At 65.3% G+C, this 45,613-nt stretch carries 31 protein-coding genes and 1 pseudogene; 18 read left to right on the top strand and 14 right to left on the bottom strand.

Annotated elements, in window-relative coordinates:
* Positions 1–202: pseudogene (locus FDT80_RS18460) on the bottom strand (oligosaccharide flippase family protein); the annotation flags it as partial.
* 166 nt (positions 203–368) lie between these two features.
* Between FDT80_RS18460 and FDT80_RS18455 the strand changes: the two are divergent.
* Complete coding sequence (locus tag FDT80_RS18455; protein WP_138663808.1) at positions 369–1,595, top strand: glycosyltransferase; 1,227 nt, start codon at positions 369–371, stop codon at positions 1,593–1,595.
* Here FDT80_RS18455 and FDT80_RS18450 read toward each other — a convergent pair.
* The 8 genes from FDT80_RS18450 to FDT80_RS18415 form a co-directional block, all read right to left on the bottom strand.
* Positions 1,566–2,408, bottom strand: coding sequence for a glycosyltransferase family 2 protein (locus FDT80_RS18450; protein WP_138663807.1), 843 nt, complete (start codon positions 2,406–2,408; stop codon positions 1,566–1,568). The two genes, FDT80_RS18455 and FDT80_RS18450, sit on opposite strands and share 30 nt — an antisense overlap.
* Positions 2,405–4,903 carry a hypothetical protein gene (locus FDT80_RS18445; RefSeq protein ID WP_138663806.1) on the bottom strand — a complete coding sequence of 833 codons (2,499 nt, stop codon included), beginning with the start codon at positions 4,901–4,903 and terminating at the stop codon, positions 2,405–2,407. The genes FDT80_RS18450 and FDT80_RS18445 overlap by 4 nt, the downstream gene beginning before the upstream one ends.
* Positions 4,900–5,847: a hypothetical protein gene (locus FDT80_RS18440; protein WP_138663805.1), complete on the bottom strand. Its 948-nt coding sequence runs from the start codon at positions 5,845–5,847 to the stop codon at positions 4,900–4,902. Before FDT80_RS18440 ends, FDT80_RS18445 begins: the two co-directional genes overlap by 4 nt.
* Positions 5,835–6,563: a 4'-phosphopantetheinyl transferase family protein gene (locus tag FDT80_RS18435; protein ID WP_246040004.1), complete on the bottom strand. Its 729-nt coding sequence runs from the start codon at positions 6,561–6,563 to the stop codon at positions 5,835–5,837. The genes FDT80_RS18440 and FDT80_RS18435 overlap by 13 nt, the downstream gene beginning before the upstream one ends.
* A gap of 2 nt (positions 6,564–6,565) precedes the next feature.
* Positions 6,566–11,197, bottom strand: a complete 4,632-nt coding sequence (locus tag FDT80_RS18430; protein ID WP_138663803.1) for a MupA/Atu3671 family FMN-dependent luciferase-like monooxygenase — start codon at positions 11,195–11,197, stop codon at positions 6,566–6,568.
* Complete coding sequence (locus FDT80_RS18425; protein ID WP_138663802.1) at positions 11,194–12,204, bottom strand: glycosyltransferase family 2 protein; 1,011 nt, start codon at positions 12,202–12,204, stop codon at positions 11,194–11,196. The genes FDT80_RS18430 and FDT80_RS18425 overlap by 4 nt, the downstream gene beginning before the upstream one ends.
* 4 nt (positions 12,205–12,208) lie before the next feature.
* On the bottom strand, positions 12,209–18,703 hold the full coding sequence (locus FDT80_RS18420; protein ID WP_138663801.1) for a type I polyketide synthase: 6,495 nt from the start codon (positions 18,701–18,703) through the stop codon (positions 12,209–12,211).
* Between the two features lie 208 nt (positions 18,704–18,911).
* Positions 18,912–20,366: an O-antigen ligase family protein gene (locus FDT80_RS18415; protein ID WP_138663800.1), complete on the bottom strand. Its 1,455-nt coding sequence runs from the start codon at positions 20,364–20,366 to the stop codon at positions 18,912–18,914.
* A gap of 224 nt (positions 20,367–20,590) precedes the next feature.
* Here FDT80_RS18415 and FDT80_RS18410 point away from each other — a divergent pair, with 224 nt between their 5' ends.
* Complete coding sequence (locus tag FDT80_RS18410; RefSeq protein ID WP_138663799.1) at positions 20,591–21,349, top strand: WecB/TagA/CpsF family glycosyltransferase; 759 nt, start codon at positions 20,591–20,593, stop codon at positions 21,347–21,349.
* Positions 21,350–21,356: 7 nt separating this feature from the next.
* On the opposite strand, the gene FDT80_RS18405 is transcribed toward FDT80_RS18410, so the two are convergent.
* From FDT80_RS18405 to FDT80_RS18395, 3 genes are all read right to left on the bottom strand, one after another.
* Positions 21,357–22,325 carry a glycosyltransferase family 2 protein gene (locus FDT80_RS18405; RefSeq protein WP_138663812.1) on the bottom strand — a complete coding sequence of 323 codons (969 nt, stop codon included), beginning with the start codon at positions 22,323–22,325 and terminating at the stop codon, positions 21,357–21,359.
* A gap of 240 nt (positions 22,326–22,565) precedes the next feature.
* The gene (locus FDT80_RS18400; RefSeq protein WP_138663798.1) at positions 22,566–23,642 is read right to left on the bottom strand and encodes a ParB/RepB/Spo0J family partition protein; all 1,077 of its coding nucleotides are present in this window, start codon (positions 23,640–23,642) and stop codon (positions 22,566–22,568) included.
* Positions 23,639–24,955, bottom strand: coding sequence for an AAA family ATPase (locus tag FDT80_RS18395; protein WP_138663797.1), 1,317 nt, complete (start codon positions 24,953–24,955; stop codon positions 23,639–23,641). Before FDT80_RS18395 ends, FDT80_RS18400 begins: the two co-directional genes overlap by 4 nt.
* 383 nt (positions 24,956–25,338) lie before the next feature.
* Here FDT80_RS18395 and FDT80_RS18390 point away from each other — a divergent pair, with 383 nt between their 5' ends.
* The 13 genes from FDT80_RS18390 (at position 25,339) to FDT80_RS18330 (ending at position 38,938) form a co-directional block, all read left to right on the top strand.
* The gene (locus FDT80_RS18390) at positions 25,339–26,034 is read left to right on the top strand and encodes a hypothetical protein (protein ID WP_138663796.1); all 696 of its coding nucleotides are present in this window, start codon (positions 25,339–25,341) and stop codon (positions 26,032–26,034) included.
* Positions 26,035–26,284: 250 nt separating this feature from the next.
* Entirely contained in the window at positions 26,285–26,773 is a 489-nt protein-coding gene (locus FDT80_RS18385) for a MarR family winged helix-turn-helix transcriptional regulator (RefSeq protein ID WP_246040003.1), read from the top strand.
* 96 nt (positions 26,774–26,869) lie between these two features.
* Positions 26,870–29,023 carry a thiamine pyrophosphate-dependent enzyme gene (locus tag FDT80_RS18380; protein WP_138663794.1) on the top strand — a complete coding sequence of 718 codons (2,154 nt, stop codon included), beginning with the start codon at positions 26,870–26,872 and terminating at the stop codon, positions 29,021–29,023.
* 4 nt (positions 29,024–29,027) lie between these two features.
* Positions 29,028–30,575, top strand: a complete 1,548-nt coding sequence (locus FDT80_RS18375) for an indolepyruvate oxidoreductase subunit beta family protein (RefSeq protein WP_138663793.1) — start codon at positions 29,028–29,030, stop codon at positions 30,573–30,575.
* A complete protein-coding gene (locus FDT80_RS18370; protein ID WP_138663792.1) occupies positions 30,575–30,994 on the top strand; it encodes an acyl-CoA thioesterase in 420 nt (139 codons plus the stop codon). The genes FDT80_RS18375 and FDT80_RS18370 overlap by 1 nt, the downstream gene beginning before the upstream one ends.
* Before the next feature lie 88 nt (positions 30,995–31,082).
* The gene (locus FDT80_RS18365; protein WP_138663791.1) at positions 31,083–33,383 is read left to right on the top strand and encodes a bifunctional salicylyl-CoA 5-hydroxylase/oxidoreductase; all 2,301 of its coding nucleotides are present in this window, start codon (positions 31,083–31,085) and stop codon (positions 33,381–33,383) included.
* Positions 33,383–34,132, top strand: a complete 750-nt coding sequence (locus FDT80_RS18360) for an SDR family NAD(P)-dependent oxidoreductase (RefSeq protein WP_138663790.1) — start codon at positions 33,383–33,385, stop codon at positions 34,130–34,132. The genes FDT80_RS18365 and FDT80_RS18360 overlap by 1 nt, the downstream gene beginning before the upstream one ends.
* Positions 34,129–34,596 carry a MarR family winged helix-turn-helix transcriptional regulator gene (locus FDT80_RS18355; RefSeq protein WP_425472050.1) on the top strand — a complete coding sequence of 156 codons (468 nt, stop codon included), beginning with the start codon at positions 34,129–34,131 and terminating at the stop codon, positions 34,594–34,596. Before FDT80_RS18360 ends, FDT80_RS18355 begins: the two co-directional genes overlap by 4 nt.
* Positions 34,596–35,387: an enoyl-CoA hydratase family protein gene (locus FDT80_RS18350; RefSeq protein WP_138663789.1), complete on the top strand. Its 792-nt coding sequence runs from the start codon at positions 34,596–34,598 to the stop codon at positions 35,385–35,387. The genes FDT80_RS18355 and FDT80_RS18350 overlap by 1 nt, the downstream gene beginning before the upstream one ends.
* 4 nt (positions 35,388–35,391) lie before the next feature.
* A complete protein-coding gene (locus FDT80_RS18345; RefSeq protein WP_138663788.1) occupies positions 35,392–36,552 on the top strand; it encodes an acyl-CoA dehydrogenase family protein in 1,161 nt (386 codons plus the stop codon).
* 27 nt (positions 36,553–36,579) lie between these two features.
* Complete coding sequence (locus FDT80_RS18340) at positions 36,580–36,978, top strand: RidA family protein (RefSeq protein WP_138663787.1); 399 nt, start codon at positions 36,580–36,582, stop codon at positions 36,976–36,978.
* Between the two features lie 197 nt (positions 36,979–37,175).
* Positions 37,176–37,652, top strand: coding sequence for a MarR family winged helix-turn-helix transcriptional regulator (locus FDT80_RS18335; RefSeq protein WP_138663786.1), 477 nt, complete (start codon positions 37,176–37,178; stop codon positions 37,650–37,652).
* On the top strand, positions 37,649–38,938 hold the full coding sequence (locus FDT80_RS18330) for a multidrug effflux MFS transporter (RefSeq protein ID WP_246040002.1): 1,290 nt from the start codon (positions 37,649–37,651) through the stop codon (positions 38,936–38,938). Before FDT80_RS18335 ends, FDT80_RS18330 begins: the two co-directional genes overlap by 4 nt.
* Positions 38,939–38,977: 39 nt before the next feature.
* On the opposite strand, the gene FDT80_RS18325 is transcribed toward FDT80_RS18330, so the two are convergent.
* A complete protein-coding gene (locus FDT80_RS18325) occupies positions 38,978–40,360 on the bottom strand; it encodes a M20 family metallopeptidase (protein WP_138663785.1) in 1,383 nt (460 codons plus the stop codon).
* 583 nt (positions 40,361–40,943) lie between these two features.
* On the opposite strand from FDT80_RS18325, the gene FDT80_RS18320 reads away from it, so the two are divergent.
* From FDT80_RS18320 to FDT80_RS18310, 3 genes are all read left to right on the top strand, one after another.
* On the top strand, positions 40,944–41,675 hold the full coding sequence (locus tag FDT80_RS18320; protein ID WP_138663784.1) for a sugar transferase: 732 nt from the start codon (positions 40,944–40,946) through the stop codon (positions 41,673–41,675).
* 176 nt (positions 41,676–41,851) lie between these two features.
* Positions 41,852–42,658: a CpsD/CapB family tyrosine-protein kinase gene (locus FDT80_RS18315; RefSeq protein ID WP_170311941.1), complete on the top strand. Its 807-nt coding sequence runs from the start codon at positions 41,852–41,854 to the stop codon at positions 42,656–42,658.
* A 167-nt stretch (positions 42,659–42,825) separates the two neighbouring features.
* Positions 42,826–44,139: a GumC family protein gene (locus tag FDT80_RS18310; RefSeq protein ID WP_212733884.1), complete on the top strand. Its 1,314-nt coding sequence runs from the start codon at positions 42,826–42,828 to the stop codon at positions 44,137–44,139.
* Between the two features lie 9 nt (positions 44,140–44,148).
* On the opposite strand, the gene FDT80_RS18305 is transcribed toward FDT80_RS18310, so the two are convergent.
* Positions 44,149–45,516 carry an oligosaccharide flippase family protein gene (locus FDT80_RS18305; protein ID WP_246040001.1) on the bottom strand — a complete coding sequence of 456 codons (1,368 nt, stop codon included), beginning with the start codon at positions 45,514–45,516 and terminating at the stop codon, positions 44,149–44,151.
* Positions 45,517–45,613 lie beyond the last annotated feature (97 nt).

Raw genomic sequence — 45,613 nt, 5'->3', positions numbered from 1 at the left:
AAAACATGGCCAGCCCGACCGTCACCACTGTGATCAGCGCCATCAATCCGAATGCCTCGGGAAACAGCAGGCGCGTCAGGATCAGGTTGGCGGCCAGCCGCATCGCCTGCGACCCCCCGTAGCCGAGGATGATGAAGGACGAAGAGCGGGCAACACGCGCCATCAGCCGGTTGCCGGTCCATACGGATGCGCCGGTGGTCATCGCGGTGTCGTTCTCCTGTTCATCGCTTCCGGGCAATCTAGTCGGTAGGGCACCGGCCTTCTAGCGCTTATATCCACCTGTGGCACGGTCGGGGGTTTGCGCCCTTCCCATGATCCGGCGCGCTGGATACAAAGGGCGGAAGCTTTGTCCCCGTTAGGTATTGTCCTTGAAAATCGCGTATGTCCTGAACACCTATCCGCAGCCCTCGCACAGTTTTATCCGCCGCGAGATCCGCGCGCTCGAACGTCGGGGCGTGGATGTCAGCCGCATCGCGATGCGACGCCCCGGCGATCCGCTGGTCGATGATCAGGACCGCGCCGAAGAAGCCCGCACCGACTATGTGCTGGAACAGGGGGCCCTGGCGCTTTTCATGGCGGTTCAGGTCTGCCTGATCCGCGCGCCGCGTCGATGGCTGCGTGCACTGGCGATGGCGTGGCGGGTCGGGGCCCGGTCGCAGGTCGGTGTGCTGCGGCACCTGGTGTATTTCGCCGAAGGCTGCGCGGTGGCCAACCGCTGCGCCGCTCGGGGCATCACGCATCTGCATGCGCATTTCGGGACGAACGCCACCACGGTCGCGATGCTGGCGCATGCGCTCGGGGCCCCATGCTACAGCTTTACCGTGCACGGTCCCGAGGAATTCGACGCTCCCCGCGCGCTGTCGCTTGGCGACAAGGTGCACAACGCGGCGTTCGCCATCGCGATCAGCCAGTTCGGCCGCAGCCAGATCTATCGCTGGGCCGCGTTCGAGGATTGGGACAAGGTGCATGTGGTGCATTGCGGCATCGATCCGGAGGCGTTTCCGGATCCGCCACCCCTGTCCGATGGTCCCCGCCGCCTTGTCGCGATCGGCCGCTTCGTCGAGCAGAAGGGCCACATGCTGCTGGTGCGGGCGATGGCGCAGGTGATCGCGCAGGCGCCCCAGTGCCATCTGACCCTGATCGGCGAGGGCGCGATGCGCGGCGCGATCGAAGCGGCGATCGCCGATCTCGGGCTTGGAGGAAACATCACGCTGACCGGCTGGGTCGATGAGCGCCGCGTGCGCGCCGAGATCGGCCAGGCGCACGGGCTGGTGATGCCCAGCTTTGCCGAAGGTCTGCCGATGGTCGTGATGGAGGCCATGGCCGCCGCCCGACCGGTGATCAGCACCGCCATCGCCGGCACGCCGGAGCTGGTGCAGGAGGGCGAGACCGGCTGGCTGGTGCCGGCGGGTGACACGGATGCCTTGGCGCGTGCGATCCTGTCGCTCGACAGGACCCCGACCGACAGCCTGACCGAAATGGGGCGCTCGGGGCGCGCGCGCGTTCTGGCCCGGCATGATGTGACAATCGAAGCCGCCAAGCTGGCACGCCTGTTCGCCGATGCCTCAGCGCCCGCGCGCCCATCTGACGGCTGACCCCTTGGGCAGGGCACGCACCACCAGCGCCACCGCCGCGTAGATGCCAAACCCCAACGGATCGCTCAGACCGGCGCGAATAACCCGGGCGCGCCGGTCCGGCAAAGTGTCGTCATTGGCCACAAGGTGCGGATACATCTTCCGGATCTCCTGCACGCCCGCATCCTGCCTGCGGCGCACGCGCACCAGGTTTCCGAACCCTTCGACCATTGGCCACCGGTAGCGCGCGGCGACGCGGATACGCTCGTCGGGCGCAAAATGCAGCCGCACAAAGGTATCGTCGGAAATAATATCGGGAAACGCGCCCCACCGCGCCCGGCCGCTTGCGTTTACCGCGAAGATCCCAAACCCCGGAACACCTTGGGTGACAAAGGGCAGGCGCTGCCAAAATCTACCATAGCGGGCGGTAATCCGACTGTGGGCGGGCGAAATTTCGGGCGTTCCTCCTGCAAATTTGGGCATCGGCAGGTCAAGCGACTTTATCAGCGCGCCGATCAACGCCCGGTCCACTGTCACGTCGGCGTCCAGATAAATCCGCGTGCCGCCCTGTGCCACCGCATCGCCCGCGTTCAACGCCGCCAGTTTGCCGCCGTCCACCAGATCCAGCACCCGGAACGGCCAGCCACGCGCTTGAGCGGTCTCCGACTGTGCAAGGGCCCGCGCGGCGGTCCCGTCGGTGCAGCCGTTGGCGACGACGATCACTTCGACCCCCTGTGCAACCGGGTCCGACGCCAGCAGCGCCCGCAGGCAGGCGTCGATGTATCCGGCCTCGTTATGGGCCGGCAGGATGATGCTGGCGGCGATGTCGGTCATTGATCCGCCACCAGGGCATCCCAGCGCGGATTGGCGTCATCCAGATGCCGCAACGCGCCCCAACTGCCCCATTTGTTCGGCGCGTACACGTCCGAATACGCGGTAAACAGCCCCCCGCCCAGATCGTGCCAGCCACGCAAGAGCCGGGCGTACAGCGCGCCCATCTCTTCGCTGTAGTTGAACTGGGTGAAGAATGCGGTCATTTCCGCGTCATCCACCGTCGGGCCGATGCCGACGACATGGCTGCCGCCCTCGTACATCACCAGATCAAGCCCCCGCGACCGCGCAACCTCGGCGTGGTAGGGCAAAGTCCGGCCCAGCAGGTCTGCCAGCGTATCGGTGATATCGCCGCTGACGGCACCGTCTTGCAATTCGTTCCCCGCGCGCCGGTTCGCAAGGTCGTAGCGATGCGCCGCGACATGGGCGTCGCGCGCCTGTCCGGTCAATCCCAGTGCTCCGGCCTCTGCAACCGCCGCCGCAAGGCTGTCCGCGATCCACTCCCGCACGATCGGGCGACGCTCTTGCAGGCCCAGCACCCCGCCGAAATACCCCGTCACCGCATAGGCGTCGAACATGCTCGCGGGGGCGGCGGCACGGCCCGGCGCGTTCTCCTGCCACAGAGGCGCGTCCAAGATCCCCTGCTCCAGCCCCAGCCATCCCGTCTGGGTCGAGATGACGTTCGCCAGCCGCGTTTCGGGTTCGTCGGCGAATACTTCCGACCAGATCCGCGCCACCTGCGTTGCTCGCATGCCGTAGTATTGCGTGCCGGTGTCGCGTTGGTTCCACAGCGCCGTGGCTTGCGCATCGGCCCATTTCGCCTGCGCGAATTGCCAGTTCCAGACCTCGTTCGAGAATTCGACATAAGCCGTCAGCGACGGATCGAGCGTATCGCGCACCGTTTCGGCAAAGCGGGTGACGTAATCGTCATCCGCCAGATGCGGCATGTTGAACCATGCATGTCGCCCCGTCCGATTTGCCAGCGCGATCAGCACCTCGACCGGAACGCCGTGCCGCGCATAGGTGTAATCGTCGGGGCGGGGCCGGTTGTCCCACCGGGATTGGGTGGACTCGTTCGTGGCCATCCAATCCATGAACCGCAGCGTGTCAAACCCGCCGATCCGCGCGATCCAGTCGGGGTTGAACAGCATTCCGTCCCGCGCCAGTGCCGCGTGGTCGGCCCGTACCACGGTAATTTCGCGCACGGGATCGTCGGGGTTTGTGCGCTGAATGCGGATGTCCACGCCGCCGGGCCCCGGCGTGAAATCGAAACTCACCGTGCCCGCGCCATAGCGTTTGCCCTGCGCGCGGCCGCCGACCTCGACGATGCCGTCACCTTTGAACCGCAGCACGTAGCGCCCGGTCAGCGATTGCGCCTGCGGGGGCAGGTCGGTCAGGATCAGCGTGCCGATACTGGCCAGATCGGGCGGCATCGACCTTGGCCACCCCTGTGCATCCAGAACTCCGGCGCGCGCCAGGTCGTCATGGTCCCATCCGCCCCATTGCCTGGGCAGATGCCCGATCCACGGCCGGGCCGTCTTCATCACGTCGATGAACGGCTGCTGAACGCTCCAGTCCGTGACGGCGGCAAGGCCCATCCCCACACGCGGATCGCCGGGGCGGGCCACGGCTGGGGCCGCCTGCTCTGTTCGGGCCTTGATCCGTGCGGGCGGCGTATTCTGCGGCGGCGCCGGGTGCGCCGCCCCACCCGGTGGCCCGATGGCGGGATCGAACGCTTGAACCACCTCCCACGCGATCGCTTGCAGGCGCGCGGCCAGGGCCGCATCCGGCCCATCAAAGGACCGCCCCCAGCGATCCGACAGCGCATGCGGCAGGCCGAGGGGGCTTTGACCGCTCAACACCGCGTATTCGACCATCGCGACGAAATAATGCCCGATCGCATTGGGGTGGATATCGTCGGAAAAGACATCCTCGATCCGGTCCAGCCCGGCGACATCCCCCGCCGCGATCAGGTCAAGCAGCCGCGCCATCGCCTGCCCCGCCGGGATGATCCGCATCCCCGGCACCGCCTGCGCGATACCCTGCCAGTCGGGCAGAGCCAGGTCCAGCCGGTCGCGCCACGCCTTGTCATCGCCGTCGTCGTATTCCACCTCCACGCCCGTTCCGCTCGACAGGCTGTGCCAGGTCTCGAGCAGGTAGATCCGCGCCTTCGGATTGGTGCCGCGCGCCAGGTCGGCCCAGCGTTTCGCATAGGCGGCGCTCTCGCTCCATGTGGTGTGATTGCGCAGCGGGATCGCCTCGGTCAGGATCAGCGCATCGACCGGGGCCTCGGCCATCAGCGCGCGGGCATCGACACCTTCGGCGCTGGCCGCAGTGTCCCAGTTATAGCGCAACGGCGCGCCGTTGATGATCTGCGCGTGCACCTCGGCCTCCGCCCCGGCGTGGCGCAGCAACTGGTCCAGCATGTCCGGGTTGGCCGTGCCGATCAGGCTGTGACCAACGAACAGGACCGTGCCCAGCATCGACAGCCCGCTCATCGCGCCACCCCGGTCTGCGGCATGCCGGTCACGACCTCCCAGACGGCCTCTTGCATCCATTGCGCGGCAACCGGGCCCGGTGCGGCGGCGGCCGTGCCGTCGGCGCGGCGCAACTGCCGCGCGGCCCCGACCGGCGTGCGATGGTACAACACCGCGAAATGCGTCAGCGCCACAAGGTATGCCCCCAGGTCGTTCAGATGGATCGTGTCCGGGGTGCCCTCGCCCGTGCGGGCGAAGAGGTCATGACGGTCGCGCAGCCCGTCGATGCCGCCCGCGTCTTCCAGTCGGCGGATGAAACGGGCCATCACCTGCCCGGCGGGGATGATGTGAATGGGCCGGTCGGCAGCCAGATCGCCCAGCACGGGCAACACGATCTCGCCCAGCCAATGCTCCGGCAGATCGGCGTCGATCCGCGCCAGCCAGCCCGCCGGATCATCGGTGCGGTGCCATGTCTCGTATAGGTAGATCCGCGCCGAAGGGTTCGCCGCCCAGGCCGCCCCCGCCCATGTCGCAAGGTAGCGGGGACTGTCATGATAGGCGATGGCATCGCGGATTTCGACCATTTCGGTCAACACCAGCGCGTCGTAGTCGCCCGAGGCCACGGCACCGCGCGCCGGGCGATATCGGGGGTGGTCGTTTTCCTCGTCAAAGCCGGTGATCGGCACGCCGGTCTCCCAATGTGCGCGCAGCGGCGTACCCCAGCCCAACTGACTGTCATAGCGATGACCCGCGCCGGCAAGCTGTGCCAGCATTGCTGGCATATCCCGTCCCACCAGCGAATGGCCAAGGTGATAGACCCGCAGGGCCCGGCCCGGCGGTTGCAGCGGCTGCCGCGACAGATCCTGCGCGCGCTGCATGTCGCGTCGCCACCCCCGGGCAAACCACGCCCCCACAAGCGCAAGTGGCAGCACCGTCAGAAAGGACCGGCGGATCAAGGGCGCCACGGGGATCCTCCGTTCGCCATGGCACCACGGTCCGCGCCGGGCGGCAAGATCATGCCCGCGAGGATCAGCCCGCCGCCCCGGGCAAAGCGCCCGCCCAGCACATGGTCTTTGCCGAACGGCCCGGTCGGTGCGGTGAAACGCGCGGCGAATGTGCCGCCCACCAGATCGGGTGTGACCTCCAGGCGGTCGAAGTCGATGATTTCGCGGCTCAGGGGATACTGGCATTTATAGGCGGCTTCCTTGATGCAAAACAGAAGCTTTGCCATCCTTCCCCGCTGCGCCACCGGAAGGGCGGACAGCCGGTCCCGCTCGGGCGGGGTGCAGATTGCGGGCCAAAGCTCGGGTTCCAGCGGGGTGTCGGGCTCGATATCCACCCCAAGCGAAACCGCATCCCCGACCAGCGCCAGCACGGCGATGCAGGCCATGTCGCAATGCGAAATGCTGCCCGTCGTGCCGGGTGGCCAGACCGGCGCGCGGTCATGCCCCTGCGGAACGGCCGCAGCGGGCAGGTCCAGCGCCCGCATCGCACGGCGCACGGCGGCCCGCCCCGCCGCGAATTCGCGCCGGCGCTTGGGGCGTGCCGTCGCAATGGCCAGGGATTCATCCGGCCAAAGACCGGGATATTCGCTGCGCGGATCCGTCATCGCGACGGCACAGCGGCGACTGAAGACACCTCGCGCCATGTCCAGCATCAAAGCTTCGGCATCCGGATCCACGCTCACCCCGTTCTGGCTCGGCCGCGATCCGCACGCATCGCACGGCGCTTTGACATCGTTTCGATCCGCTCGCTTGTGTCGGGCACCGTCACCGACGGTGCGCGCCCCTTGTCGTCGCTCACATGCGACGCCAGCGCATCGAGCCGGGGAAACCGGAAGATGTCGGTGATCGACAAGGCCTTCGCCCCCAGTTCGGCGCGGATGTCACGGTGCGCCTGCACCGCCAGCAGCGAATGCCCCCCCAGCGCAAAGAAGTTGTCTTGCGGTCGCACGCCCTGCACGCCGAGGATCCGTTCCCAGATCCTGGCGATGGCGGCCTGCGTGTCGGTGACCGGGGGCTGGTCTCCGGACGGGGTGCCGGCCTGCGCGGGCGGTTTGGGATCGGGCAACGCCTTGCGGTCGATCTTCTTGTTGGGCGTCAGCGGAAAGCTCTCCAGCGTCACGATCCGGGCGGGCACCATGATATCGGGCAGATCGCGCGCCAGCTCGGCGCGCAGGGTGTCTTCGGTCACCGGGGCACGGGCGGTGACATAGCCCACAAGCTGCGTGTCGCGCGCGGCGTCACCCGCCCTGTCACGGGCGCAGACAACCGCCTGGTCCACGCCTGCAATCGCCGCCAGCCGCGCTTCGATCTCGCCCAGTTCGATCCGGTGGCCGCGGATCTTGACCTGATGGTCCGTGCGGCCCAGAAACTCCAGCCGGCCCTCTTCGGTCCAGCGGACCAGATCGCCGGTGCGGTACAGCATCCGGCCGCTGCCGTGGGTGTCGGGCACGAACCGCTCGGCCGTCGTGTCGGCCCGGTTCCAATAGCCGCGCGTCACCCCTGCCCCGCCGATCAGCAATTCCCCCGCAATGCCCACCGGAACCGGCGCGCCCGCATCGGTCACCACGTAGACCTGCGTGTTGGCGATGGGTGTACCGATCGCCGCGGGTGTCCGCGCCGGCGCGTCCAGCACATGGGTCGTGGACCAGATCGTCGTTTCGGTCGGCCCGTACATGTTCTGCACCCGCCCCCGGCAGGCCGCGCGCAAGCCATCGGCCAGAGGACCGGGCAGCGCCTCGCCCCCGATCATCAAGTCCTCGATACGCGCCAGAGAACCGCGCGCCACATCGTTGGTGACTAGCATCTGCGCCATGCTGGGTGTGCATTGCAGGTGGGTGACACCATGCCGCGCGATCTGCGCCGCGATCGAGAAATCGTCCGCCGCGGGCGCGGTTGCGGTATTGGCACGGCGCAACACCTCTGCCAGCGGCGTCAGCCCCGCCATGACCGTAACGGTCGCGATGCCATAATCGATCAGGCAGGCGATCTCGGTCACTCCGATCCGCTTGAGCGCCTCGGCCCGCGCCACACCGTCCTCCACCGTGCCGAACATGCCGCTGTCGTTGAAATACCGCTCGAATGCGAAATCCAGAATCGCATCCATCTCCTCTTCGTCCAACGATCCCAGATCGACGTCGAACGGGTTGGTCACGCCCTGGGGCTTCTTGAATGCCGGAAACGCCCAGGCGTATTGCTTGATCAGCCCGGCGGCAGAGCGCAGGTAATCCTTCATCGGACCGCGCGCGACGCGGGCGGCGTCTTCGCGGGTCTCGGCCAGATAGGTGTGCAGCATCACGGTCACGGCATGGTCCGCCGGGTCGTGGCCCGCCGCGCGCAGGGCCTCGTGGTAAATGCCGATCTTGCCCGCGACCTCGTCGATGCTCTGACCCAGCAGATGCGTCAGCACGTTCGCCCCGATCTGTCCCGCCTCGCGCCAGGTCTCGGGGTTGCCCGCCGTCGTCACCCAGATGGGCAGCTCGCGCGACACCGGGCGCGGTTGCGTGACCACCTCGAACGGGGTGCCGTCGCGGGTAGGAAACGCCACGCTGTCGCCCCGCCACAGGGCGCGCAACTGGTCGATGGCAGCATACATCGCGGGCTTGTTGGCGGGGGGCGTGTTTTCGGGGCGCAGCACGAAATCGTCGGGCTGCCAGCCGCTGGCGATGGCGATGCCCGCGCGCCCATCGGTCAGATTGTCGATCACCGCCCATTCCTCGGCGATGCGGGCGGGATGGTGTAACGGCGCCACGCAACTGCCCGCGCGCACCGACAGGTTCTGCGTCACCGCGGCCACTGCGGCCCCGGTGACCGACGGGTTCGGATAGGGCCCTCCGAACGCGTGAAAATGCCGCTCCGGTGTCCAGACGGCATTGAATCCGTGCCTGTCTGCGAATTTTGCCCCTTCGAGCAGCAGTTCGTATTTCTTCGGGCCGACGCCGTCGTCATTGCCCCAGTAGAACAGGTTGAAGTCGATCCGCGCGTCCGACACAAGCTGTCCGCCCTCGCCCGCCACAAGCGTGCGGCTGTCATCGCCCGACAGCACCAGCTTGAACCCGCGCGCCAGCGTATAGAAAAGCTCAAGCACGGAGATATCGAACGACAGGGACGTGACGGCCAGCCAGACCCCCGGCGGGTCATGGGATATCCGGTCGTCCATCCCGGCAAAGAAATTGGCGACATTGCCATGCTCGACCATCACCCCTTTGGGCGTGCCCGTCGATCCCGAGGTATAGATCAGATAGGCCAGATCACCCGCGTCCGGCCCGTCGGGCAGGTTCGTCGCGGGGGCATCGGCGACGCGGGGGTCGGTATCAAGGGCGATCACCTGCGCGCCATGCCGGGGCAGTTGCGCGCGCAGGGCGTCCTGCACCACCAGGATCGGCGCGGCGCTGTCGGCGATGTAATGCGCGATCCGGTCCGCCGGATAGGCCGGGTCCAGCGGCACATAGGCGCTGCCCGCCTTGAGGATCGCAAGCGCACCGATCAGCAGGTCTGGCCCCCGCGCGGCCATCAGCCCCACGGGCACATCGCGCCCTGCCCCCATGTCGCGCAGCACATGCGCCAGCCGGTTGGCCCGCGCATTCAGGTCGCCATAGCTTATCGTATCGCGTTCGAACACCAGCGCGGGCGCGTCGGCGCTGCGCGCCACCTGCGCCTCGAACGCCGCCGGGATCGTCCGCTCGGGGCTCGGGGCACGCTCCGTGGCATTCCAATCGCGCAGCACAAGGCGGCGTTCGGCCTCCGGCATCACGGGAATATCGCTCAGCGCGGTTTCGGGCGCGGTCATCGCGGACCAGACCAGCAGCAGCCGCGCCACCAGCAGATCAAGGGCCGCCCCGGAAAGCGCAGCTGCATCGTAATGCAGCGTCGCGGTTGCGCCATCCTCGTCCAGATCGATGCTCAGCACGGTGCCCGCGACCGGCTTGCCGGTGCCAAGGCTCACCCCCAGGGGCGGCGTCCGGACCTCGGCCAGGGCCGGGTCGCGCAGCATCAGATCGCGCGCGAACCCCGGTCGCTTGGCCACATCGGCGCGCTGTCGCGCAACATCGGCAACAAGATCCGCAACCCGTGCGTGACCCGCGCGCAACTGCATCGGCAACCATGCGCTGACGTATGGCCAGGCGCGCTCCGGGCGCTCAAGCCGGGTGTCGCAATAGGCCAGGTCGGCCACGTCCTCGCCCGAACCGCGCAGCGCCCAAAGCATGACACCCGACAGGGCGGCATCGGTCGCAAGACCGTCGGGCAACCCGATCTGCCGCGTGGCACCGGCGCCGGCCTCGCCCGCGCGCTTTGCCATCGGGACGGTCGCGGGCATCATCGATCGCAGCCGGTCGCGCCAGTAGGCGTCGCCGGCGATCACATCGCGCAGCGCGGCGTTCAGGCCGGTGTCCGGCCCTTCCAACACATCGCCCGCGCGGACCAAGGCCGTCACATCGACCGGCGCGCCCGACAGGTCGGTCAGACCGCCAAGGGCAATGGACCGTGTCGCCGTTGCGACCTGCAGGCGATCGGCGGCAACCCCGGTCACGGTGCCGGGGGCCGCATCGCCCGCCACCGCCTGAATATCGCAGGATCCGACGCGCAAGACCCGGTCCCCGAGGGTGATCTTGGGCACCGCAAGCGGGTTCCAATATCCGCCGAAATCCAGACCCCGCACCAGCGCTGACAGCCGCGCCGCAGGCAGACCGAAATCCAGATGCCCCAAGCCTTCGGGCCGGTCGCCTTTCGCGAAATACCGCCGCTGGCCCAGATCCTGCGCGCGCCGTTCGGGCATGCCCGCCTCGATCTGCGGAACAAGTCCGGCAAAGCAATCGATCGCCGCCGCATAGCACTTGGAATTCAGCGTAAAGGCCGTGTCGTCGGGGGCGATGTCCAGCGCCTGCTGGGCCACGATGTCGCCGGTGTCGATCCCCGCCTCCAGCATGTGCCAGGTCACACCATACCGTGTCTCTCCGCGCATAAGGGCCCAGGCGGGCGTGTTCAGCCCGGCATAGCCCGGCAGGGGGCCGTCGTGGAAGTTGATCGCCCCCACCCGTGGCAGCGCCAGAACCGCATCGGGCAAAAGCGCAAGGTTGGCGATGCTCAACAGCCAGTCGAAGGCACCCAGATCGGCGCGCAGCAGGTCATCCGCGCTGTCCAGCAACGCGATGCCCCTGCCCCGCGCCCAGGCCGCGATATCGCGGTCGGTCGCGATCACGGCCGCAATGCGGTTTCCCCGCTCCAGCAAGAGATCGCCGCATCCGATCAGCAGGGATTCCTGACCGATCAGAACACAGGACATGGCAGGAGTCGTGCGGGGGGGCTGCGTCATGGCTGGCTCGCTTCCGGTTGGGGCTTGGGCGGCGGCACGCACGGGTGTCGGCGCGTCATCGCCCGAATGTCATGGCGCATCAGGTCGCGCAGAAAACGGTCCGGATCGCGCTGTGGCTTGCCTTGCAGCAGCCGGCGCAAGCGATAGACCGCGCCGCCCGACAGATGCGCAAGCGTCGCCGCGGCCGCGTAAAGCCTGCCGTGGTTCTTGGTGAAATAATGCCACCGCGACCCGAACCAATAGCCGGGCATCCGCGTCCAGGTCTTCATGCCGGTGGACACCGACCCGATGTGCACGATCCGGCTTTGCGGCACGTACCAGGTCTGCCATCCGGCGCGCGCGCCGCGCAGGCACAGGTCGGTTTCCTCGAAATACAAAAAGAACGTTTCGTCGAACAGCCCGATCTCGCACAGCATGTCGCCCCGCATCATCACGCTGGCGCCCGCCACCCAATCGACGCGGCGCGCCTTTTTCGGGATCGGCATCGCGACGATGGACCGGCTGAACAGACGCGACAGGAGTCCGGTGCGCGCCGCCGCCTCGATCTCGCCGGTGATGGAGGGGAAGCGAAACGCGGTGCGATGCGGCGCGTCGTCCTCGCCGCGCACTGCGCTGCCCGCGAACCCGGCCTCGGGGTGCGATTGCAGGTGGTCCAGCAGGGCCGCGATACAACCGCGATCGGCAAAGGCGTCGGAATTGACGATATAGACGTAATCGGGCGCGTCGCCGTTGCCCAGACCTGCGCGGATACCGATGTTGTTGCCCGCCCCAAAGCCGCCATTGCGCGCCGATGCGATGACCCGCACGCCTGCGGTCTTGTCCCAACCGCGCGCCACGACGGCATCGCGCAGGATATCGGCCGATCCGTCGCCCGACGCATTGTCCACGATCACCATCTCGGCGCGCAGGCCCGCCATGTCAGACAGCGCAGCCTCGGCGGCGCGCAGGGTCATCTGCGGCGTCTTGTAGTTCAGGACCACGCACAGCAGGCTGGGATCGGTCGCCATCGCCCTACTCCGCCGCCGTCGCATCGGACCAGTGGCCCAATCCGGCGGGCGTCAGCGCATGGTCGATGACGTCGCGCAGCGCCTGCGCCAGAACGGCGACATTCGGCGACAGCACCATGCTGTCATGATCGCCCGGGACTTCGATCACCGCGAGCTTGGGCGCGAATTGCGTCCAGTCGTTGTCCGGCAGCACGTATTCCCGCGCGGCACTGACCCACGCACCGCCCGACACCCGCCAATGCCGGTCCAGCGGCGGGCGGAACAGTGTCATGTCGCCGGGCCAGGGGGCGACGTCATATTCCGCCACCGCCGCGCGGAACGCCGCTTCGATCTTGTCGTTGTTGAACGCATCGGTCGGCGCGGCGATGCCCTTTGCGGCACGGTGCCGTTTCGCCCTTTCCCAGGCCCAGCGATCCCGCGCCCAGTCGATCAGATAGCGCGGCCCCTTGCGGCGCAGCTCTGCCAGCTTGATGAGCGCCTTGTCGCGCCGCATCAGCGACGGGCGCACCGGCAAGGGCGTGTCCAGCAGCGCCAGCACCGGCACATCCTGGCCTTGGGCGCGCAATTGCTGCGCCATCTCGTAGGCGGTGATGCCCCCGCCCGAGAAACCCGACAGCAGATAGGGGCCGTCGGGCTGCACCATGCGGATCTCGGCCAGGTAATCCGCCGCTGCATCCGCAATGGTCAAGTGCGGCTCCGCAGTTCCGATCAGGCCGCGCGCCTGCACACCGTAGACTGCGCGGTCGCGTCCGATCGCCTGCGCCAGATGCCGCAGGTTCAGAACGTTGCCGAACATTCCCGCAACGATGAACAAGGGGGCCGCACGCGTGTCGTTGCCGGGGTGCAGCAGGACCAGATGATCGAACCCTGGCGCGGCGCCACGGTCCGGCGTCGGCGCCTGCTCATCCCCTGTGGCTGCCGCATCCGGTGCGATCAGCGCCGCCAGCTTTTCGATCGTCGGCGCCTCGAACAGGACCGAGATCGGGAACTGCCGGTCGTAGGTCCGCTTGATATTGGCGAACAGCCGCACGGCGATCAGCGAATGACCGCCCAGATCGAAAAAACTGTCCTCGACCCCCACCTGATTGACCCCCAGCAGGGTCTGCCACATCTCCGCCAGCTCGGTCTCAAGCCGGGTGCGCGGCGCGACATAGGATCCGTCCAGATCCGGACGGTCAAAGGTCTGGCCCGGCGCGGTCGCGGGCCCGGCGGGGCGGTTGGCCTGCGCGATCAGACCGGGCAGGTCCATCGACGACACCACCACATGCGCGCGTCCAAGGCCAAGCGCGCGGCGCAGGGCCTCCGGGCCCTCGGCCGGGCGGATACCCTGCGACACGGCATAGGCCAGCCGGTCCTGATCGGGGGTGTGGGGTGTGGCGCCGGGCGCACCATCGAACGACACGTCGCGCGGATCAATCGCGGCCGGTGCGCCGAAACCTCCCTCCAGCCTCTGGATGGTAAAGCCCGTCACCTCGACCAGAACGCGGCCATCCGGATCGCTGATCGTCACATCGAAGCGGGCCATGCCGTGGTCGGGGTCGCTCTCCGGATCCAGCCGCACCCAGGACACGACATCCGGCGGCAGCGCGGCATGCACCGTGACCGTGCCATAAGACAGCGGCACCCACAGATCCGCCGCGGCGTAGCCATCGATCAGATGCATCGCCCAGCCCGTCGCCAGATCCATCAGACCGGGATGCAGCAGATACCCCGCGCTCGCCGTGCCGCGCAGATCCTGCGGCACCGCCAGATGCGCCAACCCTTCGCCGTCGCCAAGGGCGGTGTCGCGCAACACATGCCACTGCGGCCCGAAGGTCAGATGCGCCTCCTGCGGCGAGGCAAGGCGCTGCGCGGCGGTTCCGGACGCCCGCGTCCCGCAACCCGCGCCGATCGCGGCAAGGTCGAGCGGTGCGGGCGGCGCCAGCGCATCCTCCAGCACGATCCGCGCCAGTGCGTTCAGGACGAACCCCTCGCGCCCCTCTTGCGAGGTATCGCTGCGCACCTCGGCGTCATACCCGTCCGCGCTGGGGCGCAACAGAACGCGCAGCTTGCGCGCAGTCCCGTCCGGCGCATTCAGCGGTCGCAGGAAATACAGATCGCGCAGGCACGCACCGGCCAGCGAATGACCCCGGACCGCCAGCGCCTCGGCCAGCACCTCGATGAACCCGGTGCCGGGCAGCAGGGCATCGCCGCGTGCCGTGCGGTGCTGATCCAGCACCCAATGCGTGTCGGTCGACAGCGTCGTTTCCGCCACCAGCGTACCATCCGCGTCGATGCCGATCCGGTCGATCAGCGGCATATCGCGGTCCGCCGCCACGGGGTCAAGCGCAAGGGGCGCATCGCGGGCAATCGCCTCCGCCGCCATGCCGACCTCGGCCCAGACGCCCCAGTTGACCGCCACCACACGGGTCGCCCCGCCCGCCCGCGACGCGGCAAAGGCGTTCAGGTAGTCATTCGCGGCGACATAGTCGCACTGCCCGGCGGGCCGCGTCGCCGTGCTGCTGGACGCGAACAGAACCAGCAGGTCGATCGCGCCATCCGGCAACAGCGCGTCAAGCACCCGCACCCCCTGCACCTTGGGTGCAAGAACCTGTGCGATCGTCGCGTCGGTCTTGGTCATCAGCGGCGCGTCGTCGATCACGCCGGCGGCATGGATCACGCCGGTCAGCCCGCCAAAGGCGTCGTCGATGTCGTCGATCACGCGGCGCATCTGCGCCAGGTTGCAGATATCCCCGGCCGCCACCATCACACGCCCGCCTGCCGCCTCCAGCCGCTGCACCGCGGCGATGCGCGCCGCCGTCCGGTCGCCCGCGCCGTGCCGCGCCAGATACCCCGACCAGGCCGCGCGCGGCGGCAGCGGATCGCGCGACAGCAACACCACATTGGCTGACGCGGTTTCGACCAGGTCCTGCGCCACGCGCAGCCCGATCCCGCCAAAGCCGCCCGTGACCAGGTAGGTGCCCCCATGGGTGTAGGGCCCGGGATCGGTGGCGGCCTCCAGCGCTTCGGGCGCATAGCCTTTTTCAAACCGCCGCGCCCCGCGATAAGCCGCGACGGTATTCGCGGGATCGGCCAAAACGTCCTCCAACAGCCGGTCGGTCAAGGCGCGCATGTCGTCCGGCCGACCGTCCTTGGCCGACCGCCCGGTCAGACGCGCCAAACCCGCGCGCGGGGCCTTGTCCGCCTCGGGCAATTCGATATCCAGCGACGCGGCCGTCATGCCCGGAAATTCACGCGGCAGCATACCGAGCGGGCCGCTGATCATCGCCTTTTCGGGATAGGGCAACGGCTCGCCGCGCACCTGTGCCGCGCCGTTGGTCACCACGGTCAGATGGCAACCGTCGCCCCATCCCTGATCACCCAAGGCCTGCGCCAGCGACACCAGACCGTACAGCCCCTGCTCCAGATTGCGGTCGAAAAGGCTGCTGCCGGGGCGAAACGTTTCGCCTCCGGTCACCAGCCAAAGATGGACGATGCGCGACGGCACGAACCCCTTGTCCGCGAGGTCGCGCATCAAGGCGTCGTACCCGGCGCGCATCTGTTCGGGCGCCAGCGTGTAATGCCCCGCCGACACCTGCGCGAAACCATCGCCCGCGCGGACCTGCACCACCGCGTGCCCCAGACCGCGCAGCCGGTCGCACAGCGACTGGCCCAGACCGTCGGCATCCGTAAAGATCAGCCAGCGTTGGCGCGGCGCATCGGCCAGATCCCCCGCGACGTCGATGGCCCCCTCGGGCAGGCGCGGCCTCCAGACCGGGCGGTAGCCCCAGCAGCCGATATCGTCGCGGTGCTCCAGATCGGGCGCGGCCTTTTGCGCGGTGCCTGTGTTCGCCTCGATGAAATAGCGGCTGCGCTGAAACGCATAGGTCGGCAGCGGCACCCGCTGGCGCCTGCCCTCGCCCCAGACCTGCGGCCAATCGGCCTCCACTCCCGTGGCCCAAAGCCGCCCGATCACGCCAAAGAAGTACATATCGTCCGCGATGTCCTGATCGGGATGCCTGAGCGCGCTCAGCACCTGCCCCGCGTTGACCGCGCCGTGCATCTGCGCCAGCGCGCTCAGCGCCTTGCCCGGCCCGACCTCGAGATAGACGTGATCGCGCCGCCGGCTCAGGTGGTCGATGCAATCGGCAAACCGGACCGTTTGGCGCAACTGCTCGACCCAATAATCGGGATCGGTTGCCTGCCGGGCCGTCAATTCGACCCCCGTGCGGTTGGAGATCAGCGGCAGCGTCGGCGCGTTCAGGGTCACGCCGGACAGGAACGCGCGATAGTCGGAAAGGATCGGGTCGAGCATGCGCGAATGCGCCGCGATGTCGATGGGAATGCGCTGACAGTCGATATCGCGCGCGGCAAGCGTGGCGGCAAGCCGGTCGAGGGCGGCCTGCGGGCCCGACACGGCGGTCAGCAGCGGCCCGTTCAGGCCGGCAATGTCCAGATCGCCGCCGATCAACGGCTCAAGCTCCGACAGGGGCAAGGGCACGCTCAGCATTCCGCCGGCGGGCACCGTGTCAAAAAGCCGCCCGCGCAGCAGCACCAGGTCGATGCAATCCTCGAATCCGATCACACCGGCCAGACAGGCGGCGGTGTTCTCGCCCATGCTGTGACCGACCAGCGCCGCGGGCCGCACACCCCAGGATTGCCAAAGCTGCGCCAGCGCATATTCGACGATCATGATCAGCGGCAGCTGCACCGACGGTTTTTGCAACGTGGCTTCCGCGGCGGCGCGGTCCTCGGGCGCGGGCAGCCAGAGCGCGCGAATGTCATAATCAAGCTGCGGCTCGAGGTGATCCAGCCCCCGGTCCATCCACTCCGCGAACACCGGTTCGGTTTCGTACAGATCCCGCGCCATGCCGGGATATTGCGCTCCTCCGCCGGGGAACATGAACACCACGCCGGGCGCTTCGCCGACGACGTCATGGGTGAACACGCGGCGGCCGTCGCCCTGCTCCAGCAGGTGCGCGGCCTCGGCGTGGGTTTCGGCCACGACGACCCGGCGTTTTTCAAACCCGCGGCGACCGTTCTTAAGGGTAAAGGCCACGTCGGCCAGCGGCGGGGCAGGAGTGCGGCGCAGATGCGCGGCAAGTGCTGCGCTGTTGGCGTCAAGCGCCGCGCGGCTGCGCCCTGACAGGCACAGGATGTGAAACGGAAACTCGGGTTCGTCCGACGCGGGCCGCGCGGGGGCCTGTTCGAGCACCGCGTGCGCATTGGTGCCGCCCACCCCCAGCGCGTTGACCGCCGCGCGGCGCGGCGTTGTGCCTGCGGGCCAGTCGCGCAACTGCGCGTTCACGCGAAACGGGCTGGCGGCGAAATCGATCGCGGGATTGGGCGCCTCGAACCCAAGGCTCGGCGGGATCTGCCCGTGGTGCAGCGACAGCGCGGTCTTGACCAGCCCGGCGACCCCGGCGGCCGTATCCAGGTGGCCGATGTTGGTCTTGACCGATCCGATGCCGCAAAATTCCGTCGCTTGGGTGGTCTGGCGGTAGGCATCGGTCAGCGCCGCCACCTCGATCGGGTCCCCCAGATAGGTGCCGGTGCCGTGACATTCGACATAGCCGATGCTCTCGGCCCCCACGCCCGACGCCGCCAGCGCCTTTTGTACCGCCGCCGACTGCCCGTCGACGCTTGGCGCGAGGTATCCCGCCTTTGCCGCACCGTCGTTGTTGATCGCCGATCCCTTGATCACCGCCCAGATGTGATCGCCGTCCGCGATCGCATCCGACAGGCGGCGCAGCGCCACGGCCCCTGCCCCGCTGCCGAACACCGTGCCCTGGGCGCGGTGATCGAAGGCATGGCAATGCCCGTCGGGCGACAGAATCTCATTCTCTCGAAACAGATAGCCACGGCCCTGCGGCAATTCGATCGTGACCCCCCCGGCCAGTGCCATGTCCACCTCGCCCTTGCGCAGTGCCTCGCAAGCGTAATGCACCGCCACCAGCGATGTGGAGCAGGCAGTCTGCACGTTCACGCTCGGCCCCTTGAGGTCGAAGACGTGGCTGACGCGGGTGGTCAGGAAATCCTTGTCATTGCCGGTGTGGCGCAACAGGAACATGCCGACATCGTCCACCAGGTCGGGGTTGGAGCAGATGTTGAAATAGAAATAGCTGCCCATGCCGCAGCCTGCGTAAACACCGATCGGGCCGGGGATGCTTTCGGGCGGGTGGCCCGCGTGCTCCATCGCCTCCCACGACACCTCGAGAAACTTGCGGTGCTGCGGATCCAGTATCGCCGCGTCCTTGGGGCTGAAGCCGAAAAACTCCGGGTCGAAGGTGTCATAGCCCTCCAGGACGGCCGCCGCGGGCACGTAGGTCTTGCGCCGCATCACCTCCGCGCGCTCGCCCGCCGCGCGCAGGGCGTCTTCGTCGAGCCGGGTGATGGATTCGACGCCGCCCGCCAGATTGGACCAAAACATGTCCAGGGACCGCGCGCCCGGAACGGTCACGCTCATCCCGACGATGGCGATATCTTCATCCTGTCTCAGACGTGTCTGATCGTTGTTCATTCCGCGTCACACTGTCCCGTGGCCCGGTCCGGCAGGGCCTGCCATCACCGGTACAACATACTGATGACCACCCCAAGCGGACAGAGATTAATTTCCGCAACCTGCCCCAGCCGCAGGGGAAAAAGATGTTGAGAACAAGGCATTTTATTGACCGTCGGCCCAATTCCCTGCGCGCAGTTGCCGCAAGTCTGAACGGACTTGCCGCACGCTAGAGCAGGGTGCGGCGGGTCGCGCGGGGGGTCCCCTGCCCCATTGCCGGGCGGATGCGGAACCGATACCGTGCCGCGCGGCGATCTGGCGCCAATCGCTCCGCGTGGCCCAGAACCGCGCCCGCGGCCAGCCAGGTGATCGGCGTCAGCGTCGCGTTCAGCAGCATGTCCATCATCGTGATGCCCAGGATCATCGCCACCGCCGCGACATGCGGCGACACCACCGCCCGCGCGCCCCGCGTGCGCAGCGCCAAAAGAACAAGCGGCAGCGTCAGCAACCCGAGTTCCGCGATATACCCCAACCAGCCGAAGGTGCCGAACACGATGATCCAGCGGCCATCCGGAATCGACAGGATTTGCGCCGTTTCGGAATGGCGGATCAGGTTGCGGCCCCATCCGCCCCAGCCGAACAACGGCTTTTCCGCCGCCCGCGCCAACAACGCCTGCTCGTTGTCAAAGCGGTATTCCAACGATTGCGCCCGCTCGGCGCTGATCGCCTGCGCCTGCGCCACGATGTCATCCAACGGCACCAGCCCGGTGTTGCGCAGCATCGGATAGATCACCGCGATCACCGCAAACAGCGCCGCCACGCGGATCAACCAGCGCGGCGGCGCAAACAGCACCAGCGGCGCCAGAACGACGGCATAGGCGAAAGAGGCAAGGCTCTTGCACAGGAACAACACCCCGGCCAGGTACAGGGCCGTCACGATGTATTTCCATCGCGCCCGCGGGGGCGCCGTACGCGCCAAGGTCAGCGCCGCGAACAAGGACATCACGAAAAACAATGCCAGCCAGAGCGCGTGCGGCAAGAACACGATCGGGCGAAAGCCGCCCTCGCGCATCATCTGCTCGAAGCTGTGCTGAAAGAACCCGTAGACCCAGACGTTGATTTGCGGGCTGAACCGGATTTCGACCAGCGCAGGCAGGGCATAGACGGCACCGCCCACCATCAGCGCCAGCAAAAGTTCGCGCAGGCCCCGTTCGGTCGCCAAAAATTGTCGCGCCAGCAGGAAAGGAACGATCATCAGCGCCTGATTGATCAGCACCGATCCCACGTCCCGCAGGCTGAGGCCCGGTAATTCATCCGTGCGGAACACGATGGGATCGCTATGCGCCAGCACCCGAAAGATCAGCGGGTCGCCATTTGTCACGACGGTCGGAATCGCGCACAGCAAGAACAGCCCCACCAGCACGCCCGCACTGCGCGCACGCGGCCAAAGCCGCAGCCTGGTGCGCATTCCGAAGCCCAGGATCAGCAGCACGCTGAGGTTCGGGATCGACACCTTGTCCATCGCGGGCACCAGCGGCAGGTTGAACTCCGCCAATGGCGGCAGGATCAGGTAACCGCCGAGGATCGACCACACCAGCGCCCGTTCCAGCGCAACGGTCCGGAACAGAACCAGGCACACCACCGGCCAGAGCATCAGGATGAGGTAGGCAATCGCGTTGGGCATCACCGGGTCCTTGTGTCGCCAAAAGCGCACCGGCGCGGGAGCGTCCCAGCCGCCTGAAGCCCCGAAAATATCAGCTAGCCCTACCCCTGTCATCCCGCTAGATTTTGCGCAACGCGGTCGGCAGACACCGCCAAATCTCCGCAAGAGGTTGTTTTGATTTACTTATTCTTCATGGCGCAAGACGCAGTGATGCCAATCTGTCACGCTGGCCTGCCGGCGCTGACATGATTTTCAATCCCGGCGGTCAAGAGATCGCGATCAATGTGCCCACAAAGGCCGATTTGTTTCGCCGCATCCAGGAGAAATTCTCCGCGCGGGAGGGATTCGCGCTGGCGACCCTCAACCTGGATCATCTTGCCAAGCTGGCCAGCTCCCCCGATTTCGCGATGGCATACCGCGCACAGGACCTGGTGGTCGCGGACGGACGCCCCGTCGTCTGGCTGTCGCGCCTTGGCAGACGACCGGTCGAACTCCTGCCCGGCTCGGATCTGCTGTTGCCGTTGTGCGCCCTGGCAGCCGAGACCGCGACGCCCGTCGCCCTTGTCGGCAGCACCGACCGCGTTCTCGAACGGGCCGCCGATGTCTTGCGGCAGCGCATTCCGGGCATCAAGCTGACCGCCTGCGTCGCGCCGCCGCACGGGTTCGACCCCACGGGCGCAGAGGCCGCAACGATCCTGCAAAGGCTTGAGACTTCGGGCGCTGGGTTTTGCATCGTGGCGCTCGGGGCCGTAAAACAGGAACGCTTTGCCGCGTTCGGGCGCACCGTGGCGCCCGGCATCGGCTTTGCCTGCTTTGGCGCGGGTCTGGATTTTCTGGCGGGCCAACAGGTGCGCGCGCCCCGGATCATGCGGGCGATGGCACTGGAATGGGTGTGGCGGATACTGCAAAGCCCCGGGCGCATGATTCCACGCTATGCGCGCTGTTTCGCCATTCTGCCGGAACTGGGGGCCGACGCCCTGAGGCTGCGCCGCAAAAGGCCCTGACAGCGGATCATTTGTATTCGATCAACCCCGAACGCCGCCGCAACATGCGGCCAAGATGATAGCGCAGCGCGCCATCCGCTTCGGCGAATTTGCCCAGGACCGTGAACGCCGCCGCGGGCCAGCCCCCCGCCTGCCGTGACCGTCGCGCCAGGCGCATGATCTGGGCCGGATAGATCGACAGCAGCAAAAGCGCCCAGGGCGACAGCGCAACGGCCAGACCCGCGATACCAAGCGGCAGGCCCACCCCCCAGAACAGGCTGCGCCGCGCCTCGGCCACCCAGTGCCGCTCGGCAGCTTTGCCATGCAGGAACGCCCCTTCGGCAAACGCGTGGCCCGCCCTGCGACTGCGCCGCCACCACTGAGCAAAGCGGGTCATCTGTGCGTCATGCAGGGTCATCTCGGCACCCATTCGCCAGATTCGCCAGCCCGCGCGCCGCAGTCGCAGGCACAATTCCGGTTCTTCGCCGGCGATCAGGTCGTCGCGGTATCCGCCCACCGCGCGCACCGCGTCCAGTCGCATCAACGCATCGCCGCCGCAGGCCGTCGCCTCGCCCGTCGCGGTGTCCCATTCCAGGTCGCACAACCGGTTGTAGATCGACGCTTCCGGGTGCCGCTCGCGGCGTCGGCCACACACCACGGCAACATCCGGATGCGCAACGAGAAACGCGGTTGCGGCCTCTATCCATCCGTCGCGCAGAACGCAATCGCCATCGATCATCTGAACGAACCCGGCATCGTCCTGCGCCAACATCGCCAGCCCGGCGTTCCGGGCCCGCGCCGCCGTGAAGGGCCGCGTCATGTCCAGCGCGACAACCTCCGCCCCCAGCGCGCGCGCCTGCACGACGCTGTCGTCGCGCGACCCGCTGTCGACATAGATGATCCGCGCGACCTGCCCGCGCAGGGCGGTCAGGCAAGCCACCAGCCGCGCACCTTCGTTGCGGCCGATGACGACGGCATGACAGCGCCGCAGCGTCATGTCGTCCACGCCCGCGCAGGGGATCGTAAGTCATCTGTCATGCCAGCCTCGCGCGTCATCAAGGGTCGGGCACAGACATGCGTTGATTTCCCGCCGATAGCCAGTGACTTGACCCAAAAGCGGCCGCCGGACAGGCGGAACCCCGACCGGAACAGCCCGGGCGCCAAAGCCGAAAATTGACGTTAAGCACATGATATTATTGTTACTTTCAAATGTAACCCACGGGTTACCGCCCAAAACTCACAGCGAGGTAATCCGCGGGTTACTTTCCTCCTCCAGCGCCTTTTCAAAGGCCCGGATCGCGCGCTCAAGCCGGTCGCGCGGCACCGATGCGTAATCCTGCTTGCCCAGGATGCGGCACTCTCCGCGGCGGGCAGTCACCTTGGTCTGACCCACGCGAAATTCGTATTTCTCCTGCTTGGACGTCTTGCGCGGGCTCGCGGCCGGCTTGCCCGCGCCGGCCACGAACGCCGCCAGAATGCGCGCCTGATCTTCGGGCGATGCCGCCTGCGACAGGTCGCGACGAAGCTGCTCCGCATCCCCCTGCCCCGACTTCAGCAGCCGCGCGACCTCAACCCCCAGATTGCGCGATACCTCTCGGGGATAACGCAGGGCGCTGCCAAGGCTGTCCAGAAGAAACGCGAAGCTGCGAATATACGACCGCTTCATCTTGTGCAGCGACCCGTAAAGCCGCTTGATCAACGCCTCGACGTCCTCGCCCTCAAGCGCCGGATCGGCGGCAGCGGTGATCGCCACCTGCGCCATCTCGGCAAAGCTCAGATCCTCGCGGACCACGTTCTCCTCGACCATGTCGATATAGCGCGCGAGGCGGTCGGCCTCGCCCTGCTCCACCCGAGCGATCACCGTCGCAAAGCGGCTCTCGCCGGTCTCGTCGAACAACTGGCCAAGCGCCGTCAGGCGTCGCCACCCCTTCTTGAGCTGGTAGCGCCCATCGGCACCGCGATACACTTCGACCGGCTCTTTCTGGCCCCGCGCGCGAATGGATGTCTTGAGCTCTTCCATAGCGTCCGACGCCGCCACCGCCTCAAGCTCCAGCCGGTCGCGGGGCAGATCGTCGGTGGCGATCTCGACCAGTGGCAGCGCGTGCAGGACCCGCCCCTCTTCGGATGCGGCGCGGAACGCCTTGGCGTCCTCGGCGTTGCGACGGCGCAACTCGACCTTCGCCTCCGTCGCCTCGGTCAGGCTTTCGGCCGCCTCGCGCACCGCTGCCCCCATCGGGCCGACCGCGCGCTCTCTCGGCCGGATCTCTGATTTGGTTTCAATCGGCGCAAAGCCGAATTTGTTCTTCTGCGTCATGCCCGTGCCTCCTTGCGTTTCATGTCCGCCTCGTCCCGCCATGCACTCAGAACGGTCTGCTTGAACTCATCATACGCCCGGTCGAAACTTTGCCGGGCGCGCTTCCAGGTCTCGCGCGTCATTTGTCGATAGTCCTGCTCGTAGACCGACATCTGAAAGCGCCCCGACTGTTCGACCGCGCGGGTCATCTCGATCGGGTTCTGGCAGACATCTGCGCCAAAGACGTTGCGAAACGCTTCCATCATCGCGCTGTGCAACGGATTGGTCCCTTCGAACCGCGTCATCAGCAGACGCACATCGCTGAACTGTTTGGGCAGGGTGATGCCGGCGTCTTTGGCCATTGCGGCAAACCCGTCCGAAATATCCTCCATCGCATCGCCGAGTTGCCCGAGGTAGCTGGTTGTGCTGTCGTATTCCCAATACCCCGGACCGGACGGGATATAGAGAATGTCAGCCGCAAATGCAGCGTTCAGAGACTGATACCCGATTGCGGGGGGGCAGTCGAAGATGATCAGATCGTATTGGTCGTCGGGCAACTCGTCGAGATAGCGCGCCACGCACCCAAAAAACGACCAGGCCTTGTGCAGGCTGCGGTACTGTGCGCTGGCGAATTCGACAAACGCCGCGTTGGCGCAACTTGGGATGATGTCGATGGTGGGCCAGCAGGTCGGCTGGATGAAATCCTGGAATCGCTGCGCGCCGATGCTGCGCACGTCCTCGGGCAGCTCCGACGAAGAAGGGTAGGGGCAATCGTCGGGGTCGTCGTAGCCGTCCATGATCCGGTCCGCCTCGCGGCACAGGTCGCGGCACATGATGCCCCAGACGGTGTTCCACTCCTTGACCTCGGTAATGCCCATCGAATGGGTCAGGGTCGCCTGCGGATCGAAATCGACGCAGAGCACGCGGTAACCGTCGAGCGCGGCGGCATTGGCCAGATGCTGCGCCACGACGGTCTTGCCGACGCCGCCCTTGAAGTTCGACACGGCGACCCGCATCGCGCGCCCCTTGGGCCGTTCCGGCAGCAGCGACCGCCCGCGAAACCGGGCCCGGCGGCGCAGTTCGTTGATCTCGTCCAGGGTGAACCAGCGCTGCCGCCCATCATCCTCCGTCACACCCTGGGGCAGCGACGGATCGTCCGCCAGTTTCTTGCGCAGCGTGTCGGCGGGAATGTCGAACATGAACTGGCTGATCTCCCAGATCGAGAACGGCCTGAGCGCCTTGACCTCTCCCGGGGAAAAGGTCGCGCGACGCACTGCCGCCTGTTGCGTCAGGCTGCGCGCATTCATATCCTGAAGGTCGTGATGATCTCTCATGGCTCGTTGCCCCGTTATTTTGCCTCATGCACTGGATAACGGGATTTCGCGGAATTTACCAAATGGAAATTTCCGAAATCGCGTATTAGGCAAGTCGGAACGAAAAAGCGGGAGCGGAGAGTTCGCCCAAGGGATCGAATGGGGTGACAGCCAATTCCGGAATTGGCTCGTTTTGGTGACACAGGGCGGCTGATACGGTGACACTTATGCTGTCCCCCTTAACCATTAAACCTACAAATATTCATTTGGATTGGTGGATCGTAAACAAATCCTGTAAATTCAGTACGCTTGACAGAATACGGGATTTCGTGACCATCTGATCCTATCAAAGAATCGGCCCGACAAGAGGTCACACCGAGGCAACAGCAGGATATCACTGCGGTATGGAACAATCCCGATTGACCGGCGCGCTGGCCGGATCGTTGAAGTACGACTTGCTAACCGCGCTGACCGTGATGGCATTGCACGGATCGCCGACCGAGCAGACCACGGCGCTGCGCCTCGCGGCTCTGGTGACGGCGCGCTACAATTGGAAACTGGATGAATTCTGCGTCGGGCAGCGGGACATGGCGCGGATGTGGAATGTCAACGAACGCACGGTGAAACGCGAAGTGCGGCGGATGATTGAACGCGGTCTGATCGTCTGCCGGCGGCAGGGCGTGCGGGGCAGGGTAGGGGCCTACCGTCTGAACATGGCCCGGATTGCCGAGCTATCGCGACCGACGTGGCCTGCGGTCGGTGCTGATTTCGTGGCGCGTATGGACGGGTTTTCGGAGCCGGTGGCGGCCAATGTCGTCAAGTTCGATTTCGACACGCGCAACACCGCCCCCGACGATGCGGCCCTGCCCGAAAAGGGAACCTGGCGCAGCGTGCTTGAACATCTGGCGCGCAGCGACCCGGCCAATCTGCGCAACTGGTACGCCAAATTGTCGTTCGTCGGCCAAAGCGGGGGGGTCGTGACCCTGCGTGCCCCAAGCCGTTTCGTGGGGCAGTTCGTCGAGCAGCGGTTGTCGCGGCCACTGTCTTTGGCGTTGGAAGAAGAGCTCGGGCCATTTGACAGGCTGCTGATCACCTGTTGAGGACCAATTTATCATGTGGCGCATCGGCGCAGCAGGCGGGCATTGCTGCCGAGAGTCGCCGAGGGGCGTGGCCGAATACAGTCTCTGTTCAGGCTGTTTTGCGATTTTTGGCCATGCGCCTGCGGGTCGGGGAATGTCCAGTCCCGCGCCAAGAGACGGGTTGTTTCACCGACGAGCGTTCGCGGATAGTATGCACCAGCAGATGCAGGACCAGGTTTTCTTTCGACCAGTACGATGTAAGGTGAACACAGTGAAGAACGCGGCGCCCACAAAAACCATCGATGCCCCGATCCCCAGTCTGGCGGAGGTCGGGCTGGAAGGGTTTGCGCCCTATCTGATGAACCGGATCATGGGGCGCTACAATGCCAGCGTGCGCGACGATCTTGCGGCGGTCGATCTGACGACGCCCAAGATGCGCATCCTTGCGGTGCTGTCGGTCGAGGACGGCCTGATGGTCAATGAATTGTCGGTGTTCGCGGTGGCCGAGCAATCGACGATGAGCCGCACGCTCGATCAGATGGAAGAGGCGGGATGGATTCAGCGCCGCGCCGATGAAAAGGACAGCCGTGCGCGCCGGATTTACCTGACCGCCGCGGGCCGCCATCGGTTCGAACAGATCTGGCCCGCCTTGTCAGCGGCTGAGGCCCGCATGTTCAAGGGCATTTCGCCCCGCGACCGGGCGCATTTCATGGCGACGCTTATCACGATGCTGCACAATATCCGGGTCAATCCGATCTGATACGCGGCTTTGGGTCACGCCCGTGTTGACGGACCTCGCGGGATGATTAATATGCAAATGCAAGTATATTGATCCAGTTCCGAATCGGAGTGTCCCATGGCTGAACGGTCCTTCAAGAAAGAAGTCCAGATGCTGCGCTATGGCGCGGGCGACGTCTTTGCGGGCGAGGGCATTCTGGCGATCACCAAGGCGTTGCTGCAATCGGGCGTGGGGTACGTGGGCGGCTATCAGGGCGCGCCGATCAGCCACCTGATGGACGTGCTGGCCGACAGCCAGGAAATTCTGGGCGAACTTGGTGTCCATTACGAGGCCAGCGCGTCGGAGGCGACCGCGACCGCGATGCTGGCGGCGAGCGTGAATTACCCGATCCGCGGCGCGGTGGCGTTCAAATCGACCGTTGGCACGAATGTCGCGTCGGATGCGCTGGCCAACCTTGCCAGTGGCGGCGTGACCGGCGGTGCGCTGCTGATCGTGGGCGAGGATTATGGCGAGGGATCGTCGATCATGCAGGAGCGCAGCCACGCCTTTTGCATGAAGTCGCAGGTCTGGATGCTGGATCCGCGCCCCGATCTGCCGTCGATCGTGGAGGCGGTCGAACATGGATTCCAGTTGTCGGAGGCGTCGAACACGCCGGTAATGTTGCAGGTGCGCATCCGGTGCTGCCACGTCACGGGCGCCTTTACCGCCAAGGACAACATCCGCCCGCCGATGACGGTCAAGGATGCGCTGGACGCGCCAAAGCGCGATCTCGACCGGATCGTATTGCCGCCCGCCTCGTATCTGCACGAACAGGACAAGATCAACAAGCGCATGCCCGCCGCGATCCAATACGTGAAGGAGCATCGCCTGAACGAACGGTTCGGCGCGGGGACGGGCAAGGTCGGCATCGTCTGCCAGGGCGGCATGTACAACGGCGTCGTGCGCGCGTTGCAGCGGCTGGGGTTGGCCGATGATTATGGCGAGGGCGATGTCGATATCTACTGTCTCAACGTGACCTATCCTCTGATCGAGGACGAGTTCCTGGCGTTCTGCAAGGGGAAGGACGCGGTGCTGATGGTCGAGGAAGGTCAGCCGGACTATATCGCGCAGGCCTTTGGCGCGATGCTGCACCGGGCAGGGGCCCGGACCAGGCTGTTGGGCAAGGACCTGCTGCCGATGGCGGGGGAATACACCGGCCAGGTCATGCTGGACGGGCTGCGGCGGTTTTTCCGCGATCACGCCCCCGATCTGTTGTCGGCGCAGGACATCGCGCCCAACGCGGCACCGGTTCCCACCGAACTGGCCGGGCTGGCCGACGTCGTGCCGGGGCGCCCGCCGGGGTTCTGCACCGGGTGTCCGGAACGGCCGATCATGGCCGCGACCAAACTGGTTGAGCAGGAGCTGGGCCAGCATCACATTTCCAGCGATATCGGCTGCCACCTGTTTCAGATCATGCCGCCCTTCAACCTGGGCGCCACGACGATGGGCTACGGCCTTGGGCCGGCCAGCGCGTCGGCGTTCAACGACAGCGCGGCGAACCGGAGGTCGATTTCCTTCATCGGGGATGGCGGGTTCTGGCACAACGGTCTGACGTCTTCGATCGGCAATGCGGTGTTCAATCAAAACGATGGGGTCATCATCATCGTGGACAATTATTATTCCGCGGCCACCGGCGGGCAGGACGTCTTGTCGAGCCGCGCCTTCAACCGGACGAAATCGACCAATCACCCGATTGAAAAGGCGGTGCGCGGGATGGGGGTCAACTGGGTGCGCCAGATCGATCGTACCTATGATGTGGCCCGCGTGCGCGACACCCTCAAGGAGGCGCTGACCACGGCGGAGACGGGGCCGAAGGTGATCATCGCCAGTTCCGAATGCATGCTCAACAAGCAGCGCCGCGAAAAGCCGCAGCGCGCAAAGGCGATGGCCGACGGCAAGAGGATGGTGGTGCCCAAATTCGGCATAGACGACGAAATCTGCACCGGCGATCACGCCTGCATCCGGCTGTCGGGGTGCCCGTCGCTGACGCTAAAATACACGGGCGACCCGCTGCGCGACGACCCCATCGCCCACATCGACGAAACCTGTGTCGGCTGCGGCAATTGTGGCGAGGTCGCGGACGCCGCCGTGCTCTGCCCGTCGTTCTACCAGGCCGACCGGGTCGTGAACCCCACCGGTTTCGACCGCTGGAAGGACAGGCTGCGCAGCGCGTGGCGGTCGCGGCTTCAATCGCACCGGGATGCGTCGCGTCTGCAATATGCGAGGGGCTGAGGCGATGAACCAGCTATCCGACATTTCGAAGGTGCCAGGCGCGCAGGCCGATCCGATCCTGAAGATTGCCGTGCTGGCCGTGGGCGGGCAGGGGGGTGGCGTGCTGTCGGGGTGGATCACCGCGCTGGCCGAACGCAACGGGTATCACGCGCAGGCGACATCGGTGCCGGGCGTGGCGCAACGAACCGGGGCCACGATTTACTACATCGAGTTGAAGCGCATCGATCCCGCACGCCCCGAACGCCGCCCGGTGTTCGCATTGATGCCCGCGCAGGGCGACGTGGATATCGTGGTCGCCTCCGAACTGGTCGAGGTCGGTCGCGCGCTGCTGCGGGATCTGGTGGCGCCGGACCGCACGGTTCTGATCGGCTCGTCGCACCGGGATCTGACGATCAGCGAAAAACAGGTGCCCGGCGATGGGCGCAAACCGCCCGAAGCGATCCATGCGGCGGCGGCGGCGCTGGCGCAGACATTCATCTGTTTCGACATGATGGCGCTGGCCAAGGACCATGGGTCGGTGGTGTCGTCCTCGCTGTTCGGGGCGCTGGCGGGGTCAGGGGCCCTGCCTTTCCCGCTTGAGGCATATCGCGCCGTCATCGAGGCGTCGGGGCGGGGTGTCAAACAGAGCCTTGCCGCCTTTGAAGCCGCCTATCTGCGGACAACCACGCCGGAGCTGGAGGCGGCGGAGACGGCAGCGACGGCACCGGCCGCGCCCGAATTGACCGGTCCGGCGGCGCTTTTGCGGGATTTTGCCGCCTTGCGACGCCGCGTTCAGGACATGCCGGAAACGGTTCGGCCTCTTGCGCTGGCCGGGCTGCACAAAGTGGTCGATTTTCAGGATGTCGCTTATGGCAGCGACTATCTTGATCGGTTGGAACAGGCTCTAACAGGGGATAAATCACCTTTTGCCTTTGGAGCGGCGGCGGCGAAATACATCGCGAACGCGATGGCCTATGACGATATCATCCGGGTGGCCGACCTCAAGACGCGCAGCAGTCGCGATGCCCGCCTGCGCCGCGATTTCGCCACGAACGAGGCCGAGGTGCTGGCGGTGACCGAGTATTTCCACCCCCGCGCCGAGGAGGTGATCGGCCTGATGCCGCGTGCCCTTGGGCAATGGTTCGATGCGCGTCCAAAGGCACAGAAGCGGCTTGACCGTCTGGTCAACCGCGGCCGACGCCTGCGCACCGATCGGATCGGCGGCTTTACACTTCTGTGGATGCTGGGCGGTTTGCGGCGCTGGCGACGCGGGTTGTTTCGTCATGCGCAAGAGGCGACGCACCTGGACCGCTGGCTGGCGCTGGCGCTGGACGTGCGCGCGCGCGATCATGCGCTGGGGGTCGAGGTGCTCAAGTGCCGCCGCCTGATCAAGGGCTATTCCGACACCCACGCGCGCGGTCAGTCCAAGTTCGACCGCGTTCTGGGCGCGCTTGATTTGGTGACGGGGCGCGACGATGCCGCCGACTGGATCCGCCGCCTGCGCGAGGCGGCGTTGCAGGATGAGGAAGGAGAGGCCCTTGACGGCGCGATCAAGACAGTCAAATCACTCTGATGGCTGATATTTTTGAACTCCCGATCAAGGTGCTGTTCCAGCACTGCGATCCCGCCGGTATCGTGTTCTATCCGCGCTACTTTGAAATGGTGAACCAGACGGTCGAGGAATGGCACGAGCTTGGGCTCGATTATTCCTTTGCGCGCATGCACAGCGAGGACAGGCGCGGCGTGCCGACCGTGTCGATAGGGGCCGAATTTTCGGCGCCTAGCCGACTGGGCGATGTTCTGACCTGGCGGCTTGAGCTGATCCGTTTGGGCCGCACCAGCGCGCATCTGCGCGTGACGGCCCTTGCCGGCGACGAATTGCGCATGGTCGCGACCCCGGTTCTGGTCTGTCTGGATATGGACAGCGGGCGCCCCGTGCCCTGGGCCGATGGCGTCCGCGCGGCGATGTCGAAATACCTGGCGGCGCAGTAATATCTTCACGCCTAAAACTTTTAGGCTTGAAACAAATTTCGGGTCCGCTACCTTGCAGGGCACCTGAATCACGTCGATGGGAAACGCGATGAAAATAGCATGTCTGGGCGGTGGCCCCGCCGGTCTTTACTTTGCCATCTCGATGAAACTGCGCAACCCGGAGCATGAGATCACCGTGCTGGAGCGCAACAAGCCCGACGATACGTTCGGCTGGGGCGTGGTTCTGTCGGATGAGACGCTCGGCAACCTGGCCGTCAACGACATCCGCAGCGCCGAGATGATCCGCGAGCATTTCGCCTATTGGGATGATATCGCGGTGATCCACGAGGGGCATCGCACCGTGTCGACCGGGCATGGGTTTTGCGGAATTGGCCGCAAGCGGCTGCTGATCCTGCTGCAAGAGCGCTGCCGCGAGCTGGACATCGATCTGCAATTCGAGGTCAACGTTGACAGCGCCGCGGCGCTTGCGAAAGACTATGACCTCGTGGTCGCCAGCGACGGCTTGAATTCGCGCACACGGATGGAATTCGAAGACGCGTTCAAGCCCGACGTGGACCTGCGAAAATGCCAGTTCACCTGGCTGGGCACGCATCAGAAATTCGACGACGCCTTCACCTTCATCTTTGAGCGCACGCAGCATGGGTGGGTCTGGGCGCATGCCTATCAATTCGACCCTGACACGGCGACTTTCATCGTTGAATGCAGCCAGGACACCTATGATAAATGGGGGTTCGAACAGATGTCCAAAGAGGAAAGCATCGCCACCTGCGAGCAGATCTTCGCGGCGCATCTGGATGGTCACAAACTGATGACCAACGCACATCACGTGCGCGGATCGGCCTGGATCAAGTTTCCCCGCGTGCTGTGCGAAACATGGCACCACGAGAATATCGTTCTGATGGGCGACGCGGCGGCGACGGCCCATTTCTCGATCGGATCGGGGACCAAGCTGGCGCTGGAGAGCGCGATCGCGCTGGCGGACTACCTGACGGACGAAGACGACATGGAGCGCGCGTTCCGGAAATACGAGGACGAACGCCGTGTCGAAGTGCTCAAGCTGCAATCGGCGGCGCGCAATTCGCTGGAGTGGTTCGAGGAGGTGGAGCGTTACCTCGACCTGGATCCGGTTCAGTTCAACTATTCGCTGCTGACCCGGTCACAGCGCATCAGCCATGAAAACCTGCGTGCGCGCGATGCCGAATGGCTCAAATCGGCGGAAAAGTGGTTTCAGTCCCAGGCCGGCGTCAGCGACAACGAGGGCGTCCGCCATCCGATGTTCGCCCCCTACAAGATGCGCGACATGACGCTGAAGAACCGGATCGTGGTGTCGCCGATGGCGCAATACAAGGCCGTGGATGGCAACCCGACGGATTGGCATCTGATCCACTATGGCGAACGCGCAAAAGGTGGGGCAGGGCTGGTTTATACCGAAATGACCTGCGTCAGCCCGGAGGGGCGCATCACTCCCGGTTGTCCCGGCATGTATTCGGATGCGCAGGAAGCGGCGTGGGCGCGGATCGTCGATTTCATACACGGCGAAACCGGCGCCAAGGTCTGTCTGCAACTGGGCCATTCCGGCGCCAAGGGCTCCACGCAGCTTGGCTGGGAAGAAATGGATGCGCCGCTGCCCGAGGGCAACTGGCCGCTGCTGTCGGCCTCGGCCGTGCCGTGGTCGGATCGCAACCAGATGCCGAAGGCGATGGATCGCGCCGACATGGACAGGGTCAAGGCGCAGTTCGTCGAGGCGACCGAACGCGCGGCGCGGGCCGGGTTCGACATGATCGAATTGCATGCCGCCCACGGATACCTCGTGTCCAGCTTCATCACGCCGGTGCAGAACACGCGCGACGATGATTATGGCGGCAGCCTGGAAAACCGGCTGCGCTATCCGCTCGAGGTGTTCGACGCAATGCGCGCCGCCTGGCCTGCGGACAGGCCGATGTCGGTTCGCATCTCGGCGAACGACTGGGTCGGTGATCTGGGCGTCACGCCGGAAGAAGCGGTCAGCATCGCCGCGGCCTTCAAGGACCATGGCGTCGATATCTGCGACGTGTCGGCGGGCCAGACTTCGACCAAGGCCAAGCCGGTCTATGGCCGCATGTTCCAGACGCCGTTTTCCGACCGTATCCGCAACGAGGCGCAGATGGCGACGATGGCGGTGGGCAACATATTCGAGCCGGATCATGTCAATTCGATCCTGATGGCGGGGCGGGCCGATCTGGTGTGCCTGGCGCGTCCGCATCTGGCCGATCCGTACTGGCTGCTGCATGCCGCGACATCGCTTGGCGATCGTCAGGAACACTGGCCCGCACCCTATCTTCCGGGCCGCGATCAGGCATGGCGCCTGGCCGACAAGGATGCAGCCACGACCGAAACGGAACAGGTGTGATGCGGTTTGACGGGCAAAACGCGCTGGTGACGGGCGGCGGCACGGGAGTCGGCGCCGGAATAGCGCTGGCGCTGGCAGAGGCGGGTGCGACGGTCACTATCACGGGGCGCAGGCTCGAAACGCTGGACGACCTTGCCAAACGGCACGATCGCATCCGCGCATTTGCCGGTGATGTGACGGATCGGGCAAGTTGCGCCGCCATGATTGAGGCGGCTGGCGACCCTCAGATCGTCGTCGCCAACGCAGGTACGTCAAAATCCGTCCCGTTTCACAAGATGCAGGAAGATGACCTGCAAAACATGCTGGCAACTAACCTTTTTGGCGTTTTTAACATCTATCAAGCGGCAATCGGCCCGATGAAAAAGACCGGCAAGGGGCGTCTTCTGGCTGTGGCCTCTACCGCCGGGTTAAAGGGATATGCCTATGTTAGTGCCTATTCGGCCGCGAAACACGCCGTCATCGGCCTGACCCGCAGTTTGGCTCTGGAATTGGCCGATACGCAGATCACCGTCAACGCGGTCTGCCCCGGTTTTACCGAAACGCCGATGCTGCGCGAAAGCGTCGACAACATCATGAACAAGACCGGCCGCTCGCGCGAGGAGGCGGAACGCGCCCTGACCGCGGGCAATCCGCAAAAGCGGTTCGTGCAGCCCGATGAGGTGGCGGATGCGATCCTGTGGCTGGCCGGGTCCGGCGCAAGCGCCATCACCGGACAGTCGATTTCGGTGTCCGGCGGAGAGGTGATGTGACCGGTCACGACAATCTCCGCTCCGACCTGTCCAAGGACCGGCTGCGTGTCTGGTTGCGGATGCTCAAGGTGACCCGCATGATCGAAGCGGAGCTGCGCGAACGGCTGCGGCAGAGTTTCGACATGACCTTGCCCCGCTTTGACGTGATGGCGGCGCTGGCGCGCGCGCCGGAGGGATTGAAGATGTCGGACCTGTCCGGGGTGTTGCGGGTGTCGAACGGCAATGTCACCGGCATTGTCGAACGGCTTGTCTCCGACGGCTTGGTGCGCCGCACCCATGTCGAGGGCGACCGCCGCGCGCTGCGCGTGACACTGACCGACGAGGGTGCCGCGCTGTTTTCACAGATGGCCGACCTGCACGAGATTTGGGTCGATGACCTGCTGTCGCCCATCGGGGCGCAGGGGTTGACCACGATAAGGAACCGGCTGGGCCGGATCACGGACAAACTGGAGGAACGAAACTGATGCCAGAGCATTTCAACCTGCGCCGCGAGGGCACCGTCGCTGTCGTGTCGCTGGATCGACCCGACCGCAAGAACCCGCTGACCTTTGACAGCTACGCGGCGCTGCGCGACTGGTTTCGCGAACTGCACTATGACGACGATGTGACGGCGGTGGTTTTTGCCTCGAACGGCGGCAATTTTTCCTCTGGCGGGGATGTGCACGATATCATCGGCCCGCTGGTCGCGATGGAGATGAAGGAGCTGCTGCGGTTCACCCGCATGACCGGCGATCTGGTCAAGGCGATGCTGAATTGCGGCAAGCCAGTGATCGCGGCGGTCGATGGCATCTGTGTCGGGGCGGGGGCGATCATCGCGATGGCCAGTGACCTGCGGATCGGCACGCCGGAGGCAAAGACCGCGTTTCTGTTTACCCGCGTCGGTCTGGCGGGTTGCGACATGGGCGCCTGTGCCATGCTGCCGCGCATCATCGGACAGGGACGCGCCAACGAACTGCTTTATACCGGGCGCGCAATGACCGCGGACGAAGGCGAGCGGTGGGGCTTTTTCAATCGTCTCGTCGCGGCGGCGGATCTGGAAGCCGATGCGATCGCATGGGCGCAGAAAATATCCGAAGGCCCGAATTTCGCGCATATGATGACCAAGACGATGCTGCAGCAGGAATGGTCGATGACCCTGGATCAGGCAATCGAAGCCGAAGCGCAAGCGCAGGCGATCTGCATGCAGACCGAGGATTTTCGCCGCGCCTACGAGGCTTTCGTCGCCAAGGAAAAACCGGTCTTCAAGGGGGATTGAGCCAATGCCCGATCAAAGTTTCCTCAACTGGCCGTTCTTCGAGGAGCGCCACCGCGAACTGGCAGAGGCTCTGGAGTACTGGTGTGGCAAGCACCTCGGGTCGATCGATCACTCCGACACCGACGCGGCGTGCAGGTCGCTGGTGTCGATGCTGGGGCAGGGGGGCTGGCTGACGCATTCCGCGGTCGATCCCGCGGATCCGGGCAGCCTCGATGTGCGCGCACTCTGCCTAATTCGCGAAACGCTTGCGCGCCACGACGGGCTGGCGGATTTCGCCTTTGCGATGCAGGGGCTGGGAACCGGGGCGATTTCGTTGCACGGCACGCAGGATCAGCGCGCGTGGCTGGCGCGGACACGCGCGGGCACGGCGATATCGGCGTTTGCCCTGTCAGAGCCGAAATCAGGCTCTGACGTGGCCGCAATGGACATGACGGCGACACGCGATGGCAATGGTTTCGTGCTCAACGGCGAAAAGACCTGGATCAGCAATGGCGGCATCGCGGATGTCTATACCGTCTTTGCCCGCACCGGAGAGGCGCCGGGCGCCAAGGGGCTGTCGGCGTTTGTCGTGCCTGCGGATACGCCGGGTCTGAGGGTGGCAGAGCGGCTTGAGGTCGTCGCCCCGCACCCTTTGGCGCGGCTGAGCTTTGAGGATGTGCGCGTGGATGCCGGTGCCCTGATCGGCAACCCCGGCGAAGGGTTCAAGATCGCCATGTCGGTGCTGGATGTGTTCCGCTCGACCGTCGCGGCGGCGGCACTCGGCTTTGCCCGCCGGGCGCTGGATGCGTCCCTGGCCCGCGTGCAGGAGCGTCAGCTTTTCGGCGCGCCGCTGTCGGATCTGCAGATGGTGCAGGGGCATATCGCCGATATGGCACTGGATGTGGATGCCGCCGCCTTGCTGGTCTATCGTGCGGCCTGGACCAAGGACATGGGCGCGCCGAGGGTCAGCCGCGAGGCCGCGATGGCCAAGCTTTATTCGACCGATCAGGCGCAGCAGGTCATCGACAAGGCGGTGCAATTGCACGGTGGCGACGGAGTGCGTGTGGGCGGGATCACCGAGCAGCTATACCGCGACATCCGCGCGCTGCGCATCTACGAAGGCGCGTCGGACGTGCAAAAGGTGGTTATCGCACGGGCCACGCTGGCCGCCGCGCAGACCGTTTAGACAGATCATAAAACGAGGGTTTCTACCATGTTGCACATCATTCACCCCGAGGGTTGGAAAGCGGCGAAAGGATATGCCAACGGGGTCGTCGCCAGCGGTCGCATGGTGTTTGTCGGCGGTCAGATCGGCTGGACCGCCGATCAGGTGTTCGAGGCGCATGATTTCATCGGTCAGATGGAGCAGACGCTGCTCAACATCCGCGCGGTGGTGGTGGCCGCGGGCGGCGACGTGGAGCATATCACGCGGTTGACGTGGTATGTCACCGACAAGGCCGATTACCTGGCCAAGCAGCGCGAGGTCGGCAAGACCTATCAAAAGGTGTTCGGCAAGCATTTCCCGGCAATGACGATGGTCGTCGTGAACGCGCTGGTCGAAGACGAGGCGCTGCTCGAGATTGAGGCGACGGCGGTTCTGCCCGAGGTCTGACTTCTGGATAAGATTACATAATCTGCATTATCGGTAACATCTGGCTGTCCCGGCCAGGCGGTATGTTCGGTGCGATCAATCGGTTCGCGACGCCCGGAAGCCGGGAAAACAAGTTCCTTGTGCGTTGACTTGTGTTGCGCGCGTTATAAGTCAGCCATATAGTAAGGCCGACATACTAAATGACGAAGGACGCTTCCGTGACCAACCGAATTGACCCGGACAGCCTTGGATTTCTGACTGGCGATCTGGCGCGTCTGATGCGCGCCGCTTTCGAGCGCGAGATCGACCGCGGCGCCGTTCCCGTTACCTCGGCAGAGGCGCGGGTGCTGGCGCATATGGCGCGCTGCGGGGCGACGCGGCAGAACAAGCTTGCCGACCGATTGGGCGTCGCGCCGATGAGCCTGACGGGCTTTCTTGACAAGCTCGAGCAGGCGGGACTGATCGCGCGCGGCACGGACCCGTCCGACCGCCGCGCGAAGATCGTGACACTGACTCCCGCCGCGGATGCCGTGCTGGAACAGATCGCCCAGGCCGGAGATCGCGCCAGGACACTGGCCCGGCGTGACATCTCCGACGCCGACTGGGCCCTGTTTCGCGACGTGGCGCTGCGCCTGCGTGGCAACCTGGAACAGGCACGCCGCGCGGCTGTGCCCGGTCGGGGGGTTCCGGCATGACCGGCACGGCACCTGCCACGCCCCTGATGACCGAACGCCGTGTCAGCCTGATCGGCGCCCTGCTGGTTGCGGTCGGTCCGGTTTCGATGGCGCTCTACACGCCCGCGATGACTGAACTGGTGCGCGCCTTCGGATCGACGGACGCGGTCATCAAACTGACCCTGACGCTGTATTTCGGCGGTTTTGCCTTTGCGCAGTTGATCGCGGGGCCGCTGTCCGATGCGCTGGGGCGGCGCCCGATCACCATCGCGTTCATGGGCATCTATTGTTTGGGCAGCATCGCGGCGCTGTTTGCACCGACGGTCGAGGTGCTGATGGCCGCACGCTTTGTTCAGGGCATCGGCGCTTCGGCTGGAATCGCGATTTCGCGCGCGCTGGTGCGGGATCTTTTCACCGACGAACAATCGTCGCGGATCATGAACCTGATCGGGATCATACTGGCCCTGGGCCCGGCGCTGGCCCCTACGATCGGCGGTCTGATGCTGCCGATCCTTGGCTGGCGGTCGATCTTTGTGTTGATGGCACTGATCGGCTTCGGGGTGATTGCCGTGGCCGTTTTCGCGATGAAGGAAACCGTCGTCGCGGATCGGTCGCGGCTGAATTTCCGTGCGCTGGGGCAAAGCTATGCGATGCTTCTGACCAACCGGCATTTCCTGACGACCGCCACCGTCATGGGGGGCGCCCTGGGTGCGCTTTATGCGCAGGCGACTTTTCTGCCCTTCATCCTGATGGGCGCCGTGGGTCTTGGCGCCGCTCAGTTCGGGGTCGGGATGTTGCTGCAATCAGGCAGCTTTTTCGTCGGGTCGCTGGTGGTGCGATCCTTGATGCAGCGGATGAAGTCGGACGATCTGGTGCCGATTGGCCTTGGGTTCATCGCATTGGGCAGCGTCGGCATGGTGTCGAGCCTGATCTGGACGCCGAGTTTTCTGGGCGTGATGATTCCCGTGGGCATCTACGCGTTCGGCATTGCCTTCGTGATGCCTGCGATGTCCACCGCGGCGCTTGCCCCCTTTGGCCGCAACGCCGGTGCAGCCGCGTCGATGCTCGGGTTTTTTCAGATGGGTTCGGGGCTTTTGATGGGGTCCTTGGGGGCCGCGATGGGCGATGCGGTCATCGCGATGGCGATTCTCATTCCGATCATGGGCGCGGCGGCCTGCGTGGCATATGTCCTTTACCGCCGGATGCCTGAGACCGCGGCGCTTACGCGACCCGAGCCTGCGCGCGCCACCGGATCCGGTACGCCGATTGTGCCCTGCCCCGCCCCGGTCACGGCACCCGATCCTTAGACTTGCATCTGGTCCCTACGGGGGGCGTGGGCCACGGGCCTACGGGGTGCGGCCCGCGCCGATGTCCCAGAACAGCCCCGCCATCAATCGCAATGCATCCCGGCACACCGGTTTGAGGACGTGTTCGTTCGGTGCGTGCTGATTGCATCCGCGATGGGAATGCGGCACCCAGATCGTCGGCAGGCCCAGAACATCGGCAAAGCAGTCGTTGGGCAGCGACCCCGCCAGATTTGGCAACACATGCGGCGGCGTTCCCGCGGTCCGTTCAAGGCTGTTCTTGACGAATTCGGCCCAAGGATGTGACGGATCAAGTCGCGTCGCCGCAAAGACCGCGCCCTCTTGTGCCTTGATGCGCACCTGCCCGAAGCCGGCGGCATCGAGATGGCGGCGCAAGGCGGGCAGGATCTCATCGGCGTCGGTGCCCACCACGAACCGCAACTGGCATGTGGCGCGCGCCGAACCCGAAATCGCGTTCACGGGTGCATCGGGCACGCCGCTGGTCATGGCGAGAACTGCAAAGCTGTTCCACCCAAACGCGCGTTCGGCAGGGCTCAGGCCCTTTTCACCCCAATCAGGGTCGATTTCCGGTTTGCCCGGCGTGTCCACGGGAAGCCGCGCCAGCGCCGCACGAATATCATCCGTGAGGCTGTCGGGCCGCCATTCGGGGATGCGGATCTGCCCGCGTGCATCGGTGATCGTGCTGATCGCCTGGCACAGGATCATGGCCGGATCCGCCAGCAACCCGCCCCAATTGCCGGAATGATGCGCGCCATCGCGCAGATCGACAACCAGATCGAAATTCACCGCGCCGCGCGACCCCATGAACATCGTCGGCGTATCGGGCTGAAGTCGCGGCCCGTCGGACGCGATCAGCACATCCGCGGCGAGGTCGGATTTATGGGCGGCACAAAACGCGGCGAGACCGGCCGATCCGGTTTCTTCGGACATCTCGATCAGATATCGGCAGTTGAACCCAAGCGACCCGCGCACCGCCAACACGGATTCAAGCGCGGCGATATTGATCAGATGCTGACCCTTGTTGTCGGCGGTGCCACGTCCGTAAAGGCGGTCCCCGTCTTCGACCAATGTGAAGGGGTGCAATCCATCGCGCCACATGCCGGTCTGGGCGCGGATCACGTCACCATGCCCATAGCTCAGAACTGTGGGCCGGTCTGCCCCTTCGTGCCGCTGCGCGATCAACAGCGGCCCGCCCGCAGGGTCCGGATTTTCATGCACACTGCACCCGAACCCTAGTGCGGCCAGTCGCGGCACGATCGCCTGATCCAGATAGCGGCGAAGTTCAGAGGATTTTTCGTGCGTCTGGCTTTCGGTTTCGATGGCGACCAGATGGGCGAGATCGGTCTTGAACGCGCCGGTGTCGAAATAGCGGGTCGCGCAGTCAATCGCGGACATACGGGTCATTGCGGATCTTGTCTCCTGTCGGGCGGTACAGCGCCTGCCGCGGCGTCCCGTCACAATGGCCTGTGGCCGCACATGGGGGCAAGCGCCCGTTTCCCGAAGGCCGCAAATCACGGCCCCTTGGCGCGGGGGCGGTCCTCTCCCGGTGATTGCGGCAGGATCTGGCCGCTTCATACGGGTCCGGATGCGCAACAAAATGCCTACTCATGCCGCATTGATGCCACTTTTCCGGTCGGGTTTCGGATTGTGTCAGCGCGCGTCTCAACGTTCACAAATCTCGTGATCCGCTTTATTGCCCTGTTATAGGGGAAAAAACGCAAGTAAACCGCGCCTGTGATGTGAAAGAGCCAAAGTTCGAAACAGTGTGTTTCGGCGAAAAAGGCCAAAAATGTGTCAAGAATATGGTACTGCTGTCCACGGCAGACGACTCGGGTTGTCACCAGTGTTGGCGATGCTCAATTACGGGGCATTTTCAATTTCAGGTTGATTTTCGGGTCGCCTGTCACCTCGACGAACGACCGTTGGGTGCAGCCGGAAACGACTGCGCCGGTAATGAGTAAATCGCGTTTTGCCCTGGGGGGTACATATGACCAAACATGCATTCGACGGCTTCGGCCCGTCGGGCAAAAGCATAGTGCCGATCCAAGCCGTCAGCGCGCTTTCTGCACCCGCCGAAATTATCCGTCACGCTGGAACACGGCACCGCAAGGGGTGGTATCGTTTCACCGGCAAACAGGCGCTCGATGTCATGCTCGTCATCCTCAGCTTGCCGGTGTCCTTGCCGCTGATCGCGCTCTGTGCGGTCGCGCTGTGGATCGAGGGCGGCAACCCGTTCTATGTGCAGAACCGCCTGGGCCAGTCCGGGCGCGTGTTTTCCATTCTCAAGCTGCGCACGATGACGCGCGATGCCGATGCGGTTCTGGCCGAGTACCTTGCCAATGATCCCGAGCTGCAGCGCGAATGGGCCCAGACGCAAAAGCTCAAGAACGATCCGCGCATCACGCCCGTCGGCCGGCTTCTGCGCAGCACGTCGATCGACGAACTGCCGCAGCTTTTCAACGTGCTCAAGGGCGACATGAGCCTTGTCGGTCCGCGCCCGATGATGCCGGATCAACTCTCGATCTATGGCGATCCGCGTGCGTATTTCGCCCTCAAGCCCGGCCTGACCGGCATTTGGCAGGTCTCGGCGCGCAACGAACAGCATTTTTCCTACCGCAGAGAGGCCGACGCGGTCTATCACCAGACGGTGTCGTTCTTTCGCGATCTGGTCATCCTCTTCAAAACCGTGGGCGTGGTTCTGCGCCGCACGGGGTACTGACCGCAGATGACCGGCACAGCAGATATCCAAGCATGTGGCCCCGTCGGTGGGACAGGTCCGCACGACAAGACCGCTGCACAAGCCGACGGGACACGCCTGCCATGAAAGACAGTTTTTCATCCTACACCCGATCGGGCATTGTATCTGCGATGACACCTGCCCCAGGCGGACAGCCGATGACCAAGGGCCCCAAGCCGATCAAGCGCAGCCACGAGCGGGCGATGCAGCACCGTCTGATGAAATCCGCGGCGCGCACCGATCTGACCAATCCGGATGCCCCGCGCTGGCAGGATCTGCGTGGCGTTTCCCCCGGAGTGCGCAGTCATATCCTCGGGCATGCCCCGCTGGTCGATTTCCACCGCGAAACCGCCGCGTCCAAGGCGTTCGACCTGCTGCGCACCCGGCTTATCCAGACGATCAAGCTGAACGGTTGGAGCAGGATCGCGATTTCCGCACCCACCAGCGGCTGCGGCAGCACCTTCACGGCCGTCAACCTCGCGCTCAGCCTGTCGCGCGTGCCGGGGTCGCGCACGGTGTTGATGGATCTGAACCTGCGCAATCCGGGCGTGGCCGATGCACTGGATCTGCACGGCGAAGGCGACATGCGCGCGTTTTTGCAGGGCGAAGCGCCGCTGGCGCGGCATATCGTGCGCGCGAATGACACCCTTGCGCTGGGTCTGAACAGCACACCGGATGCGAATGCGGCCGAATGTCTGCACGATCCGCGCACCGCCCGCACGCTGGATCGGATGCGCAATACCTTTCAGACGGACATCGTGCTGTATGACATGCCCGCGATGCTGGCGCATGACGACGTGGCCGCATTTCTGCCGCAGGTCGATGGCGTGTTGCTGATCTCGGACGGGACGCAGACACAGGCCAAGCACCTCGCCGAATGCGAACGCATCCTTGACGGGCAGACCCAGCTATTGGGCGTGATCCTGAACCGGGCCCGCGCGTCCGGCATCGAAAGCTACTCCTGACCGCCCGATCGGCGGGGTGTCGCACCGCAGTGACGCGGAATTGACGGGGATGATCAAATCGTCATAGTTTAGCCCGCATTTTGTCGTGCGCGCGATCCGGTTCGGTGTCAGGGTCCAGCGATCTGCAGATACCGGCCCGATGTGGCCTAGCCTTCGAAAGAACGTGAATGGGTCCGATTTATTCACTGGACGATCTGATCGACATGATCCGCCGTCGCGCGGGTGTGATGACCGTTGTGATCGTGCTGGGGGCGATGATCTCGCTGTTCCTCGCGTGGACGCAGCAGCATGTGTACCGCTCTGCCGAAGTTCTGCAGATCGAGCGGCCGACAATCGCGAACGACCTGGCCCCATCAACCGTCGAAGGCTCCTCTGCGCGACGGTTGCAGCTTATCCAGCAGCAGTTGATGGCACGCACCAACCTTCAGGACATCATCGACAAATACGATCTCTATTCCGATCTGGCCGCCCTGAAACCAAGTGAGAAAATCGACAGGTTGCGCCAGGCGATTTCGATCGAAGGTGTTGCCGCCGCGCGCGAGGGCTTTGCGGACGACGGCACGATTTCGGTCCTGACCATCACCGCAGACATGCGCAGCCCCGAACTGGCGCAGCAGGTCGCGCATGAGTTCGCGGAACGCACCCGCACCCTGAGCGCCGCGCAGCGCGCCGAGCAGACCCGCCGGACGCTTGAATTCTTTCAGCGGCAGGAAGCGGCCCTGGTCGCCGAGATCGCAGCATTGGAAACCGAAATCACCGCCTTTCGCACCGAAAACGATCTGTCGATCGCCGGCGGTGTCGAATTTCGCCGCGCCGAAGTGGCCAGCCTGAACACCGCCCTGCTGGAGATCGACCGTAACCTTGTCGCCGCGCGTCTGGCGCTGACACAGATCGACCGGACCGCCCGGCAAGCCACAATCGAGCGGACCGAGGCCGAGATCAACGGGCGTATCCAGAGCCTTGAGGCGCAGCGCGCCATCCTCGAGGAACGGCGCAGGCGGTTGACGGACAGCATCGACGCCAGCCCCGAAATCGAACGTGCCCTGATCGACTTCGACCGCCAGATGGAGCAGTTGCAAAACCAGCTCGACGGTGTCGCGGCCCGCCGCAACGAGGCCCAGATCGGGTACAGGCTCGAGGCGACGGAACAGGGTGAACGGCTGACCATCATCGAGGCCGCGCAATTGCCCGACTACCCGATCACGCCCAGCCGCAAGAAGAAGGCCGTACTGGGTGCGGCCGGCAGTGTGATCGCGGCCCTGGTGATCGCCTTCCTGCTGGATCTGCGCACGCCGGTCATTCGAACGGCCGCACAGATGCAGCGTGAAATCGGCATACTGCCCGTGGTGTCTATCCCCGAGATGAAGCTGCCGCGCACCAAGCCGACGTTCCGCGAACGCTTTGCCGTCTGGCGCGCCGCGCGCCGGTCCTCGACGCTCAGGCGCGACCGGAACGGCAAGGCCCTGACCCGCGGCGACTGACGCGCATCGCTATCCCGTTACGATCTCCGCCATCGCGATAACCGCCGCCCAGTTCAACCAGACCGCCCCGCCACCGAACACAAGGGCCAGCGCGGCATAGACGCCATCGTGCAGCGGGTCCCAGACCCGATGCCGCCGCGCCAGCCAGACCAGGGCCGGATGCACGATGACCCCGGCGACGCCCATACCCAGTATGGCACCCATCAGACCGTACTGCACCGCGCCGACAAGCAGGCACGACACCTGCGCGACCGCCCGCAGCGCACAAAAGATGAAAAACCGCCATGAATCGCCCGCCGCCAAGGCCGCCTGGTCATAGGACAGCCCGATCACCTGCGGCATCAGCATGCAGGCAATCAGCACGACCATCGCGCCCGCGGCCGCATAGCGCGCATCGTAGAGCACGCCTACCAGTGCCGGACCTGCCAACGCCATTACCGCCAGCAACACCAGCACCGCCCCCGTCAGCCCAAAGCGCAAAACCCGCAGCTTGCGGCTGCCCGCGTCACCGGTGGCCGCGCCTGTCTCACGGTATACCGGCAAAAAGATCCGCCCCGACACGGCAGAGCCCAGAAGCATGGGAAAGCTGGCCAGGAAATACCCGATGTTGTAGACGCCCAGCCATTCAAGCGTGAGGAATTTGCCCAGAATGGCCCGGTCGCCCTGACTGGCCACGAACCAAAGCGCGGTGCTCAGGAAGATCCATTTGCCAAAGCCCACCAGTTCGCGCAGCGCGGCGCGTTCCCAGTGAAAGCGGTTGGCCGGACCGGGCAGGAACAGATGCGTCAGCACCAGCTTTGCCAGCGCCTGAAGCACCCCCCCGATCACCAGCGCCGCGACCGATTGCAGCACCATCGCAAGCGCGATCATCGACGCGATGCCAAGCGCCTGCGCGGCCAGATCCAGCAGGGTCAGCCGCCCCATCAGCAGGTGCCGGTGCGCCGTCTCGATCCGGGTGGGGTTGAACCCGGCCACCGCCAGCGCCGCGCCGGCCAGCGGCAGATAGGTCATCAACGCGGCATCGCCGTAGAATTGCGCCACCGGATAGGCCGCAAGGCACGCCACGGCCCAAAGCGCGAACCCGCGCATCACCTGAACCGTCCAGGCCGTATCCAGAAACGCCTGATCGTCGCCGCGTCTGCTTTGGGCAATCGACGGCCCGATTCCAACGTCCGAAAACATGGCCAGCCCGACCGTCACCACTGTGATCAGCGCCATCAATCCGAATGCCTCGGGAAACAGCAGGCGCGTCAGGATCAGGTTGGCGGCCAGCCGCATCGCCTGCGACCCCCCGTAGCCGAGGATGATGAAGGACGAAGAGCGGGCAACACGCGCCATCAGCCGGTTGCCGGTCCATACGGATGCGCCGGTGGTCATCGCGGTGTCGTTCTCCTGTTCATCGCTTCCGGGCAATCTAGTCGGTAGGGCACCGGCCTTCTAGCGCTTATATCCACCTGTGGCACGGTCGGGGGTT

This window comes from Sulfitobacter sabulilitoris (assembly GCF_005887615.1).
Lineage (GTDB): Bacteria > Pseudomonadota > Alphaproteobacteria > Rhodobacterales > Rhodobacteraceae > Sulfitobacter_E > Sulfitobacter_E sabulilitoris.
Note: the sequence above shows the minus strand (reverse complement) of the source record. Positions and strands in the feature narration are given on the sequence as shown.

What these genes read in the sequence shown, in the direction of transcription:
- FDT80_RS18450 (WP_138663807.1), bottom strand. Translation starts at nt 2,408, where the DNA reads ATGACCGACATCGCCGCCAGCATCATCCTGCCGGCCCATAACGAGGCC.
- FDT80_RS18445 (WP_138663806.1), bottom strand. Translation starts at nt 4,903, where the DNA reads ATGAGCGGGCTGTCGATGCTGGGCACGGTCCTGTTCGTTGGTCACAGC.
- FDT80_RS18430 (WP_138663803.1), bottom strand. Translation starts at nt 11,197, where the DNA reads ATGACGCAGCCCCCCCGCACGACTCCTGCCATGTCCTGTGTTCTGATC.
- FDT80_RS18425 (WP_138663802.1), bottom strand. Translation starts at nt 12,204, where the DNA reads ATGGCGACCGATCCCAGCCTGCTGTGCGTGGTCCTGAACTACAAGACG.
- FDT80_RS18420 (WP_138663801.1), bottom strand. Translation starts at nt 18,703, where the DNA reads ATGAACAACGATCAGACACGTCTGAGACAGGATGAAGATATCGCCATC.
- FDT80_RS18415 (WP_138663800.1), bottom strand. Translation starts at nt 20,366, where the DNA reads ATGCCCAACGCGATTGCCTACCTCATCCTGATGCTCTGGCCGGTGGTG.
- FDT80_RS18410 (WP_138663799.1), top strand. Translation starts at nt 20,591, where the DNA reads ATGATTTTCAATCCCGGCGGTCAAGAGATCGCGATCAATGTGCCCACA.
- FDT80_RS18405 (WP_138663812.1), bottom strand. Translation starts at nt 22,325, where the DNA reads ATGACGCTGCGGCGCTGTCATGCCGTCGTCATCGGCCGCAACGAAGGT.
- FDT80_RS18400 (WP_138663798.1), bottom strand. Translation starts at nt 23,642, where the DNA reads ATGACGCAGAAGAACAAATTCGGCTTTGCGCCGATTGAAACCAAATCA.
- FDT80_RS18395 (WP_138663797.1), bottom strand. Translation starts at nt 24,955, where the DNA reads ATGAGAGATCATCACGACCTTCAGGATATGAATGCGCGCAGCCTGACG.
- FDT80_RS18390 (WP_138663796.1), top strand. Translation starts at nt 25,339, where the DNA reads ATGGAACAATCCCGATTGACCGGCGCGCTGGCCGGATCGTTGAAGTAC.
- FDT80_RS18380 (WP_138663794.1), top strand. Translation starts at nt 26,870, where the DNA reads ATGGCTGAACGGTCCTTCAAGAAAGAAGTCCAGATGCTGCGCTATGGC.
- FDT80_RS18375 (WP_138663793.1), top strand. Translation starts at nt 29,028, where the DNA reads ATGAACCAGCTATCCGACATTTCGAAGGTGCCAGGCGCGCAGGCCGAT.
- FDT80_RS18370 (WP_138663792.1), top strand. Translation starts at nt 30,575, where the DNA reads ATGGCTGATATTTTTGAACTCCCGATCAAGGTGCTGTTCCAGCACTGC.
- FDT80_RS18365 (WP_138663791.1), top strand. Translation starts at nt 31,083, where the DNA reads ATGAAAATAGCATGTCTGGGCGGTGGCCCCGCCGGTCTTTACTTTGCC.
- FDT80_RS18360 (WP_138663790.1), top strand. Translation starts at nt 33,383, where the DNA reads ATGCGGTTTGACGGGCAAAACGCGCTGGTGACGGGCGGCGGCACGGGA.
- FDT80_RS18350 (WP_138663789.1), top strand. Translation starts at nt 34,596, where the DNA reads ATGCCAGAGCATTTCAACCTGCGCCGCGAGGGCACCGTCGCTGTCGTG.
- FDT80_RS18345 (WP_138663788.1), top strand. Translation starts at nt 35,392, where the DNA reads ATGCCCGATCAAAGTTTCCTCAACTGGCCGTTCTTCGAGGAGCGCCAC.
- FDT80_RS18340 (WP_138663787.1), top strand. Translation starts at nt 36,580, where the DNA reads ATGTTGCACATCATTCACCCCGAGGGTTGGAAAGCGGCGAAAGGATAT.
- FDT80_RS18330 (WP_246040002.1), top strand. Translation starts at nt 37,649, where the DNA reads ATGACCGGCACGGCACCTGCCACGCCCCTGATGACCGAACGCCGTGTC.
- FDT80_RS18325 (WP_138663785.1), bottom strand. Translation starts at nt 40,360, where the DNA reads ATGACCCGTATGTCCGCGATTGACTGCGCGACCCGCTATTTCGACACC.
- FDT80_RS18320 (WP_138663784.1), top strand. Translation starts at nt 40,944, where the DNA reads ATGACCAAACATGCATTCGACGGCTTCGGCCCGTCGGGCAAAAGCATA.
- FDT80_RS18315 (WP_170311941.1), top strand. Translation starts at nt 41,852, where the DNA reads ATGACCAAGGGCCCCAAGCCGATCAAGCGCAGCCACGAGCGGGCGATG.
- FDT80_RS18310 (WP_212733884.1), top strand. Translation starts at nt 42,826, where the DNA reads ATGGGTCCGATTTATTCACTGGACGATCTGATCGACATGATCCGCCGT.
- FDT80_RS18305 (WP_246040001.1), bottom strand. Translation starts at nt 45,516, where the DNA reads ATGACCACCGGCGCATCCGTATGGACCGGCAACCGGCTGATGGCGCGT.